Here is a 41,853-nt window from a genome sequence, read left to right as displayed (position 1 = left end):
ATACCTCCTGATAGGTTATTGTGTGGTTACTTTAATTTTATCAGAGGGTGTCCTTTTTGTTTACTAAAAAGAGTAAGAATATTAAAAAAGACGTAGCACTTACCATTTTAAATGGTTAGCGCTACGTCTTTAATTATTTACTGGGGTTTTGTCCCAGCCTCTTTTTTTAGAAAAGTATGAATTATCACAGTCGATATGAAGAAATTCTATTGAAATGTCATTTCTATTGTGATAACGAATGAGTTTTCTCTACTGTGTACTCGTAACGATACCAAGCGAATAGAAGAAATCCTCCACTTAAAATTAATAGTCCACTAGTTACATAGAAAACAGTGGATATGCCATTAAACCCAGCAATTAATCCTCCGAGTGCGGGACCAATGATATTGCCGAGGAACCGGAGACTTGTATTGTACCCTAATACTTCCCCTTGCATAGATAACGGTGCCTCTTGGCGGATATAAGCCATTCTTAACGGAATAATTCCTCCGATAGAAACACCCAATAAGAAACGAACGATGACAAGTTGCCAAATAGATGTGACAAACGCACCCGGTATATAAACAATACCCGCCATGAAAAGAAGGGCAATTAATATTTTTATATACCCATGTTGATCTCCTAATTTGCCCCATTTTCTGGACATCAGTAAATTACCTAGTCCGGCTGCAGAGAATGCAATACCAGAGAAAAATGCTATATTAGCGGGACCATGAATTTCTTCCACGTACAACGAGAGAATCGGTTGTACAGAGAAGTGTGCAATTTGTACTAAAGCAGAAATGAGCATGACAACTAATAAAATTGGATGTTTGATTATATGCAAAATCACTTCCTTCCTGGAATATGCTTTATGGTCTTTGTCGGTAGCAAATTCGAAACGTTCTTCCCTAATACCGAATAAAACAATAAGTCCGGAAAGGATAATGGTAATAGCTGTCCATTTAAATGTAGATGAATAACCGAATGCATCTGCTAACGCTCCACCTAGAAGTGGGCCCATCAGTGTTCCGGTTATGCTACCAGTTTGTAATGTGCCAAGTACCTTTCCTGCTATGTTCTTAGGAGTTTGCGTAGCAATAAGGGCTTGCGACATCGGAATAAAACCGGTGAAAATCCCCATGAAAAGACGGAGAATAAATAATTGCCAAACATTTGTAGCGAATCCCATTAGAAATACAGATAATCCTATCCCACTTGCAAAGAAGATTAATAGTTTTTTTCTTCCATATTTATCCCCAACTCTACCCCAGATTGGTGCAAAAATAAATGCAGCGATAAAGGTAACAAGAAATACCCAGCCAGACCAATTCTGAACATAGACATCAGAGAAATTTCCAAATGAATCTATATACAAGGAAAGAAAGGGGATTACCATTGTGGTACTTCCGGCAATAAAGAAGTTGGCAAACCACATGATTACTAAATTACGTTTTGCATTGGAGTTTTCCGTACTAATTGGTTTTTGCCTTCTTTCTGTATAATTATTTCGATAACCTAAATATACCGGAAACCGAAATAAATTTAAAGTAATAATTCTTACATAGGAAGATTATGAAGTATGAAAATTTTCCCATATAGTATTAGTTTTTCAGTTAAAAAAGTGATATTTTTGTTATATTGGGTATAATCAATGTAAGAGAATAATATTTTTTAAGACAAGCAATCTAATAAGCTAGGAAGGGGTATACGTATGAAACGATTTATGAAACTAACAGTATTGTATACATTAATTGTGAGTTTATTTGCAGCCTTTGTCATTCCTGTTAGTGCGGATGAGGCAATAAATGAAAAGCTTGGCGTGCCGATTGTTGTTTATGGAGGTAATTTAACAGACAAACAAAAAGCACAAACGGAAGACCTGTTAGAGGTAACGAACCCTGATATGGTTGATATCTTCACTGTAACAGGGGAAGACTTGGCTAAGTATATCGGAGGAAATCCGAATTCTCGAATGTTCTCCTCGGCAAAGATAACAATAGAAGAAGAGGGAGTGGGGCTCAATGTATCCATTATCACTCCTGACAATATTACAGAAGTAACAAGTGAAATGTACGCTAATGCCCTGCTTACAGCTGGAGTTGAGAATGCAACGGTTGTTGTTGCATCCCCTGTCAAAGTTACTGGCCATTCTGCCTTGACTGGTATATATAAGGCTTACGATGTTGGAGGGGTAGAGCTCGATAAAGAACGTATGGAGCTTGCTAATGAGGAATTAAATGTCGCAACAGATCTTGTAAAGGATGCAGGACTAACATCTGAGCAAGTAAGTGATTTAATCACGCAAATCAAGCAAGCTATTGCGGAACAAAACCCAGCATCTATAGAAGATATTGAAAGAATCGTACAAGAACAGTTAAGTAAATTGGAAATAACATTAAGTGATGAAGACCGCCAGTTATTAATTAATTTGTTTGAGAAAATGCGTAATTTAGATATTGATTTTGACCAAGTAAAAAATCAGCTAAACGATATTGCATCAAAAGTCCAAGGTAAAATAGAAGATATTTTAGCAGACGAAGGATTTTGGGACAATGTAGGAAGCTTCTTCAAAAAATTATTTGAAGCAATTGGGCAGTTTTTCTCTGGATTATTTGGATAATACCAATATGAGAAGCGTAAAAGGAGCACATTCCATCGAGGATGTGCTCCTTTTTATTCGTTAGAAAGTTAAAAGGATTAGTACTATACTAAATAATCAATCATTTAACGACGCTGAAGATTTAGAAGATTTAATCATAATACAAATAGACTACAAGGGTGTTAAAAAATATGAAGAAATTTGTCGAAATATAAATAGCCTTAAAACCGTTGATATACATGGGTTTTTGGGAGTTTTGCAAAATGTTACCTTAAAAGTTTTTTTAATCTTTTTTTAAATTTGACGTGCATTCTAAAAAGTTTGGTAGTATAATAGTTTTCATCACGTAATTCCAATAACACTAAATTATCAGAATAATTTAAACAATACTAAGGTTAGCCTATATCATAAATACTGTAAAAAAGTACACCCTAAAAAGGCATAATGTCTTGGGCCTACTATTACTAAATAGGGGGATAAAAAAATGTCAGAAAAGCTTCTAGAAATCAAAAATTTAAAAACCTCATTCCGCATCAAAGACGATTATCATGCTGCGGTGGATAATTTATCTTTAACGGTTAATAAGAATGAAGTTCTTGCCATTGTTGGAGAATCTGGTTGTGGTAAAAGTGCTTTAGCATTCTCCATAATGGGGCTTCATACTCGTGCGAAGATTGAAGGAGAAATCTTATATAAAGGCAAGAACATTGCCAAAATGACTCCTTCAGAATTAAACAAGGTACGTGGTAAAGATTTAGGTATGATATTTCAGGATCCACTAACTTCATTGAACCCATTAATGGAGGTTGGTGAGCAGATTGGAGAAACCTTATTTCTACACAATAAGAATATGTCCAAGAATGAACGTAGAGCAAAAGTATTAGATTTATTGAATAAAGTTGGTATCCCTCGTGCGGAACATGTTATTAACCAGTTTCCACATGAATTATCAGGTGGTATGCGTCAACGTGTCATGATAGCAATGGCAATCGCAAATGAGCCCGAACTACTAATTGCAGATGAGCCAACAACAGCACTAGACGTTACGATCCAATCACAAATTTTAGATTTGATCAATAAGCTTAAAGATGAAATGGATTCAGGTATTATTCTTATCACCCATGATCTAGGGGTAGTTGCTGAGATGGCAGACCGAGTAGCAGTAATGTATGCTGGACAAGTTGTTGAAATTGCAGATGTACAAACACTATTTGAAAATCCATTACATCCATACACAAGATCATTATTGAATTCCGTACCGAATGGTAATACAAAACAGGATCAATTACATGTTATTCAAGGGATTGTACCTTCCCTTCAGAATCTGCCAAGAGAAGGATGTCGTTTCAGTGCTCGAATACCTTGGGTAGATGAATCAGCACATGAAAAAAATCCGGAACTAAAAGAAGTAACACCAGGGCACCATGTTCGTTGTACATGCTACAAGCACTTTAGCTTCCCTGATGAAAGCAAGGAGGAACAACATGTCTTATCTTGAGGTAAATGATTTAAAAGTTCACTTTCCAATAAAGGGTGGTATTTTCGGTAGAACAGTGGGACATATAAAGGCTGTTGATGGGGTATCATTCACTTTAGAAAAAGGAAAGACATATGGTTTAGTAGGAGAATCTGGTTCTGGTAAAACAACTACTGGTAGATCCATTATCGGTTTAAATACGATTACATCCGGAAAAGTTATGTTTGATGGTCAGGATATAACGAATATTGCACGTGGCCGTTCCGAAGCGCGTAAAAATATTCAAATGATTTTTCAAGACCCATATTCATCATTAAACCCGAAAAAACGTGTGGTAGACATCGTATCTGAACCGCTACGTAACTTTGAAAATTTAACTCGTAAAGAAGAGCGTAAGAGAGTACAAGAATTATTGGAGCTAGTCGGATTAAGTCCTGAAAGTATTTTAAAATATCCCCATGAATTCTCAGGTGGGCAACGTCAACGTATTGGTATCGCTAGAGCAATCGCATTAAAACCAAAACTTATTATTGCGGACGAGCCAGTTTCAGCACTAGATGTTTCGGTGCAAGCTCAAGTATTAAACTTTATGAAAGAGATTCAAAAGGAACTTGATTTAACATATCTGTTTATTAGCCATGACTTAGGAGTAATCAAGCACATGTGTGATGATATCGGAATTATGTACAAAGGTCGCTATGTGGAAGCAGGTACTGCAGAGGACATCTTTAACAATCCTCAGCATATTTATACGAAGCGCTTAGTGGCGGCAATTCCGGATATTGATCCTAAAAAACGTGAGGAAAAACGTCAATTCCGTGAAGAAGTAAAAATGGAATACGAACAATCCTACAATGATTACTTTGATGAGGAAGGTTTAGCCTATAAATTACAGCCAGTGTCTGACACGCATTTAGTGGCTTTACCTGAGAAAGGTTGATAATATGTGGAAATTTACATTACGTCGTACATTAATTATGATTCCTCAATTAATTGTTCTTAGTATTTTAATTTTCGTACTAGCACAATTAATGCCAGGGGATGCACTATCAGGGCAAATTGACCCGAATGTTGATCCAAAAAGACTGGAAGAGATTCGTGAAAATTTGGGTTGGAATGACCCATGGCATGAACAGTACGTAAGATGGATGGGAGGCGTGCTTCAGGGTGATTTAGGACAATCGTTCCGTTTTAAAATGCCTGTTACAGAACTAATTGGGCAACGTATTGTCAATACATTCTGGTTATCGGTAGCAACATTACTCTTCACCTATCTGATCGCTATTCCACTAGGTATTGTTAGTGGCCGATACAATGATACATGGCGTGATCAATTGATTACTGGTTATACGTATGTTGGCTTTGCTACACCATTATTCATTTTTGCACTTGTAATGCTTTGGTTATTCGGTTTCCAATTAGGTTGGTTCCCAACTAGTGGTAGTGTAACACCGGGGCTTGAACCTGGAACGTTTGACTACTTTATGAGCAAACTTTATCACTTGTTACTACCAGCATTGTCCATGGCACTAATTACAACATATAGTACGATTCAATATTTACGTAATGAAATTGTTGATACGAAGCACAAAGACTTCATTTTAACAGCTAGAGCAAAAGGGGCTTCTGAGAGACGAGTCTATAATCGCCATATTTTAAGAAACTCACTTTTACCGATTGCGGCATTCTTTGGATTTGAGATTACGGGGTTAATTGGTGGCTCTATTTTCATTGAGAACATTTTTGGATATCCGGGAATGGGTCAATTATTAGTAGAATCCATTAGCTTACGTGATTACACGGTATTAACTGCAACTACATTATTATTCGGTGTTGCATCGATTGTTGGGGCATTATTATCTGACATTATCTTAAGTATTGTAGATCCAAGAATTCGTATTAAATAAGAATAGGTAATCGTGAGGTGAAATAAATGGAAAACAATAAAGCAGAAGAATTGAAAACGAAGGAACCGATAAAAAGCCCTTCTGGTATGAGTATAATCTGGCGTGAGCTAGTTCGAGATAAGCTAGCATTAATCTCTTTAATCTTCTTAATCTTAATTATGGCATTTGTATATGGTACATCCCTTATATTAGACCAAGATGAAATTGTAACAGTAGACTTGTTATCCATCTATGAGCCGCCGGGTGAAGATTTTATCTTAGGTACTGATTACGGTGGTCGTGACATCTTTGGACAATTAATTATTGGGACAAAGAATTCCTTATCGATTGCATTACTTGTAACAGCTATGACGGGAATTATTGGGATAGCCTATGGTTTAATCGCTGGTTACTTTGGTGGTCATATTGATAATATCATGATGCGTATTTTGGATTTCTTCTTAATCCTACCGTTTACGATGATTGTCATTGCATTCGTTGCAATTGTACCAAAGTATAGTGTATGGACCTTCTCTCTCATTATGACGGCATTTCTCTGGATGGGAATTGCCCGTTTGATCAGATCGAAGGCTTTACAGGAAAAGGAATTAGATTATATCCAAGCATCGAAAACACTTGGTAGCTCTAATTTCAAAATTATCTTTACACAATTACTACCAAACTGTAGCTCACTTATTATTGTAACGATGACATTAAACTTAGCTGCTAATATTGGTCTAGAATCAGGTCTATCATTCTTAGGATTTGGTTTCCCAGAGAGCACGCCTAGTTTAGGTACATTATTAAGCTATGCGACCAATCCACAAACATTAGAATATAGATGGTGGATTTGGGTGCCTGCTTCGGTATTAATTTTACTTCTAATGTTGTCTATTAATAATGTTGGACAAGCATTAAAACGTGCAACAGACGCAAGACAAAGAAGAGGATAAAAAATCTGTACTTGTTACTCCTTGGCCGCGTCAACGGGATGGCCAAGGAAAACTATATCTATAAAAATAGGGAGGCAACTATGATGAGAAAGACAAGCAAATGGCTTTTAGCTCTTATGCTCGTATTATTGCTTGCACTTGCTGCATGTGGCGGCGGTAGTGACAATGAGTCTTCTGAGGACAAAGGGGATAATGGTTCAGAAGATAACAAAAACACGGAAGCAAATGAAGATGGTATCTTCCATATTGACGATTTCAATATGACTGCTTCAAACAATGGTGAAGAACTTGAAAATGGTTCACTAACTTATGGTATCGTGTCAGATACGGTACTAGAAGGTACATTTAACTTCAACTTCTATTCAGGTAATCCTGACTATGAAGTAATTGCATGGTTTGATGAGCCTTTATTTGACTCAGATGCTAGCTATACGTACACACAAGATGGTGCTGCCACTTGGGAAGTGGATGACACTGGTAAAGTGTACACTTTACAAATTAAAGACGGTGTTAACTGGCATGATGGTAAACCTGTAACAGCTGAGGATTGGGAATTTGTTCACTATGTTATCGGTCATCCAGACTATGATGGTATCCGTTATGGGTCTGACTTTGAAAACATTGAAGGAATGAAAGAGTATCATGATGGTGAAACAGATACCATTTCTGGTATTAAAGTAATTGATGATAAGACATTACAAATTACCTTTAAAGAAGGTGGTCCTTCTCTTATTACTGGAGGAATTTGGCCATATGCATTACCAAAACACATCTTCGGTGATATGGATGTAAAAGAAATGGAAGAATCTGATGCGGTTCGTAAAAATCCGATCGGAATGGGACCATATAAAGTAGAATCAATTGTACCTGGTGAGTCTGTTGTATTAAAAAGAAATGAAGACTACTGGAGAGGTACACCTGCTTTAGAAGAAGTTACAGTGAAAGTGGTATCTCCTTCTACAGTAGTTCAAGAATTAAAAACTGGTGGCGTTGACATGGTCAATAGCTTCCCAACAGATCAATTCCTGGATAATGCAAACATGTCTAATGTTGAATTCTTAGGATCTATTGATAATGCATACACATACATTGGTTTTAAATTAGGTAAATGGGATGCTGAAGAAGGTCAAGTAGAGGTTGACCCTAATGCTAAAATGGCGGACGTAAATCTACGCCGTGCAATGTGGTATGCTGTAGATAATAATGCAGTTGGTGACAACTTCTATAATGGGTTACGTTGGAATGCAACATCATTAATCATTCCATTCTTCCCAGAATATCATAATCCTGATATTGAAACACCAACATACGATCCAGATGAAGCAAATCGTATTCTAGATGAAGCTGGATATGAAGATGTTGATGGTGATGGATTCCGTGAAACTCCAGACGGTGAAAAATTAGTTATTAACTTTGCATCAATGTCTGGTGGAGATACTGCTGAGCCACTAGCTCAATACTACATCCAATCATGGGGTGCAGTAGGTCTAAATGTACAATTAGTTGATGGTCGTTTATTAGAATTCAACTCATTCTATGATCGTATAAAAGAAGATGATCCAGAAATTGATATTTTCCAAGGTGCTTGGGGTACTGGTACTGATGTAAACCCTGCTGGTATTTTTGCTGGGAACTCAAATGCTAACTACCCACGTTGGACTAATGAAGAAAATGATCAGCTATTAGCTGAAGGTTCTTCTATGAAAGCAATGGACACAGAATATCGTAAAGAAGTATACGACAAGTGGCAACAACTAATGGTTGATAACATTCCGTTGTTCCCAACTCTATATCGTGCAAAAATCGTTCCAGTAAATAACCGTGTAACGAACTATACACTTGATCCTGAATCAGATCTTCAACGTTACCAAATTGGTGTAACAGAAGAAAAAGCTGAAGCAGCTGAATAATAATAGCGAAAAAGAAGTCACTTAGTGTGGCTTCTTTTTTGGTAGAGAGGAAGGGTTGAATATCTTTCCCGCTAGCATAAGCAAAACTTCCATTCGTAGAAAGATGAGCGAATGGGAGTTTTTTATTTTTACTTGAAGCAGCATGCGACTGAAATTTGGTGAGATAGGCCCACGTGGGGAGGAGATGGGCCCAAATAGCGGGAGGATGCGTCCGTCTTGTGAAGAGATGAGCCCAAACAGAAGAGATAAACCCACCCCGAGAGGAGATGAGCTAAACAGGAGAAAGATGATTCCGCCCTGGTAGGAGATGCCCCCACCCGGGCTTTTTTAGTTATATTCTTCTCCGTATAAATCCCTATAATTATCAACAATGTAACGGCTTTTAGCTATAAGTAATAGAACTAATTATCTAAAAACTTTTAAAAAAATGTTAAAAAAAAGCTTGTTAAAACTCAGAAAATAATATATACTTTAAAAAAATAAATAATATGTTACAGTTTTATTACGAAAGTAGCGAAATGGCATATCTACTGTGATAGATAATGACTTAAATTTTTGGAAAATTAATACTATAAATAATGGGGCAGACACTACTAGACGCTATACAACATGAATATCTGCTCTTTAATATGTTAATAAAACATTTATATATTAAATTTTTGCAATTTTTAGTTAGGGGGATTAAGGTTGGCAGAGAAGTTATTGGAAATCAGAGATTTGAAGACATCTTTCCGGATTAAGGACGATTATTATGCAGCGGTGGATAATGTTTCACTTACGGTAAATAAAAACGAAGTGCTAGCCATTGTTGGGGAATCTGGCTGTGGTAAGAGTGCATTAGCCTTCTCTATTATGGGATTACATAATCGTGCAAAGATGGAGGGAGAGATTTTATTCAAAGGAGAAAACATAGTCGGAATGACTGCGTCAAAGCTGAATAAGCTACGCGGGAATGATATGGGTATGATTTTCCAGGATCCATTAACTGCCCTTAATCCATTAATGAATATCGGTAATCAAATAGGAGAAACATTACTCCTTCATAAAAAAGACCTTACCAAGAATCAGCGTAAAGAAAAGGTAATTGATCTACTAAGTAAAGTTGGAATTCCACGTCCAGAACATGTGTATGAGCAATTCCCGCATGAGTTATCTGGGGGGATGAGGCAAAGGGTAGTTATCGCAACTGCTATAGCAAATGATCCGGAATTACTCATTGCGGATGAGCCAACAACTGCTCTTGATGTTACGATACAATCTCAGATATTAGACTTAATTAAAGATTTAAAGGATGATTTGGATTCTGGTATAGTTCTTATTACCCATGATCTAGGGGTAGTTGCTGAAATGGCAGACAGGGTGGCAGTGATGTATGCCGGGCAAATCGTTGAAATTGCAGACGTCATGACTCTGTTTGAAGAACCATTACATCCATATACGAGATCATTATTTAACTCTGTTCCAAATACACAAGAAGGACAAGATAAATTGCATGTTATTCAAGGTATTGTACCTTCATTACAAAAATTGCCACGTGAAGGTTGTCGCTTTGCTCCAAGGATTCCTTGGGTGGCAGAAACAGCGCATGAAGCAAATCCAGGGAGGTTTATAGCTAATTTTACTCACCTAGTAATATCACAAGCAAAAATTCAATATGCTACTTAAAAAGGTCTAGAAAAGCAACGACCAAAGGGGGTTACTTGTGTGTCAGATGAAGTTCTAAAAATTGTAGACCTACATACACACTTCTTTACCGATCAAGGAGAAATTCCTGCTGTAGATGGTGTAAGTATTACTGTACATAAGGGAGAAGTAGTTGGCATTGTCGGTGAATCAGGCTGTGGAAAAAGTGTTACCTCTCTATCGATTATGCAATTGGTACCCAGTCCTCCCGGAAAAATCGTAGGAGGGTCCATCTATTTTAAAGATGAAGATCTTCTAAAAGCATCAAAGAAAAGAATCAAAGACATACGAGGTAATGAAATATCTATGATATTCCAAGAACCAATGACCTCGTTAGACCCATTATTCACAATTGGTAATCAGTTGCGCGAGGCAATTCGAATCCATCAAAAGGTATCTAAAAATAAAGCTAACCAAAAGTCGATTGAGATGCTTAAGCTAGTAGGAATACCACGCGCAGAGGAAGTCATGAACGAATATCCACATCAATTATCCGGTGGTATGCGACAGCGGGTGATGATTGCCATCGCGATGTCTTGTGATCCAGAGATACTGATTGCCGATGAACCAACAACCGCATTAGATGTGACGATACAAGCTCAGATTCTAGACCTCATGAAGAAGTTAAATAAAGAGAAGGATACTGCTATTTTATTGATTACACATGACCTCGGTGTCGTAGCTGAAATCTGTGACCGAGTAGTGGTTATGTATGCTGGTCAAGTAGTAGAAGAAGGCACCACCCGAGAGATATTAAAAGATCCAACACATCCCTATACGAAGGGGCTAATCCGCTCCATTCCAAAACTCCATGAAAAAAATCAAAAACTATACTCCATCCCTGGTACGGTTCCAAAACCCAAGATGGGGATGAACGGCTGCAGGTTCAAAGATCGTTGTGAATTCGCCTTTGAACGTTGCAGTACAGAAACTCCCGAACTATTTTCCTTAGCTAACAATCGTTCCAGCCGGTGCTTTTTATTAAACGATGGAGAAAGGAAGGTAGTACATGATGCACAATCCAATATTAGAAGTTAATCATTTAAAGAAATACTTTGACATCCGTGGTGGGGTGCTTGGAAAAAAGGTGGGCGAGGTAAAGGCAGTAGATGATGTTTCATTTACCGTTAACCCCGGAGAAATATTAGGAATCGTTGGAGAGTCCGGCTGTGGTAAATCGACAACCGGAAAAAGCATACTCCGACTGATTGAACCTACTGATGGAGAAGTAAAATTTGAAGGGCAGGACGTAACGAAGCTGAACGCCGAATCGATGAGAAGGCTACGCCGAGATATGCAAATCATTTTCCAAGATCCGTATGCTTCTTTAAACCCGAGGCATACCGTGGAAAAGATTATTAGCGAGCCTCTCTTAGTTCATGGCATGAGCAAATTAGAACGCAAAGCTCGTGTGAAGGAATTGTTAGAGGTTGTTGGGCTCAGCAACTATCACGCCTCCCGCTACCCACATCAATTCAGTGGGGGACAAAGACAGCGGATTGGTATTGCAAGAGCATTAGCGAATAACCCAAAACTCATTATCTGTGATGAGCCTGTGTCAGCACTTGATGTTTCCGTACAATCTCAAATTCTCAACTTAATGGAAAGCTTACGCGATCAATTTAACTTAACCTATGTCTTTATCGCTCATGATTTAAGCGTAGTTAAGCATATCAGTGATCGTGTAGGTGTTATGTATTTAGGTAGATTGGTAGAACTAACGGAAAAAGACAAACTCTACGATGAACCGAAACACCCATATACAAAAGCACTTCTTTCCGCTGTACCAGTACCTGACCCGGATGTGGAAAAGGAAAGAATTATATTGCAAGGTGATGTTCCAAGTCCATCTAATCCACCTTCTGGCTGCGCATTTCACACCAGATGCCCGATGGCGATGGAGATTTGCAAACAGGTAAGGCCTGAGTTTGAACCAGTTGAGGTTAATCATTTTGTTGCCTGTCATTTATACAATGAGACAGCGCAATGAAATATTACAATATTAAAATGTTAATAGGGGGAATTTATGTGAAGTTTAAACAATCACTGTTTATCACACTATTTCTAGCTTTTCTTTTATTATTGGCTGCATGTAGTGGTGGCAATGAGACTGAGGAAACAGACAATCCAACAGATACTGACTCTACCGAAACAGATGATACGGAAAACGAAACCGAAGAAGCAGCAGCTGGTGGCGGGGATCAAGTTCTAATCTTTGCACGTGGTGGTGATTCAGAGAGTCTTGACCCTGGTAGTACAACAGATGGGGAATCCTCTAGGGTAACAAAGCAGGTGTTAGAAGGGTTACTTGATTTTGATAAGGAATCTTTTGAGGTAGTTCCTTCGTTAGCCCACGACTGGAAAGTTTCTGAGGACGGGTTAACCTATACCTTTTATTTAGAAGAAGGGGTAACATTCCATGACGGAACAGAGTTTAATGCAGAGGCAGTTAAGGTTAACTTTGAACGTTGGTCAGATCCAGAACACGATTATTCCTTTTCAGATGATGGCTACGTCTACTCCATGTACGGAACGATGTTTGGCGGGTACAAAGGAGATGAGGGGCATGTCATTAAGGAAATTAACGTCATCAATGATCATGAAATCGAATTTGTCTTAAATCGACCTTTAGGGTTCTTCTTACAGAATATGGCGATGTCCTACTTTGCTATTACGTCACCAGCTGCTCTTGAGGAATTTGGTTCAAGAATTAATGAAAATCCAGTGGGTACTGGTCCTTTTAAATTTGTCAGCTGGAGTAAGGATGATTCCATAGTTTTAGAGAAATTTGAAGACTATCGTGTCGAGGGGCAGCCAAAATTAGACCGTGTCGTATTTACGGTTATTCCGGATAACGCGGCGCGCCTTATCGCACTTCGTTCTGGAGAAATTGACATTATGGATGGATTAAATCCAGATGATGCTGCCGGCGTTGAAACAGATGAAAATCTAATTCTTCACGAACGGGCAGAGAATAACTTTGGTTATGTTGGCTTTAATGTTGAAAAGGAACCATTTACAAATAAAACACTACGTCAAGCCATCAGTTATGCTATCGACCGTGAAGCGATTGCAGATGCCTTATATGCTGGGTATGCTGTACCAGCTAAAAACCCATTACCTCCAAGCTATATGGGGTATAACGATGAAATAGAAGGCTATCCATATGATGTTGACAAAGCGAAGGAGCTATTAGCCGAAGCTGGTTATGCAGATGGACTGGAAATCGAATTATGGACAATGCCTGTTGCTCGTCCATATATGCCAGACCCAGAAACTGTTGCGGTTATTATTCAAAGTAATTTAGCTGACATCGGCATTACGGCTAAGATTGTCAGAGAAGAATGGGCTCCATATCTTGAGAAAACAATGAACGGGGACCATCAAATGTATATGCTGGGCTGGTCCGGTACGAATGGGGACCCTGATTATTTCTTAAGTAGCTTACTTCACGGTAGTAATGTTGGAACGAGTAACCGTGAATTCTATGCTAATCCAGAAGTAGATAAGTTACTTGATGCAGCTAAAGTAGCTATAGACCAAGATGAACGTGCTGAATTGTATAAACAGGCACAAGCCCTAATAGCAGAAGATGCTCCAATGGTTCCATTAGTGCACTCTCGACCTGTTTTAGCAACAACATCACAAGTAAAGAATTATGTACCACACCCATCAACAAGCGAATCCTTAGCAGAAGTCGAAATTGAGAATTAATGTAACAGAGATAAGGGTAGTAGTACTTTCTACTACCCTTCCCTCTTATAGACTTGGATTTCCCAAAAGACTGAGGTGAAAGAATGTTCTCCTATACCGTCCGTCGTTTACTAATGCTCATTCCCGTCTTAATCGGGATGACACTCATTACATTTTCTATTGTCCATCTAATCCCAGGTAACCCTGCACAAGTCATCTTAGGAGAAACCGCAAGCGAAACAGCCATAAGAGACTTGGAAGAAAGCATGGGACTAAACGAACCATATGCCATACAATATTCCATTTATATAGCTGATCTACTTCAGGGTGATTTAGGAACATCATTAAAAACAAAGACGCCTATCGCCGAAGAAATATGGCCTTATATTGCAGCTACATTTGAATTAACCTTATTTGCGATGGCGTTCGCAATCATTATCGGTGTGAATGCAGGAATTATTAGTGCATGGAGGCAAAATTCGTGGTTTGACTTTCTCGCCATGTTAGTTGCTCTAATTGGCGTATCGATTCCCGTGTTCTGGTTGGCATTAATGGAGCAATGGATTTTTGCTCAAGAACTAAGCTGGTTTCCTTCGAGCGGAAGACAAGATAATCGAGATCCAATGGAACCTATTACATATTTTTATGTACTGGATTCTATATTACATGGTGATTTTTCTAGGACCGTGACCATATTAAAGCACTTAGTATTACCAAGCATCGCCTTAGGAACCATTCCTATGGCTATTATCGCTAGGATGACTCGTTCCAGCATGCTAGAGGTCATGAAGTCAGATTACATTAGAACCGTACGTGCTAAAGGATCTGGCCAGTTCTTAATCATTTATAAGCATGCGCTTAAAAATGCCTTGATCCCTGTCCTAACTGTCATCGGTCTTCAAACCGGAGTTCTATTAGGTGGCGCAATATTGACCGAAACGATATTTAGTTGGCCAGGTGTTGGTCGTTATATCTACGAGGCTATTACGTATCGGGACTACCCGGTTATACAGTCCGGCATCTTAGTTATTGCTTTTTTATTTGTGATCATTAATCTGGTTGTAGACCTACTCTATAAATTTATTGATCCAAGGATTAATTACTAAGGGGGGCGGGTCATGAAAATACAAGATAAGAATGAAACAACCACACAACATAATCATTTGAGCGTTACCATGCAACCAGAACAAGAAGACATAAAAGCCATATCACCATGGAAGGATTCCTTACGTCAGCTGCGTAAAAACCCTTTCGCAATAGCCGGTATGATTATCATTCTCTTTTTTATTTTAATTGCTCTCTTGGCTCCTTTGATTACGTCCTATCCATACGATAAGATTAATCCAGTTAATCGCCTACAGCCGCCTTCTGGTGAGCATTGGTTTGGTACTGATGATGTTGGGAGAGATATTTTTACGAGAATCGCTTATGGGGCAAGGATATCCCTACAGGTTGGATTTTTCGCTGTTACAGGTGCTCTTCTTTTCGGTACCTTGCTTGGCGTTATTGCTGGGTATTATGGAAGATGGATTGATATGATCATTTCACGTATATTTGATATTTTACTAGCCTTTCCTAGTATTCTCCTTGCCATTGCGATTGTAGCAATCTTAGGAGCGTCTCTACAAAATGCGTTAATCGCTATTGCGATTGTTAATATCCCGATATTTGGTAGACTAATACGATCTAAAGTAATTAGTTTACGAGAAGAAGAATTTATTATGGCAGCAAGAGCCCAAGGGATGAAGAATGGAAGAATTATTTTTCATCACATACTACCAAATAGTGTTGCCCCGATAATCGTTCAAGCAACATTAAGCTTTGGTACCGCTATTTTAGAAGCAGCAGCACTTGGGTTCCTAGGGCTCGGCGCTCAGCCACCTGATCCAGAATGGGGAGCAATGCTAGCAAGCTCTCGTGACTTTATCCAATTAGCACCATGGACATTAATTTTCCCAGGTGTATCGATTATGTTAGTCGTATTAGGGTTTAACCTTGTTGGAGATGGGTTAAGGGATGCACTTGATCCGAAAATGAAGAATTAGGAAATATAAAGGGATTAGCTCCTAATGTTGGGGGCTAATCCCTTTTATCCTAGCAAGTTTAAACATCTCGCGGAAATCTATGACACCCCTTCTTACCACCAAAACCATTAGTTTGAAGAATTTGTCTTTACTGCTGATAATCGTTTTTTAGCTGTTCTGATGTCTGGTGTAATGAGGCGATGTTTTTTTGCCTTTGCTAGACCAAATAATGGCATATTACCGTACACCGATTCATAGCTTCCCTTTGGAACGGAATAGGTTTCATGATAAATACCGACCGCCTCATTATCTCCGACCTTCTGATTAAACTCTCTCCAGGCAGCTAAATGTTTAGCACCCCTAGCATAGGCTAGTAAATCTTCCGTTGACCGCCAATAGGAAATCATAATAGTTGTACGCAATCCATAGAAGCTTTCCATGGAAAGAAAGCCTAATTCGTCTTTATTTGCATATAACTCCCTGATCATGCCGGGCATAGCTTTAAACACCGGAAACCATTTATGGATTGCCCACCGTTTATTAATCCTCATTCCAATCATAAATACGACGACATCCTCATTATTTTCTGTTGTGTATCTACCTGGATATACTTTCTGCCCCATCCATACTCCCCCTTAACTTAATTTATTGATCGTATCCTTACACCACTTCAATTCAGCTGCCGTTATTTGTTTACCGTAATCTAATGTAAACAGCCAATATTGCGCATCCGCCTTCTCTATAGAATGAATCTGAATTAATTCCTCTATTTCCTCATATGTGTGAAGCCGTTCTTGTAAAATTTCTTGATAATGCACTAAATAATCGATAGTAGTTTCCTTAGGCTGATGTCGACTAAAGAATAGCTTTAGGAGTACCTCATTCTTTGCCACAGGGATATTTTCTAATGGTGAGGAGAGCCACTGACGAAGTTCCTCCTCCCCCGCTTCGGTAAGAAGGTACTCTTTTACATCTGGTTTTCCATCCTGGGGTATATCTTGTACAGTTGCTAGCCCATCCTCTACTATTTGCTTCAGCGTTGGATAAATTTGTCCGTAGCTTATTTTCCAAAAGTGATTCAAGCTCGTATCCATCATTTGCTTCATTTGATAGCCTGTTCTACAGCCTGTTGTTAGTAAGCCTAATATTGCATATTTTGTATGATTTGTTTTCGCCATGTTAACACCTATCTTTTTGATATATATCATTATGATATATAAGATACCGTAAGTTGCGAAAATTGGCAATAGGTTTTTTTATTTTTTTCATTAAATTCTCATCACTTCCGTTTACTTTTTACGCAATTGATTGTATATTACTTAGGGACACGAAATACTAGGAGAGGCGACATAACAATGGCGATATTCCTCAAAGAATGGTCTGAACAGCTAAAGACCTACAACCAAAATATTAAACTAGCAATATGGGCCAATATCTTCTCCCAAATCGGGTTAGGTATGTTTATGGTCATTTACAATATTTATATCCAGGAGCTTGGACTTAGCCATGATGTTAATGGTCAAATTATCGCATTAACTGCTCTAGCTACGGCTATTATTCTTGTTCCAGCTGGGATCATGAGTGATAAGCTAGGTAGAAAGCGAGTTATGGCATTTGGCGTGCTACTTACCGGACTAATTCTTATCTTACGTAGTTTAGTAGAACTGCAATCACTTCTATTAATAACAGGATTTGCTACTGGGGTCTTCACAGCGTTCCTTCAGGTTTCTTCGATTCCCTGGCTCGCAGAGAACTCGAATCCAAAGCAACGTGTTCATCTCTTTAGTCTGCACGCTGCTATTATGACGGCGGCTAATGTCGTTGGGAGTCTACTTGGTGGTACGTTAACCGACTTCTTTGCACTGTTTACCAATGATTTAAGTGCTATTCGTTTTACATTAATGATTGGGAGTATCTTTTATTTAGTAGCATTCTTCCCCATTATTAAAATGGTGGAGAAGCCGAAACCTAAAGTGGAGAAAGTGGATAGAGTACCATTTAGAGAGTTTCTAAAGGTAAATAAAACTGGTTTTAAGGTCATTGCTTTATTTGCAGTAGCACAGCTATTAATCGGATTTGGTAGTGGGCTTGTCATTCCCTATTTAAACCTATATTTCGCCGACCGATTTGCTGCATCTAATTCCATGATTGGACTAATCATTTCATTAGGCCAGGCCGCTACAGCGGTTGCCATGTTTATCGGTCCAGTTGTAGTGAAGAAGGTGGGAGAAGTTCGGGCCGTTGTTTATTTACAGCTCTCCTCTCTTCCGTTTCTATTGTTAACAGCCTATACGGAAAATCTGCTCTTAGCTAGCCTGGGATTCTTATTCAGGCAGGCACTTATGAATGCAGGAAATCCGATTCAGTCATCACTTATGATGTCTAAAGTCGATGACAATGTGAAGGGATTAGCGAACTCGATTAACCAAATGGTATTTCAACTTGGTTGGGCGTTTATGGGACCGGTATCTACTTCGATCGTGATGATGTACGGCTCCTATTGGGGGTATGCACATATCTTTACGATTACGGCAGGATTGTATCTAATTGGATCGGTTTACTTCTTTATTGTATTTCGTCGATTGAAATCCACAGAAGAAGAATAGTTTGAGGAATAACGAAGAGAGATTGCCCTCCGTTATGGGCAATCTCTCTTATAGTCTAATCGTTATTTCTTCCTTACCTGATTGTCGTAATTCTACAATGGTTTCGCCTCGGTAATTTTGTGCTTCTTTGATTACTTGTTTGAGAAGTGGTTTGATCAATTGTTTATGAATAGGAGTCAATGATGTGGAGTGATTGTCATAGGAGTTATTGGTTCTTCTTATAATCCTTTTCCAAACCATATTCGTACAAATTATGTTGGTTCCAAGATGTAATACAAAGTAGGGTACTGGAATGGTAAATCCTCTATTCTTACTCGTTCTTATCGTTACTTTAATCATTTTCTTACTCTACGAATATAGCGACTTTATCGCCATCTCCTGATACGATATCAACGATTTTACCTTCTGCTTCTTGATCAATTGCTTCTAAAATAAGATTAATATCTATATCCTTTACATATTTCTCTGCCTCTGGAATATTAGCTGCTATTCCATGGCCAGCCTTCAATACTGCCTGACATAATCTTATTGGCAAGTTAACATTAACGATATCACTTTCATTGGATTGAATTCTAACCTTTAACGTTTTATTGAGATAATTGGAAGACTTCCCCTTCTCATCTTTATCCTTTAATACCGCTATTAACTCACCTGCTTTATCTGCATCAATCTTCCCTTCTTCCATCATCTTTAATATTTTTGAAATCTCTTCCTTCACTTTAATCTCCTCCTTATTCTTTTAACATTTTAATTGCTTCGTCAGGTGTAATTTCCCCTTTTTCCAGCATACCAAGAATTGCACGTTCATCTAGGACATTCTTTTGTCTTGTTTCATATCCTAATGCTTGAATAATATCATTTAATTTTCCTCTAACAGTTGGATATGAAATTCCTAGCTCCTTTTCAACTTCTTTAATATTCCCTCTCGCAACCATAAAGGTTTCAATAAAGTCTAGCTGCTCCTTGGATAAAAGGTTAAATTTGGAAAGTGAAAAGTCATTTTCAATTGTTGTATGGCAGTGGTTACATTGAAGTTTCGTTACGATTAATGTATTGCTACAAACTGGACATTGCGTAATTAATGGATGTGTCATGATAATCCCTTTCCTTATTTTGCTATCATTATATACAACTTCAGTATTTTTGTAAACATGAAATTAAATAATTTAATATTTATTATCCATTATATTAATATTTTTAATCAACAAGTTAATAATATTAATACACAACCCACACCCCGACCAACAAGTAATCGTTTCCTATGTCTAAAGAACTATAAATTCACATGAATTTAACAGCGACTTTACATTACGTTGGTATAATTTACTATATACTAGAATGCTAATGTGGAGGTTTTACATTGAACAGCTCTGATAAGAATAAAAGCCGAAACAAACGGGAAAGAAGCCTACGAAGTCGTATCCTAACGATATTCATTATTCTTTTAACCCTTACAGTCGTCGCAGTAGGTGTAAGTGCGTACACGATTTCTCGTAATACCACAATGGAAGCAATCGAAAATAGACTCGTACGTGAAGCCGACTTAATTGAATATCTGGTGGACAATTTAAAATTTGTTTATCCCAGTGACGATCAATATGATTACTTCATGCAGCAGGTTAACATCAGTGTACGTGACCAACAAACAAAGCTAACCAATGATGAAATCGTCTCCGATTATTTTTATACGAAAGATGATGAACTCATTCCATTTAAAGTTAGTGAAAACACCCTTCCGCCGATATCCGATTCCTTGCTAGAAACCATACTAAATGCAGAGGATGGCATCCTACATACTTCAATTGACGGAAAGGACTTCACATTAAGTATTAAAGCGATTAATAACCTTGAGGGGAAATATGTATTAGTTGTACCGACCGCTACCTATATGAAGCCAGTTAATCAACTCGCTATCATTATGATTAGTATTATTCTTATTGGTATTCTAATATCCTCATTCGTCATTACTATTTTTACCAATAACATATCAAAACCTCTTTCCATCTTAAGAGAAAAAATGAAGAAAGTGCGAAATGGTGATTTACGAGAGGATTCCACTGAAATAAAGACGAGCATCCCAGAGGTATCTTCCTTGGATAGAAGCTACAATGCTATGATTAATCATATGCGTTCCATGCTCCACCAAATTAAAGATACAACCATTAACCTTGAACAAACGGGCACAGAGCTACAGCAATCGTCTGAAAATACACTTGCATCTAGTCAAGATTTAATTGATGCTATACAGACTGTAAAAGTAGGAGCGGAACAAACCGCAAGTAGCTCAGAGGGAAGTTCGGAATCGTTTAAAATTATGAAGGATAAAATTGAACAAATGATTGAAAGTATGGGAGAAATCTTTTCCAGTGCCAATCAAATGAACCACTCCGCACAACATGGTGAAAAAAATATGACAGAATTAATTAACACGATCAATACATTTAAGCAAGAGTTCGAACACTTAACTAAGACAATCCAACATGTCCAATCCTATTCAAAGTCCATTAATAAGCTAGTTGGGCTGATTCAAGGCATTGCAGAACAAACTAAATTACTATCTTTAAATGCATCTATTGAGGCTGCCCGCGCAGGAGATGCTGGTAAAGGCTTCGCTGTAGTCGCAAATGAAGTAGGTAAACTCGCGGAACAATCGTCTAATGCCGCGGAACAGATCACCGAGTCCATTTCTAACATGGAACAGGTCACTGAGACCGCGACAAATGAATTTGAAAATATGTTAGTCAAGACAACCAATACACTAATTAAGTCTAATGAAGCCAAGTTTTCAATAGATGAAATGATGCAAGAGATTTTCGAGGTAAGTACAGAGCTTCAAGGTGTTCAAGGGGAATTAAAGGAACTAGAGCAGCTATTACCGTCATTAGAAAAAGAAACATTTGGCTTCCTATCGGTATCACAAGAGACACTGGCAAGCGCAGAAGAAATGCTTGCAAGTAGTGAAGGTCAGATAAAGCAGATGGAACATACACATGAGGTCGGATTAAAGCTTACCGACATATCGAAATCACTAACAGAAAGTACAAAGCAATTTACTATCCAGTAGTAGGTAGATAACTCTACCATAATCGTGATGAACTAAACTGAGGCTGGGACATAACTAAAAGAATTTAATGTAAAACCGAATAATACACGATACTAGCTCATCATTCGGTTTTTACTTTAAGATAAATTCTTTTGTCCCAGCCTCAGTATTTTTATGACCGAACATCATCCGATACGATTTACGACCTGAGGCTTTTACTTTATAAATATCAAAATGCATACAAAAAGACCGGCACTGTGGCCGGTCTTTTCTATATTCATCAAAGGGGGAAGATGAAATTCATTATATAGTTTATCCAAAACGTCCAGAAATATAATCTTCTGTACGATTATCTCTTGGTTTTGTAAAAATAGTATTGGTTTCGTCCATCTCTACTACTTCTCCATTTAAGAAAAAGGCTGTACGATCAGAGATACGAGCTGCTTGTTGCATATTATGCGTTACGATGATAATGGAGTAATCCTTTTTCAACTCTTGAACAAGGTCCTCAATCTTTAATGTAGACTTTGGATCTAGCGCTGAGGTAGGCTCATCCATTAGGATAACATCTGGTTCGATTGCTAGTGTACGAGCTATACATAAACGTTGTTGCTGTCCACCGGAAAGTCCGTAAGCATTTTCCTTTAATCGATCCTTCACTTCATCCCAAATATAAGCACCACGAAGACTTTTCTCCACGATTTCATCTAAAATCTTTTTATTACGGATTCCATGAATTCTTGGACCATAGGCAATATTATCGTAGATTGATTTTGGAAATGGATTTGGTTTTTGGAATACCATACCTACGTGAGTTCTCAAATCTTCTACTTTGAATGATTTATCTAGAATACTCCTGCCTTTGTAATTGATTTCACCAGTTGTGCGGACTGTTGGAACTAATTCCACCATACGATTTAACGTTTTTAAATAGGTCGATTTACCACAGCCAGATGGACCAATAATGGCTGTTACCTCTTTTTCATTAATTGTAAGATTTATATCTTTTAAAGCATGTGTCTCACCATACCAAAGGTTTAACTCCTTTGTGTCAAACACAATATTTTGATTCGCAAGGCTAGGAGATACCGCAACGGTTTCACTATTATTTAACATACTACTATTCTCCTTAACTGTTAAAAGACTCAAGACTATATCCTCCTTAACTTAGAAACGTTGTTGGAACTTATTTCGGATAAAGATTGCCGCCGAATTCAATACAAACAATAGCAGTAATAAAACGACAATAGTTGCTGCTGCTAGGTTTGCATATTCTGCTACTAAGGATGAATCTAATGTCCAATAGTAAATTTGCATTGGAAGTGCTGTAAATTTATCAAAGATTCCTTCAGGAAACGGTATAATTAATGCCGGAATTCCAATTACAGTAAGTGGCGCTGTCTCACCAATTGCACGGGAAAGTGCTAATATCGCACCTGTTAATATTCCAGGTAAGGCCGCTGGTAAGATCACATTCCTAATGGTTTGCCATTTGGTAGCACCCATTCCGTATGATGCTTCACTTAAATAGCCTGGAACTGCACGAATTGCTTCCTGTGCGGCAACTATTACAATCGGAAGGATTAAAAGTGATAGTGTCAACCCACCAGCTAGAATAATATTTCCCATGCTCATTGCACGAACAAAAATGGTTAATCCTAAAATCCCATAAACGATTGACGGTACACCAGCAAGGTTAGCAATATTCGTTTGGATGATAGATTGAAAGCGTCCTTTTTTAGCATATAACTCTAGGTAAATGGCTGTTCCAATACCTAGAATTAAAGTAACTGGTGCTACTACAAGCATCATCCAGACAGTACCTAAAATAGCTCCCATGATACCCGCACGTTCAGCATCCGTTGATAGTCTGCCAGTTAGAAAGTTCCAGTCTATCCAACCAATACTATCTGCTACAACACGATATATTAAGATTGCTAAAACAATAAGTCCAAAGAGGGTTGCTACTAGAAATAAGCCTTTTAATAAATTATTCTTCAGAATTCGCGGACCCATACGCTTCGATACTTTATCTGCATCTATATATTTCATCTTAGTATTCCTCCCTAAACTTACGAGAGACGTATCTTGCAAGTAGATTCATAATCAGTGTAAAGACAAATAGTGTCATTGCTACCGCGTAAAGGCTGTAATATACGGTTGTACCTGCAGCGGCTTCTCCACCAGAAACTTCTACTATATATGCTGTCATCGTCTGCATAGATTGGGTAATATCAAAGGTAAAGTTTTTCGAGCTACCACTAGCGATTGTAACAATCATAGTCTCACCAATAGCACGTGAAATACCTAGTACAAATGACGCAATAATTCCGGACAGTGCTGCTGGCATAACAACTTTAAATGTTGTTTCTAGCTTTGTTGCCCCCAGTCCTAACGCACCTTCGCGGATGGAATTAGGAACAGATGACATAGCGTCTTCAGATAAAGAAGCAATCATTGGAATAATCATGATTCCCATTACGATACCTGGACTTAATATATTGGTAGCCCCTACTTCCGGCCAAATAGAACGGATTAGTGGTGTAACAAATGTGAAGGCAAAAAATCCGTATACAATAGTAGGAATCCCTGCAAGTATTTCTAGCATTGGCTTTAATACTCTTCTTACACGATCAGAGGCATATTCACTTAAATATATGGCGGCCATTAGTCCAATTGGGCCTGCTACAAGCATGGCAATTAAGGTAGAAATAATAGTACCATTAATAAGTGGTAATACACCAAATTCAGGGTTTTGACTAATTGGTTTTAATACCGTTCCGCTAAAAAATTCCCAGATAGGAACACGTTTAAAGAATTCAATTGTTTCCGAGAGCAATGTCAGTACGATTCCAATCGTAGTTAAAACAGTAATAATCGCAAACAGGAATAACAGTATCGGAATAGCTTTCTCTGTTACTGCCGATAAGCTCTTAGACTGCTTGTTTTGCTCTATCATACTTTTCACATCTATCGCATCATTGCGATTAGGCTTACTGTTTGCTGCCATCTCTTTGCAGCTCTCCTTCCAAATCTAAAAGTCACAATAAGATGAGAGCATAATGGTGCCCTCATCTTATGGTATATTGTTTGCAAAATTCTATGTCAGTTCGTATTCAATTATTGTAATGCTTTCAACTCATCGATTAGAGACTGTACTTCCTCGTCCGGAATTGGAGCGAAACCAGTTTCACCTGCTAATCTGTTGATGTTCTCCATTACATAGATTGCATAGTCTAATACTTCTGGTTTTTCTTTAGCATTGTTCACGTTCAAGTAAGTGAATACTGGACGAGTGTAATCTGCATAGTCACCATCTTCAGCAATTGTATCTAGAGAAGGAGCAACCGGTCCATCACCAAAGTCAATTGATACAGCATTTACTTTATCTTTATTGCTGTCATAATATCCAAATCCGAAGAATCCAATTGCATTCTCATCTTCAGAAACTAGTGTTACTAGAGTTGAGTAATCTTGTTGAAGGTTAATGCCATCAACTAGATCTTGTTTATCAAGAATATTTTCATGGAAGAATTCATATGTTCCATGGTTTTCATTTGGACCATAAGTTTGAATCTTTTCATTTGGCCAGTCAGGATTTACGTCAGACCAGTTTTCATATTCTCCAAGGAAAATAGAAACTACTTGATCTGGAGTTAATTCTGTAGCGAAATCATTATCAGGGTGTACTACAATTGTTAAACCATCTAGAGCAACTTTCATTTCTAATACTTCAATACCTAACTCATCTGCTTTTTCTTTTTCTTCATCTTTGATATAACGTGATGCATCGTTAAAGTCTGTACCATTTTCTTGCAAGAATTTTTCAAATCCTGCACTTGTTCCCGCACGGCTTACTTCAACAGATACTTTTGGTTGTTCGTTTGTCATATATTCTTCAGCAATTCTAGACATTAACGGATAAACTGTACCAGATCCATCGATTACTACACTACCATCTAATTCGCTTGAAGCTTCTTCCTCTTCTGATTCAGTATCAGTTCCGTTATCTGCGTTTTCTGTAGATGTTTCTTCAGAACTTTTGTCGTCGTCAGAATTGTCTTCGTCTTTGTCATTCCCACAAGCTACTAGCATTACTGCTAATGCAGCTACAAATAGGAACATCAAGTACTTTTTGAATTTCATCTAAATTGTCCTCCCCAAAGTGCAATTTATATTTATTTAAGGGTTATCCCCTCTCACAGATTTAAGTATAAGAGACAAATGTTAAGTGGATATGTTCCAAATGTAAATCGTTTGTAAATTCCTATCATATAGAAATAGATTTAATTTTAAGTCTATTTTCCTATTTTTTAGTATTGCACCTTTTATTCAGTAGACAGCTATGAAAATATCATGCTAAACTTTTAAGTAAGGGAGAAAAGAGGGGAATAAAGATGAATCTGTGGATGAGAAAAATAGCCGTCGCTTTAATCGCAATCGTAACATTTGGTTTATATACGCCTACTTATTTAATTGCAGATGAAGATAATAATGAGGTTGTTAGTCCAAAAGAGAATGATAGTAGTGCCATTCCTACTGAGATTCGCACGGAAGTTGAAGAAGAAACAGATGTCATTAGCTCCTTAACGGAAAAGGCTAAAGAACAAAGCTTTGTAAAATTCGGACCGAAGATTTCACAAAAAGTAGAAAATGAATTCACACAAATCATCTTACCTAAGATGGAACTAGCATTAGAGACTATTCTTGCAAAAGAAGATGCATCCTATCTTTCCATTACGGAGCAGCCATCACATGGCTATGGAGAAAGAATATTTAATGTATACAATGAGTTAACGAAAGAAGATATCGCGAAATTCCACGTAAGACGTGACAATAGACCACAAGATGGATACTGGTTTAACTTCCACTACCACTTAAAAGATGATAATTTTGAAGTACATCATCTATTAGGTGAAATATATTGGGATAAAAACACGCCACCAAAGTGGATGTCATAAGGTAAAACCTCCTAGATGTAGGAGGTTTTTTTATTTTACATCTTATAGCAACTCATACAAGTTAGTTAGTTGCACATCCATCTCGTTCTGTGGATCATCTAGTGGAAATATTCGTGCTGTATTATTTTCATTGACCTGCTGAATATACACCTGTTTACCGTTATACCACACACGCTTCATATCTGGTGATTGTGCAATATCAGCTGCTCTCATCCGGTGCATCTTAATCCACCTCCAGTATAATTGGGCCAGACTCGTTAAGTCCCGCTAAATCAACCTCTTGTTCATGGTGAAGCGCATCAAGTGGAAAAACTTTCGCTTTATCATAATTCACTTCTTGAATATAAACGGGAATGCCATGATAATTCACATTTACAAATACATCAGATTGAAGAATCTTTTCTGCTCGATCATTATCCATCTCTTTCTCCTCCTATAGCTCCTTTGTCATTTATTTTTCACGTTTAAAACATGTACTATTCGAGGATTAATTGGGTTGATTTGATACATTTTTCCAGTTCCGTTTATACCGATAAATAGACGAGCGGATTCCCAATAGAAATCCGCTCGTCCGAAATGATGATAGATAATAATTCCTTTGCTTTTAAATTAAACAACTATTAATTACTACTATATGTTCTTTTATGCTAAAACGGCCAATTGCTTTTCAACAATAGCTTCTTCATAACCTTTTAATAGTGCTTCAAATATACTATCCCATGTTTGTGTTAATGCATACTCTCTGCCATTCAAACCCATCTCTCTACGTTTTTTCCTATCTATTAACAGCTCTGTAATAGCCTTAGCAAATCCCTCTATATCTTTTTCTTCACACAACATGCCTGTTTTCTGATGCTTTACGATCGTCCGAACACCACCCGCATTAGCCACAATTGCTGGCGTCCCACTGGCTATTGCCTCTAGCACAACATTACCAAATGTTTCTGTTGGAGAAGGAAAAACAAACAAGTCACTGGCAGCATATACATGAGCAAGCTCCTGACCAGATAAAAATCCAGTAAACGTCATCTTCTCAGGGGACTTTTTTCTTAATTCCTCTTGGTTCGGGCCATCACCTACTACTAGCCAGTGCACATCCTCTCTTACTCGTTCAGGTAATGAATTATGTATTTCCGGAAGAAGCATAACATCCTTCTCTGGTGCAATCCTACCGACATATAAAAGGACATGCTTCTCTTTAATACCATATTTCCTTCGCATAGCTTCCCGGTCAAAATTAGGATGAAATGTAGAACAATCAATGCCTCTTGCCCAAATATCTAAATTCATAAAGCCGTGTTTTTTTAGGTTTTCCATCGTATCAACAGATGGTACATAAATTTTACGCATTGGTCGATGAAACCAGCGCATATAACGCCATAAAACCTTCGTTAAAAACTGCAAATCGTAATATTCCAGGTACTTATCAAAATCAGTATGATAGGATCCCACTAGAGGGATATTTAACTTTTTGGCGTAATGTAAGCCACATAACCCAACATTAAAAGGTGTGGCAACATGAATAATATCGGGTTTGAATTGGATAAGTTCTTCACGCACATGAAGCATATTCGGGAACGCAAATCGACATTCAGGATAAAGAAAAAGCGGGAGGCTTTTAAATCGATAAATATCACTAGAATACATACTTTGACTCGCACTTTTGGGGGCAAACACCTTATATTCCAGCCCTTTGTCACTTAAAAAGTCAGTAAACCGTTTTAATGTCTTTGCCACACCGTTCACATCTGGTGCAAAAGTATCCGTAAAAATTGCGATTTTCATGCTTTATCCTCCCCATTTCTATAAAGTAGTTATACTCGTTACCAACAAGTTAAAACAGATCACTCCGGAACTTATGCCAAGTAAACTTCCTACTAGGACATCAGAAGGGTAATGTAAACCAAGGTATACACGTGATATAGCTACTAGAAAAGCTATTGGAATTAAAGCTATAGAAAAGAGCGGAAACAGTAGAATAAATGGAGTTATAATAGAAAATATTGCTGTTGTATGGCCTGATGGAAATGAACAGTCTGTTAAAGGATTTTCCAACACACGACTATTTTGAAGAACTAAATAAGGCCTTTTACGTGGACACAGCTTTTTCACAAGCGCAACCGGAATGTGACTAATGGTTAATGATAAAGCACTAGCAATAGCTGTCATTTGTACAGCACCAGTTGTAAATAAAATCAGTAACAATACGGTTAAAATTGTGAACGTTGCACCACCCATATGGGTTATTTTACGAAATATAGTATTAAGACGTTTATGGTCGAAGTACTGATTGATATAATGAAATGATTTACAATCTAATGCATACATTTGGGAAAAGTATTTCACCACCAATAACCCACCTTCAGAATTAATAAGTAATATAAACTAAGATTGCAGAAAGAGAAACAAATACCTTGATAAGAAACTTCATCGTCTCACTCCCATCAATTGAGTAACTTCACCTCAAGTGTAAAGTAGTAAGATTAAGTAATTGCTAACTAAAAATGAATTTTCCGTAAATTTTTACCCGGTACTATATATGGTTCAGCATCAATTCTTGAACAAACGGAACGCAAATAAAAACTAGCCAGTATCGCTACTAGCTAGTTATATTAAGTCATTACTTTTCACTTGAAAACGTCTCTTTAACTACGATTGTTTGGGTGATTCGTGTTTTCTTGTGTTCGTTAAAATCCGCTTCCTCGACAAGCCCTAGTTTAATCGCAGAGTCAAGCTTATCCGTATCAGGTACCTTTGTTTCTATAATAAATTCTTGTAAATTCAGCTCTTCTAACTTCTCAACCGTACCATTATCGTCATAACTGGTTGCTATTCTAATTTGACGCTGTAATTTATAATTCCCGCGCTGTATTTCACCTTTTGCTTGTTTTCCAAAGGATGCATCCAGTACGCCATGAAACTTTTTCTTTAAGCCATTCATCTCGTTCTCGATTTCTTTTTTCTTCTGATTAAGATCATAATATCGTTTCATATCCTCTACCGTAATCGTTAGTACCTCTTCCATCTTATAACCCCCTAACATAGACTTCTATTCATTTCTATGTCACGAAAGAGCGTATCATTCCAAATAGGACGAGCTTTTCATGCATATTTAGAGGGTCGTCAGAATATGAATGGTGGATAAATATATGGAGGTGTACCGATTTGGGGCCAAAAATTATTAAGAAAAAATCATTTCAACTGATTGGATATTGCCTACCAACTCATCTTAGCGACGAAGAGGAAAGAAAAGTAATTCAGCATACCGTCTCGCGCCTTCAATCTATTTCCGACAAAATACCAAATAAAGTACGTGATGATGTATACGTCGTTCATATTTATCCGATGATGGAGCAGTTTAATCCTTTTCTAAATAAGGAACGCCTCATCATTGGCTATGAGGTTCAGCATATGGATGAGGCGCCAGATGATACAACGCTTTACACCATGGAAGAAAATATGTATGTTAATTGTAAGCATACAGGTACGAAAACAGATATTTATAAAACGTATGATTTCCTCTATAATCATTGGCTACAGCAGAATCGATTCATTCCATTAGGATATGATATGGAAGTTTGGAAAGGTCAACAGGATTCCAATGTTGATATTTGTGTAGCAATCAATAAAATTTCCTAGATTCACCATGCATATTTAACCTCCGCCTCCTTTGGAAATACTTATAAGTATACTTTAGACCTAGGATAAGCCTATCCATTATTTCATATATATTTAAAAATGAACAAAGGAGTGGGGAAATGAATCAAACAAAGCTTTGGAAGCGAATACTTCTAAGTTTATTAGTAGTATGCATGATAAGTACTCTCTTTGTGATACAAAATCAAACACCATCAGCTAATAATGAAACTACCGAACAAGCATCTTTAGCAGATAAACTAAATCAGATCTTGAGTAATCCAGCATTAGATGGAACGACAACAGGGGTCAGCATTCGAAATGCAGATTCAGGAGAACTATTATTTTCTTACTACGGAGATCACCGCTTACACCCTGCATCTAATATGAAAATTCTTACCACCATTGCCGCACTAGAAACCCTTGGACCAGATTATCGATTTACAACAGAAGTATTAACAGACGGATCTATTAAAGGAGCCGTACTTCAAGGGAATCTTTACTTAAAGGGAAAAGGGGACCCTACCTTACTCAAACACGATTTAGATCAATTTGCTGCTGATTTAAAAGCGAAAGGAATCAAGAATATTAAGGGCAACCTAATTGGAGATGACACGTGGTATGATGATGTAAGACTATCTCAAGATCTGAACTGGTCTGATGAACCTTTCTATACAGGTGCACAAATATCCGCCCTGACATTATCTCCTAATGAAGATTATGATGCATCGACCGTAATTGTAGAGGTCTATCCTGCTGAAGAAGTAGATGGAAAGCCCATCGTAAAACTAACACCCCATACAGACTACGTCAACATCATCAACAATGCGAAAACGGTAAGTTCAGATCATAGTAGAGCTATCTCCATCGAACGGGAACACGGAACCAATAACATTATCATTAATGGCGTCATTCCGATTGATGGATCCATGGCTAGGTCCTGGGTATCGGTTTGGGAGCCTACTGGTTATGCAGTCGATGTTTTCAAGAAAGCATTAGAAGAGAACGGGATTTTGTTCGTCGGGAATGCTAAAACAACAACTGGAACAACACCAGAGGATGCTACATTGCTTACATCAAAAGAGTCAATGACTTTAGAAGACTTACTAATTCCCTTTATGAAGCTAAGTAATAACGGCCATGGTGAAACCTTGACGAAGGAGATGGGTAAAGTAGTTCATGATGAAGGTAGTTGGGATAAAGGGCTTTCTGTCATGGAAGAGGTATTAACACAATATGGCGTTAAGGGCGATACCATCCTTTTACGTGATGGATCCGGTATGTCCCATAAAAACTTAATCCCTGCAAACGAGCTATCCCAATTACTTTATGCGGTGCAAGAGGAAGACTGGTATACATCGTTTGAACAGTCATTACCTGTTGCTGGTAATTCAGAACGATTCGTTGGTGGTACACTTCGTTATCGGATGACTGATGGACCAGCAACGAACAATGTCAAAGCAAAGACAGGTTCCTTAACAGGAGTGTCTAGTTTATCTGGCTATGTCACAGCGAAAGACGGCCAGAAATTAATATTCTCGATTATGGTAAATAACTATTTAGGTTCCTCCAGTACGATAACAGCCATTGAGGATGCCATCGCAACCGAATTAGCAAACCACGAGTAGGAATAACCGAGCTACATAGTATAGACTTCACTAAGTCTAATATGTAGCTTTTTTGTTCCATTTTGGCCAATTTACTAAATTTAACAGTACCACTGTCGATAATAAGAGTAGGGGTATAGACATAGACATAGACAAAGATAGAGAAAGAGACTTACTAAACCGGGGGCGTAATGATGAAAAAAGGGATAACGAGACAACTTGGAGTAATTATTATTGGCGTATTTTTGATTTCCCTTATTATTACTTCTATATCAAACTATTGGGTAACCTATCAACATACGTATGAAGCTGCGGGAATTGAAGCAATTGGGTGCGCGAATATCACCACAGGTCTCATTAACACGAATGATGTGGAGGATATTCTGAATGGAAATAGTAATAAGGAAATCGATTTACAAGAATCCATCAATTGGACAGTCGATCATAAACATATTTTCGAAAACCAATATATTATTTCACTAGATGGAACCATTTTAGTCGCTGATAAACATTTTGAGCATCAAGGATTCCATGCTGGGGATAGCTTTTATCTAGATGAACAAGTAGTACAAACCATACTAGACACGAAGCAGCCAGCATATTCTGAGATCTATCAAGCTGGAGGAATGAAACGATTAACCGGCTATGCACCAATCTTTAAGGACCATGACCCGAACAAGGAGATCATTGCTTTAAATGCTATTGACTTCAATGCGAGTATTGTATCAGAACGTACATTAGACTCTGTAAAATCTAGCGTTTTACTTGGTCTTATTCCATTATTAATTGCGTGCATTTTCACGATTTTTATTATTGGTAGAAAGACAAAGCCAATCACTTCTCTAATCGAATATGCCAAACAGATAGCTGCAGGTGATTTAACCGTTGAAAAGCTACAGGTGAAAAATAAAGATGAGATTGGGCTTTTAGCTGAAACATTAAACCAGATGGCTGACAACCTAAGACAAGTGATTCTGGAATTTAATACTAGTGCCAAACATGTTGCAACCTCCGCTAAATCACTGGTAGGACATGTTGAACAAACAAATGAAGCTTCAGAAGAAATTGCAGCTACCATGGAAGAATTAGCAGCTGGTGTCGATACACAGGTACAGACTATCGAAGAAACATCCGGCACCATCCAGGAAATGTCTAGTGGTATACAGCAAATCGCTACAAGCGCACATAATGTTTCTAATACTGCCCAAGAAGCTACAGAAAATGCAACTAGAGGACAAGAGTCTATCTCTGTAGCCATTAAACAAATGAATGAAATTAAGCATACTGTAAATGGATTATCTGAGGTTATTAAAGGTCTAGGAGAGCGCTCTAAGGAAATAAACCATATTATTGAGGTTATTACCGATATTGCCGAGCAAACAAATCTATTATCCTTAAATGCATCCATAGAGGCAGCAAGAGCGGGAGAACATGGAAAAGGATTTGCAGTTGTTGCAAATGAAGTGAAGAAATTAGCAGAGCAATCAGCCGACTCTTCTTTACAAATCTCTCAATTAATCAATACGATACAGGTCGAGACGAGTACAGCCGTTAACACGATGAAAATGACTTCTAATGAAGTGGAAACTGGTATAGGCGTTGTGACAGATGTTGGAAATTCATTCGAGCAAATGAGTCGCTACATTCAAGACGTTAGCACAAAAATTCAGGATGTATCTCAAGCTGTACAACAAATGACAATTGGTGCTCAAGAAATGGTTGATTCCATGAACCATATTACGGAGATTTCAGAAGCAGCAGCAGTAAATTCCCAAGAGGTATCCGCAAAAACGGAAGAGCAAGTGGATCTGATGAAACAAGTCAATCAATCGATAGCTAATCTATCCGATATTGCAGATGACTCCCAAAAGACGATTAATAAATTTAAGATTTAATTTAGAGGTTGGGATTTAGCATAAACACTTATTCCCAACCTCTTTAACCGTAATTATAATTACTTTTTGTAACTAAATATCAAATTATTATTCTTTATAGTTGCAATCGATAAATAGACGTGATAAGATTATTAATGTTTAATTCAAATATATTGAATTAAAGATAAAAAGGTTTCTATTATCGTTAATTCAACCTATAAACACAACCCAGAGGAGGAACTAATTATGTTAAAAATCGGTATTGTACTTGGTAGTGTTCGTGAAGGTCGTAACGGCCAAGCAGTTGCTGACTGGACACTAGAATTTGCTAAAAATCGTAATGATGAAGGTGTAGAATATGAGTTAGTGGATCTAGCTGATTATGATCTAGCTTTCCTAGGCTCTAAAGCTGCACAAAAAGAAGAAGCTCAAGCTGCTGCAAAAGCTTGGTCTGAGAAAATGGCTTCTTTTGATGGTTATGTATTTATCGCACCTGAATACAACCATTCTGTTGGTGGTGCATTAAAGAACGCACTTGATTACTTAAACCCTGAAGTAAACAATAAAGCTGCAGGATTTGTTGGATATGGTAGCCTTGGGGGAACTCGTGCCCATGAAAACCTACGTCTAATCTTAGGTGAGCTTCAAGTAGCTGACGTTCGTACAGCTGTTACATTCTCACTACTTTCTGACTTTGAAAACTTCTCTGTTTTCAAACCAGCAGATTATCATGCAGATAATGCTAATGGCATGTTTGACCAAGTTATTGCTTGGAGCCGTGCATTAAAAACATTACGTTAAGTATCAATGTAACGAACAAAAGAGCCGTGGCGATAAGTAAAATGATCAAGCCATGGCTATTTATTTTCTAGTTATTTTCTAATGACGTTTACTAGGTAAACGGTCGGAACGAGTACCTCCGCCTTGTCTTTTCCTGTTTAATTCATCTTTTCTCTTCCGTTCATTGAATTTGGCTACAAATGTGGATGTGTCTTCCATATCGACTCTCCTTTTTCCTATTTTTTATTTAGTATGCCCTATTTGGTACTAGCTTATGATAGGCTAATCACTTTACTGCTATTACATTAATTCTCTCGGTAATAGATAACCACTTGTTCTATCGCTATTACAACGAAAAGCCCCGAATCATTAGTCGATTCGGGACTTTATTATCTTAATAGATGGAAAGGGAACAGCTTATTCTACTTCTTATTCACAATGAGTAGAGAAGCGAATTACCCTTCCTCTACCTCAACGTAGTCATTTTTTACGATTTGGATTTGCTTTAATGTCCTTCCATCTACTTCTAATATTTTGAAAATAAGCTGATCTTTTTCTAAAATATCACCTTGCTTAGGAAATTGATTGAACTCTGTCAGTAAATAGCCGGATAATACGTCCTCTTCCTCAGGAATATCCGTATTAAAAATGGAGTTTAAGCGATGTAGCGTTATTTTACCATCACATATAATCTCTTTATCGGTAAGCTTCTCGATTAGCTTCTCACTTTCTAAATCCATTTCATCCTCTATTTCCAGTCCAATCATCGCCTCGATAATATCTTCATGGGTTACGATACCTTCTGTTCCGCCGTATTCATCCAATACAATGGCTAGATGCTTTCTCTCTCTTGTCATTTGGCGAAAGACCATTTCAATCGAATGGAACTCAAAGAATACCATTGGATTCATATCACAGTAGGATTCTAACGTATTCCCCGGCTCTATCGACCAGGTTAATAAATATTTCGAATGGAATACACCAACAATATTATCTATTTCACCATCATACACTGGATATCGCGTGAACTGATTTTCGATAACAATATCCCGTACTTCTTCATAAGTCGCATCAATCGGTACAGCAACAATATCTATACGAGGGGTTTTCATGACATCCTTCACATTTAAGTCTTGGAAATCTAGTACACCTTTAATACGATAAGACTCTTCCTGTTTAAATGTACCTTCCGTTCCTGCAATATCAACCATCGCCCTTAATTCTTCCTTGGAGATGGAGACGTTGTCTTCATTCCCCTTAGACAATGACTTTATAATCAATCCGGTCAAGCCATTTAAAAGCGTCGTAAATGGCTTGAACACGATGGTGAAAAATCGAATTACCGGGTACACGATATATGCGATTCGGTCTGGGAATGTAGCCGCTACCGACTTTGGTATTACTTCTGAAAATATAATAATCGTAATCGTCAAAATAGCCGACGCTAAGCCCACATTAACTCCATATTCTAATGCCACCATCGTTACTAAAGTAGGCAAAAGAATGTTAGCGATGTTATTCCCAATTAAAATCGTCGTAATAAACTCGCTCGGTTTTGAAACTAAATCCAATAATTTCTCAGACTTTTTGTCATTATTGCTTGCTTTTGTTTGTAGCTTCATTTTATTTGTTGCAGTAAGAGCAGTCTCACTCCCCGAAAAGAAAAAGGATACAAACAATAATACGATGATCGCAATGATCACTAGATCGTTCCCCCTTAAAAATTTACAATAACTATATATTATGGTTACTTATACTTTAATCTATTTAGAACAATGTTAGAAGAAAAGTGTCTATAGATTTTCTATAAACAATCGAATGACATCTGCTCCTCCAATAAATGTTCCAACTGAACTTCCAATGTTTGCAAAGATGACCACTAAAAGGACACGTGTTACTTTATTATTCCAAAATCCCTTTAAACTATGGACATCATCCGATAGATTTTCGAAATCCTGCACATTAGGTCTTTTAAAATATGCTTGAACAAATCCAGCAAACCAGCCTGCCGCTAGAAATGGCTCTAACGAGGTTATGGGAGCTGCTATAAATGCCGTGAGAACAGCGAGTGGATGCCCAAACGCAATGAGTGTTCCAAGTGCAGATAAGGAACCGTTCCACAGGATCCAGCTTACAATTTGCACCCATCCGGCTTGTTGATCTGTCATAAACGTAAGAACAATAAGCGTAATGATAAGTAATGGAATTGTCCATCCGATTATTTTGGGAATTTTCGATTTAGGAGGTAGCTGCGATAACGTTTTAAGGTCATGGTCCTGCTTAATTTGCTCCTTTATCCCGGGTACATGTGCTGCACCTAGTACCGCAACAATTTTATCTCCTGGCGCTTCCTTAATCTTTTGAGCAAGATATTGGTCACGCTCATCTATGAGAGGCTTTTTTAATCTCGGAAAGCTCTCGGTAAATTCCTGTAGCATCGAATCGATCATATCCTGTGACTTCATCTTCTCCAGTTCTTCTTCCGATATAGTCTCTCTCGTAAAGATACTAGCAATGACTTGTGTTAAAAGCATTAGCTTCCCTTTCAACCCAATGCCACGCCAAATCCGTGAGAAAGTTGTTTGGATATTTCGATCTGCTAATACAAGATTAGCATTTATCTCTTTTGCCGATTCAATACCTTGAATCATTTCTTGTCCAGGATTTATACCAAATTGGCTAGCCATCCGTTTTTGAAAAGAGGAAATAGCAAGGTTCATCAATAATAGTGTTGTTTTTCTATCTTTAATAATTTGAAAAATATCTGTTTCTTTCCATTTATTCCCTTCTGTAATGGACTTATAGCGTTGTTCGTCAAGTTCCACACAGACGGAATCTGGTTGTTCTAGTTCGATAACTTGTTTAACTTGTTCTGCGCTAGTTTTGGATACATGTGCTGTACCAATCAGAATAATCTCTTTACCATTTATTTCTAAACGCGATATATTATCTTCTGACATAAAGTACCTTCCTTTATATATCTATATAAAATTAATAATAAACTAGTTTGCTAAAAATTTGAAATAAATTTATTGTGAACGAGAAAAAAGAGGTTGTGACAACCGTTTCAAGCAAAAAATAATCCGCATCCTATCGTTCGAACCACTTACCAGCTCCAGAAATATACGTTGTCTTTACTTGCAGCACCTGGATGACAGTCATCTATTCAAGAAGATCGGTCTGTCACCCACTAACTTCTACGTATATTCCTGGAAATGATATCGTGACTCTTTCGAATTTTTACTAAAACATATCGTAAAGTCTCAACCTCTTCGTTCCATTTCTATTTTTTATTTCACAATCTCTGTCATTGGAAGGTAATTCATTCTCCATTGAAGCCATTGACGTTCTCTAGTTTTTCTTGGTAAGAATTGTCTAATATCATCGATATGGAATCCTACTTGAAGTCTCTTTTCATCTAACATGATAGGACTTCTAAGCAGTCTTGGATGTTGATGAATCAAAGTTAGTAATTCTTGAAGTGGAAGGGAATCAATATCCACATCGAGTTCTTTATAGACTTTAGATCGTGTTGAGATAATTTCTTCCGTTCCTTCTACCGTTCTGCTTAAAATTTGCTGTAATTCTGGAACCGTTAATGGATCCTTTAATATATTTCGTTCAACATAATTAATATTATTTTTCCTAAACCATTCTTTTGCTTTTCTGGTTGATGAACATGCTGCACCATAAATCATGACAGTCATTTACCATTCCCCATTTCTACTATTTTTGAAAACTTTGTCTTACTTTTTAATGTGTTGTTTAAAGATTTCAATAAAATGCCTTGGAGATGATTTCAATGTATATGAAAAAACACCACAAGTTGTATGTAAGTAAAGAAGGCCAGCTCCTTCACTACCTATCTCTCGGTAAGAAATATCTAATACATCCTTAATTGGAAACTCACGATGTTTACTCTGGATTTTGTCCGTATATAGCTTCAGATAGCGCTTATCCTCCACATCAACTTGTGTTATACGGTCTACTTTTCGTTCAATCTTAAAATACTCTTGTTCCGCTAATAATGTCACGAAATCCCTCCAGGGTATATCATACTTACTACTCCATTAAACGATTTTCTTCTTCTAAAAATTTTATAAAATGATTCATCGCAAAGGCCGGCTGCTCCTTAACTCTGCGAATATAGCGATCCTTAACAGCACTTGCGATTACATCACTTTTATTGATTCGCTTAATGATATAACCCTCACTCACTTTTAAAATTTCTTTCCTCTGATGCTTTGCTTCTTTTGATAGGGCAAAACCGAATGCTCCCATTACCGCATATAAAATAAGTGATACGGTTGTTCTCGTTTCCGGCATGACCACTAGCAAAAAGAATAAATTAATCAGCGAAAATACAATGAGCGGAAACGCCCAAAATGAATATTTCGATACTTTCTTGATGAAAGGAGAAATCGTTTCGTTTAATTTATCCACTTCTTTTTTTATAAAGCTCGGCATATCTGATACAGGTAAGTTCATTAAAAATCCCACCTTTTCATTAATTTTGTCTTCCTCTGAAAATCATGATGTATTTTATAAGCTCTAAGACAGCAATCAAGGTACTTGCTACATACGTTAATGCAGCAGCGTTCAGCACTTTACTAACGCCTCGTTCCTCTTGATTCGCAATCATACCTAATTCTATTAGTTTATTCTTAGCACGCCTTGAGGCATCAAATTCTACTGGTAATGTAACAACCTGAAATAGTACGGCTGCTGAGAATAAGATGATTCCCATTCCTATCAACATACTACCCTGGGTAAATATAAACCCAGCTATTAAAAGAAATGGTGCAAGCTGTGACCCAATATTTGCAAACGGAACAAGCTTATGTCGCAGTACTAACATCGAATAATGATTCGCATGCTGAATGGCATGACCAACTTCATGTGCGGCAACAGAAAGGGATGCAATTGAATTCCCTCGATAAACCGGTTCCGATAATCGAATTACTTTAGCAGTTGGATCATAGTGATCGGAAAGTGTTCCTCGTCTAGAGAGTTCGATTCTTACATCAGAAAGCCCCTCACTGTCTAATATTCTTCTCGCAACCTCTACACCTGTCATGTTAGAGGAGGCCTTTATTTTGGAACCCTTTTTAAAATTTCCTTGTACACTAGATTGCGCCCATAGCGCAAGTCCAAAAGCAATGAGTATTAAAAAATCCATTGGATGAAATAAAAACACGACAATTCCCCCTAGATGTGTCTCATTTTCTATAAGACTTGCCAATATCATCCCAGATTTATACTTATTAGAATTGTTTTTCAATATATATATACGAAATAAGTTTGTGTTTTGTTGCACAAACACGAAAAAAATTATATCTTCTGGGTATATCATTAGTATAAAAAACAAATATGAACTGAATATGAACTAAAAAAAATTATTTAATCTATAAATTTGATACACTTTTTCCGTTACCTTTTTCGGATGGGATAAGGGTAATGATAGCCTCTCTCTGTTATCTTTTTATTCTCGTTCAGCTGGAAAAGGGTACTGATTATCCCCCTCTGTTACCTTTTCCGGCTCCTTCTACCATAAAAGGGCACTGACATTCCTCCTCTGTTACCTTTTCCTGAACCTTCTGCCAAAAAAGGGCATTGATACTCTCCCTCTGTTACCTTTTCCAGCTTCCTCTACCATAAAAGGGCACTGACACACTCTCTCTGTTACCTTTTCCGGCTCCTCCTGCCAAAAATGGGCACTGACATTACAACTCTGTTACCTTTCCCTTCTCCTCCTGCCAAAAATGGGCACCGACACTCTCCACCTGTTAACTTTTACTCTCTTTCACCAAAACGCCCCCAAATATACCTTGCATGCACTATGAACCCCATCTTCTCTACACCTAAAAACAAGTACTACAGTGACAAATGCTTTTTCATTTGATATGATTAAAGTGATTCATGACAAATGAATAGTAAAACTACTAGGGGCGCCCTAATGTGGGCTGAGAGGAATAGATTTTTCCGACCCTTATGGACCTGATCTGGTTAGTACCAGCGGAGGGAAGTAGTATGACGACTAGTCAATCTATTAATCTCAATCAATTAAGCTAGGTCCTTCTATGGGTCTGGCTTTTTTTGTGTCCCTTACAGAAAGGAGGAACGATGAATAAAACTCGTCTCATTACAACGATGGCTGTCTTGATAGCTATTGGAACCGTTACTGCTCAGCTTATTTGGTTTCCAGCAGGGGTAGCACGAGCCTACCCTATGCAGCATGCAATAAATGTTCTTACAGGTGTTCTTCTTGGACCAGGTCCAGCAGTAATTGTAGCTTTTATGATTGGCCTGCTTCGTAATGTACTCGGACTCGGAACCATACTCGCCTTTCCAGGTGGTATGATTGGTGCCTTTTTAGCTGGTTACTTATATAAAAAGTCAGGAAGAATAGGTTTGGCAGTTATCGGGGAAGGAGTCGGAAGTGGGGTAATCGGAGCATTAGCTTCCGTCCCTTTCGCTTACCTATTTATGGGAAATGCTACTGGCGCTTTTGCCTTTATGCCAGCGTTTCTTGTAAGTAGTTTACCAGGGGCTATACTCGGTTGGTTCGTTGTATCTCACATTACTAAGCTAGAAAATGTACGCTCGATTCATTTGAAAAGGTAAATTAACTAAACACTGAAAACTACTAGGGGCGCTTTTGCTGAGATAAGGTATATCCTTTGTCCCTTATTAACCTGATCTAGGTAATGCTAGCGAAGGGAAGTAGTTGAGGCCGCATATATTCCTCACATATCTACGGTACTCTCCTAGTAGCTTTCGCATTCTAAGGAGGAGTTTATCCATGTTATTCACAGAATCATTACGAGAAGAAAACAATGATATATTTCAACTTATTTTTGACCATCCCTTTGTTAAAGGAATTGGAGAGGGCGATATCCCAAAGGAAGCAATCGCTCATTATATTAAGGCAGACTTCGAGTACCTTAATGCATTCATGAAAATTTATGGGCTAGCTGCGTCTAAATCCTCAAGCCGGGATGATATACGATATTTCTTCAATAAAATGGAGTTTATATTAAAAGATGAGATTCATCCGCATCATAATTTTTGTGAGTACATTGGTGTTCCTTATGAGTCCCTCCAAGGACACCCACTACCACCGACTGCCGACCATTATA

The 41,853-nt window shown here is 37.7% G+C and carries 43 protein-coding genes and 2 riboswitches (1 of these 45 cut by a window edge); of the genes, 21 read left to right on the top strand and 22 right to left on the bottom strand.

The genetic code is table 11. The annotated features are described in order from the left end of the window. Positions 1-223 precede the first annotated feature (223 nt). Positions 224-1,417, bottom strand: a complete 1,194-nt coding sequence (locus AAIB49_RS06655; RefSeq protein WP_339213001.1) for an MFS transporter — start codon at positions 1,415-1,417, stop codon at positions 224-226. A 276-nt stretch (positions 1,418-1,693) separates the two neighbouring features. Here AAIB49_RS06655 and AAIB49_RS06650 point away from each other — a divergent pair, with 276 nt between their 5' ends. The 12 genes from AAIB49_RS06650 to AAIB49_RS06595 all read left to right on the top strand — a co-directional run bounded on the left by AAIB49_RS06650 (position 1,694) and on the right by AAIB49_RS06595 (position 16,228). Then, the gene (locus AAIB49_RS06650; RefSeq protein ID WP_343457562.1) at positions 1,694-2,602 is read left to right on the top strand and encodes a DUF1002 domain-containing protein; all 909 of its coding nucleotides are present in this window, start codon (positions 1,694-1,696) and stop codon (positions 2,600-2,602) included. Positions 2,603-3,065: 463 nt separating this feature from the next. Continuing rightward, the gene (locus tag AAIB49_RS06645; protein WP_186868238.1) at positions 3,066-4,079 is read left to right on the top strand and encodes an ABC transporter ATP-binding protein; all 1,014 of its coding nucleotides are present in this window, start codon (positions 3,066-3,068) and stop codon (positions 4,077-4,079) included. Next, on the top strand, positions 4,066-4,998 hold the full coding sequence (locus tag AAIB49_RS06640; protein WP_186868239.1) for an ABC transporter ATP-binding protein: 933 nt from the start codon (positions 4,066-4,068) through the stop codon (positions 4,996-4,998). Before AAIB49_RS06645 ends, AAIB49_RS06640 begins: the two co-directional genes overlap by 14 nt. 4 nt (positions 4,999-5,002) lie before the next feature. Beyond that, positions 5,003-5,965, top strand: coding sequence for an oligopeptide ABC transporter permease (gene opp4B, locus AAIB49_RS06635; protein WP_186868240.1), 963 nt, complete (start codon positions 5,003-5,005; stop codon positions 5,963-5,965). Between the two features lie 26 nt (positions 5,966-5,991). Next, positions 5,992-6,897, top strand: coding sequence for an ABC transporter permease (locus tag AAIB49_RS06630; protein ID WP_186868241.1), 906 nt, complete (start codon positions 5,992-5,994; stop codon positions 6,895-6,897). An 83-nt stretch (positions 6,898-6,980) separates the two neighbouring features. After that, positions 6,981-8,807 carry an oligopeptide ABC transporter substrate-binding protein gene (gene opp4A, locus AAIB49_RS06625; protein ID WP_343457561.1) on the top strand — a complete coding sequence of 609 codons (1,827 nt, stop codon included), beginning with the start codon at positions 6,981-6,983 and terminating at the stop codon, positions 8,805-8,807. Between the two features lie 687 nt (positions 8,808-9,494). Continuing rightward, the gene (locus tag AAIB49_RS06620) at positions 9,495-10,472 is read left to right on the top strand and encodes an ABC transporter ATP-binding protein (RefSeq protein ID WP_343457560.1); all 978 of its coding nucleotides are present in this window, start codon (positions 9,495-9,497) and stop codon (positions 10,470-10,472) included. A 39-nt stretch (positions 10,473-10,511) separates the two neighbouring features. Continuing rightward, positions 10,512-11,528: an oligopeptide/dipeptide ABC transporter ATP-binding protein gene (locus AAIB49_RS06615; RefSeq protein WP_186868122.1), complete on the top strand. Its 1,017-nt coding sequence runs from the start codon at positions 10,512-10,514 to the stop codon at positions 11,526-11,528. After that, positions 11,503-12,480 (top strand): ABC transporter ATP-binding protein, encoded by a 978-nt coding sequence (locus AAIB49_RS06610; RefSeq protein ID WP_339217890.1) that lies wholly within the window; start codon positions 11,503-11,505, stop codon positions 12,478-12,480. Before AAIB49_RS06615 ends, AAIB49_RS06610 begins: the two co-directional genes overlap by 26 nt. 38 nt (positions 12,481-12,518) lie before the next feature. Then, positions 12,519-14,204: an ABC transporter substrate-binding protein gene (locus AAIB49_RS06605; protein WP_339212804.1), complete on the top strand. Its 1,686-nt coding sequence runs from the start codon at positions 12,519-12,521 to the stop codon at positions 14,202-14,204. Between the two features lie 83 nt (positions 14,205-14,287). Beyond that, the gene (locus AAIB49_RS06600; RefSeq protein WP_339212802.1) at positions 14,288-15,289 is read left to right on the top strand and encodes an ABC transporter permease; all 1,002 of its coding nucleotides are present in this window, start codon (positions 14,288-14,290) and stop codon (positions 15,287-15,289) included. A gap of 69 nt (positions 15,290-15,358) precedes the next feature. Next, positions 15,359-16,228: an ABC transporter permease gene (locus tag AAIB49_RS06595; protein ID WP_481857844.1), complete on the top strand. Its 870-nt coding sequence runs from the start codon at positions 15,359-15,361 to the stop codon at positions 16,226-16,228. Between the two features lie 107 nt (positions 16,229-16,335). On the opposite strand, the gene AAIB49_RS06590 is transcribed toward AAIB49_RS06595, so the two are convergent. Next, a complete protein-coding gene (locus tag AAIB49_RS06590) occupies positions 16,336-16,830 on the bottom strand; it encodes a DUF4188 domain-containing protein (protein WP_343457558.1) in 495 nt (164 codons plus the stop codon). A 12-nt stretch (positions 16,831-16,842) separates the two neighbouring features. Next, on the bottom strand, positions 16,843-17,385 hold the full coding sequence (locus AAIB49_RS06585; RefSeq protein WP_343457557.1) for a PadR family transcriptional regulator: 543 nt from the start codon (positions 17,383-17,385) through the stop codon (positions 16,843-16,845). A 177-nt stretch (positions 17,386-17,562) separates the two neighbouring features. On the opposite strand from AAIB49_RS06585, the gene AAIB49_RS06580 reads away from it, so the two are divergent. After that, on the top strand, positions 17,563-18,813 hold the full coding sequence (locus AAIB49_RS06580) for an MFS transporter (protein ID WP_343457556.1): 1,251 nt from the start codon (positions 17,563-17,565) through the stop codon (positions 18,811-18,813). Between the two features lie 48 nt (positions 18,814-18,861). Here the strand turns inward: AAIB49_RS06580 and AAIB49_RS06575 are convergent, their stop codons facing one another. From AAIB49_RS06575 to AAIB49_RS06565, 3 genes are read right to left on the bottom strand one after another with little or no spacing between them, the layout of a single operon-like run. After that, a complete protein-coding gene (locus tag AAIB49_RS06575; protein WP_343457555.1) occupies positions 18,862-19,152 on the bottom strand; it encodes a hypothetical protein in 291 nt (96 codons plus the stop codon). Positions 19,153-19,156: 4 nt separating this feature from the next. Continuing rightward, positions 19,157-19,531, bottom strand: coding sequence for an SHOCT-like domain-containing protein (locus tag AAIB49_RS06570; protein ID WP_343457554.1), 375 nt, complete (start codon positions 19,529-19,531; stop codon positions 19,157-19,159). Between the two features lie 13 nt (positions 19,532-19,544). Continuing rightward, complete coding sequence (locus AAIB49_RS06565) at positions 19,545-19,907, bottom strand: DUF2089 domain-containing protein (RefSeq protein WP_339212791.1); 363 nt, start codon at positions 19,905-19,907, stop codon at positions 19,545-19,547. A 266-nt stretch (positions 19,908-20,173) separates the two neighbouring features. On the opposite strand from AAIB49_RS06565, the gene AAIB49_RS06560 reads away from it, so the two are divergent. Beyond that, the gene (locus AAIB49_RS06560) at positions 20,174-21,877 is read left to right on the top strand and encodes a methyl-accepting chemotaxis protein (RefSeq protein ID WP_339212789.1); all 1,704 of its coding nucleotides are present in this window, start codon (positions 20,174-20,176) and stop codon (positions 21,875-21,877) included. Between the two features lie 291 nt (positions 21,878-22,168). On the opposite strand, the gene pstB is transcribed toward AAIB49_RS06560, so the two are convergent. The 4 genes from pstB to AAIB49_RS06540 form a co-directional block, all read right to left on the bottom strand. Next, positions 22,169-22,972 (bottom strand): phosphate ABC transporter ATP-binding protein PstB, encoded by an 804-nt coding sequence (gene pstB / locus AAIB49_RS06555; RefSeq protein ID WP_343457564.1) that lies wholly within the window; start codon positions 22,970-22,972, stop codon positions 22,169-22,171. Between the two features lie 51 nt (positions 22,973-23,023). Then, positions 23,024-23,908 carry a phosphate ABC transporter permease PstA gene (pstA, locus tag AAIB49_RS06550; protein ID WP_339212788.1) on the bottom strand — a complete coding sequence of 295 codons (885 nt, stop codon included), beginning with the start codon at positions 23,906-23,908 and terminating at the stop codon, positions 23,024-23,026. 1 nt (position 23,909) lies between these two features. After that, entirely contained in the window at positions 23,910-24,866 is a 957-nt protein-coding gene (gene pstC / locus AAIB49_RS06545; protein WP_339212785.1) for a phosphate ABC transporter permease subunit PstC, read from the bottom strand. Between the two features lie 110 nt (positions 24,867-24,976). Then, the gene (locus tag AAIB49_RS06540) at positions 24,977-26,002 is read right to left on the bottom strand and encodes a PstS family phosphate ABC transporter substrate-binding protein (protein ID WP_339212783.1); all 1,026 of its coding nucleotides are present in this window, start codon (positions 26,000-26,002) and stop codon (positions 24,977-24,979) included. Between the two features lie 251 nt (positions 26,003-26,253). On the opposite strand from AAIB49_RS06540, the gene AAIB49_RS06535 reads away from it, so the two are divergent. Continuing rightward, complete coding sequence (locus AAIB49_RS06535) at positions 26,254-26,817, top strand: YpjP family protein (protein WP_339212782.1); 564 nt, start codon at positions 26,254-26,256, stop codon at positions 26,815-26,817. A 42-nt stretch (positions 26,818-26,859) separates the two neighbouring features. Here AAIB49_RS06535 and AAIB49_RS06530 read toward each other — a convergent pair whose 3' ends face one another. From AAIB49_RS06530 to AAIB49_RS06510, 5 genes are all read right to left on the bottom strand, one after another. Beyond that, entirely contained in the window at positions 26,860-27,039 is a 180-nt protein-coding gene (locus AAIB49_RS06530) for an H-type small acid-soluble spore protein (RefSeq protein WP_339212780.1), read from the bottom strand. 1 nt (position 27,040) lies between these two features. Continuing rightward, positions 27,041-27,238 carry a small, acid-soluble spore protein, H family gene (locus AAIB49_RS06525; protein WP_339212779.1) on the bottom strand — a complete coding sequence of 66 codons (198 nt, stop codon included), beginning with the start codon at positions 27,236-27,238 and terminating at the stop codon, positions 27,041-27,043. A gap of 221 nt (positions 27,239-27,459) precedes the next feature. After that, entirely contained in the window at positions 27,460-28,602 is a 1,143-nt protein-coding gene (locus AAIB49_RS06520) for a glycosyltransferase family 4 protein (RefSeq protein WP_339212775.1), read from the bottom strand. Between the two features lie 18 nt (positions 28,603-28,620). Further along, positions 28,621-29,169: a phosphatase PAP2 family protein gene (locus tag AAIB49_RS06515; RefSeq protein WP_445254498.1), complete on the bottom strand. Its 549-nt coding sequence runs from the start codon at positions 29,167-29,169 to the stop codon at positions 28,621-28,623. A 268-nt stretch (positions 29,170-29,437) separates the two neighbouring features. Continuing rightward, positions 29,438-29,842, bottom strand: coding sequence for a hypothetical protein (locus AAIB49_RS06510; protein WP_343457553.1), 405 nt, complete (start codon positions 29,840-29,842; stop codon positions 29,438-29,440). A gap of 140 nt (positions 29,843-29,982) precedes the next feature. On the opposite strand from AAIB49_RS06510, the gene AAIB49_RS06505 reads away from it, so the two are divergent. The 4 genes from AAIB49_RS06505 (at position 29,983) to AAIB49_RS06490 (ending at position 34,735) form a co-directional block, all read left to right on the top strand. Next, a complete protein-coding gene (locus AAIB49_RS06505) occupies positions 29,983-30,456 on the top strand; it encodes a GyrI-like domain-containing protein (RefSeq protein WP_343457552.1) in 474 nt (157 codons plus the stop codon). A gap of 119 nt (positions 30,457-30,575) precedes the next feature. Further along, a complete protein-coding gene (gene dacB / locus AAIB49_RS06500; RefSeq protein WP_445254497.1) occupies positions 30,576-32,081 on the top strand; it encodes a D-alanyl-D-alanine carboxypeptidase/D-alanyl-D-alanine endopeptidase in 1,506 nt (501 codons plus the stop codon). A 173-nt stretch (positions 32,082-32,254) separates the two neighbouring features. Then, positions 32,255-33,955, top strand: coding sequence for a methyl-accepting chemotaxis protein (locus tag AAIB49_RS06495; RefSeq protein ID WP_339212771.1), 1,701 nt, complete (start codon positions 32,255-32,257; stop codon positions 33,953-33,955). Positions 33,956-34,180: 225 nt separating this feature from the next. Beyond that, positions 34,181-34,735 carry an NADPH-dependent FMN reductase gene (locus AAIB49_RS06490; RefSeq protein WP_339212770.1) on the top strand — a complete coding sequence of 185 codons (555 nt, stop codon included), beginning with the start codon at positions 34,181-34,183 and terminating at the stop codon, positions 34,733-34,735. A 78-nt stretch (positions 34,736-34,813) separates the two neighbouring features. Here AAIB49_RS06490 and AAIB49_RS06485 read toward each other — a convergent pair whose 3' ends face one another. From AAIB49_RS06485 to AAIB49_RS06455, 7 genes are all read right to left on the bottom strand, one after another. After that, positions 34,814-34,933, bottom strand: a complete 120-nt coding sequence (locus AAIB49_RS06485) for a DUF4023 domain-containing protein (protein ID WP_186868100.1) — start codon at positions 34,931-34,933, stop codon at positions 34,814-34,816. A gap of 236 nt (positions 34,934-35,169) precedes the next feature. After that, positions 35,170-36,417 carry a hemolysin family protein gene (locus tag AAIB49_RS06480; protein WP_339212768.1) on the bottom strand — a complete coding sequence of 416 codons (1,248 nt, stop codon included), beginning with the start codon at positions 36,415-36,417 and terminating at the stop codon, positions 35,170-35,172. A 90-nt stretch (positions 36,418-36,507) separates the two neighbouring features. Continuing rightward, positions 36,508-37,674 carry a TraB/GumN family protein gene (locus AAIB49_RS06475; protein ID WP_339212766.1) on the bottom strand — a complete coding sequence of 389 codons (1,167 nt, stop codon included), beginning with the start codon at positions 37,672-37,674 and terminating at the stop codon, positions 36,508-36,510. Between the two features lie 330 nt (positions 37,675-38,004). Then, positions 38,005-38,421, bottom strand: a complete 417-nt coding sequence (locus tag AAIB49_RS06470; RefSeq protein WP_339212763.1) for a Spx/MgsR family RNA polymerase-binding regulatory protein — start codon at positions 38,419-38,421, stop codon at positions 38,005-38,007. A 39-nt stretch (positions 38,422-38,460) separates the two neighbouring features. After that, complete coding sequence (locus AAIB49_RS06465; protein ID WP_343457551.1) at positions 38,461-38,748, bottom strand: hypothetical protein; 288 nt, start codon at positions 38,746-38,748, stop codon at positions 38,461-38,463. A 28-nt stretch (positions 38,749-38,776) separates the two neighbouring features. Further along, on the bottom strand, positions 38,777-39,202 hold the full coding sequence (locus tag AAIB49_RS06460) for a YwnF family protein (RefSeq protein WP_343457550.1): 426 nt from the start codon (positions 39,200-39,202) through the stop codon (positions 38,777-38,779). Between the two features lie 19 nt (positions 39,203-39,221). Further along, positions 39,222-39,893 carry a zinc metallopeptidase gene (locus tag AAIB49_RS06455; RefSeq protein ID WP_339217885.1) on the bottom strand — a complete coding sequence of 224 codons (672 nt, stop codon included), beginning with the start codon at positions 39,891-39,893 and terminating at the stop codon, positions 39,222-39,224. Positions 39,894-40,648: 755 nt separating this feature from the next. Continuing rightward, positions 40,649-40,755, top strand: a riboswitch (TPP riboswitch). Between the two features lie 82 nt (positions 40,756-40,837). Between AAIB49_RS06455 and thiW the strand changes: the two genes are divergently transcribed. Next, the gene (thiW, locus tag AAIB49_RS06450; RefSeq protein WP_339212755.1) at positions 40,838-41,338 is read left to right on the top strand and encodes an energy coupling factor transporter S component ThiW; all 501 of its coding nucleotides are present in this window, start codon (positions 40,838-40,840) and stop codon (positions 41,336-41,338) included. A gap of 14 nt (positions 41,339-41,352) precedes the next feature. Beyond that, a riboswitch (TPP riboswitch) is annotated at positions 41,353-41,453 on the top strand. A 63-nt stretch (positions 41,454-41,516) separates the two neighbouring features. Then, positions 41,517-41,853: the start of a thiaminase II gene (gene tenA / locus AAIB49_RS06445; protein WP_343457549.1), read on the top strand. It continues 353 nt past the right edge of the window; only the first 337 of its 690 coding nucleotides appear in the window; it begins with the start codon at positions 41,517-41,519; its stop codon lies off the right edge, out of view.

It is taken from the genome of Ornithinibacillus proteolyticus, from assembly GCF_039581225.1.
GTDB lineage: Bacteria > Bacillota > Bacilli > Bacillales > Amphibacillaceae > Ornithinibacillus > Ornithinibacillus massiliensis.
This window is presented reverse-complemented; position numbering and strand designations above follow the sequence as displayed.

Coding starts and splice junctions, on each gene's coding strand:
- AAIB49_RS06655 (WP_339213001.1), bottom strand. CDS start 1,417: ATGTGGTTTGCCAACTTCTTTATTGCCGGAAGTACCACAATGGTAATC.
- AAIB49_RS06650 (WP_343457562.1), top strand. CDS start 1,694: ATGAAACGATTTATGAAACTAACAGTATTGTATACATTAATTGTGAGT.
- AAIB49_RS06645 (WP_186868238.1), top strand. CDS start 3,066: ATGTCAGAAAAGCTTCTAGAAATCAAAAATTTAAAAACCTCATTCCGC.
- AAIB49_RS06640 (WP_186868239.1), top strand. CDS start 4,066: ATGTCTTATCTTGAGGTAAATGATTTAAAAGTTCACTTTCCAATAAAG.
- opp4B (WP_186868240.1), top strand. CDS start 5,003: ATGTGGAAATTTACATTACGTCGTACATTAATTATGATTCCTCAATTA.
- AAIB49_RS06630 (WP_186868241.1), top strand. CDS start 5,992: ATGGAAAACAATAAAGCAGAAGAATTGAAAACGAAGGAACCGATAAAA.
- opp4A (WP_343457561.1), top strand. CDS start 6,981: ATGAGAAAGACAAGCAAATGGCTTTTAGCTCTTATGCTCGTATTATTG.
- AAIB49_RS06610 (WP_339217890.1), top strand. CDS start 11,503: ATGCACAATCCAATATTAGAAGTTAATCATTTAAAGAAATACTTTGAC.
- AAIB49_RS06600 (WP_339212802.1), top strand. CDS start 14,288: ATGTTCTCCTATACCGTCCGTCGTTTACTAATGCTCATTCCCGTCTTA.
- AAIB49_RS06595 (WP_481857844.1), top strand. CDS start 15,359: ATGCAACCAGAACAAGAAGACATAAAAGCCATATCACCATGGAAGGAT.
- AAIB49_RS06590 (WP_343457558.1), bottom strand. CDS start 16,830: ATGGGGCAGAAAGTATATCCAGGTAGATACACAACAGAAAATAATGAG.
- AAIB49_RS06585 (WP_343457557.1), bottom strand. CDS start 17,385: ATGGCGAAAACAAATCATACAAAATATGCAATATTAGGCTTACTAACA.
- AAIB49_RS06580 (WP_343457556.1), top strand. CDS start 17,563: ATGGCGATATTCCTCAAAGAATGGTCTGAACAGCTAAAGACCTACAAC.
- AAIB49_RS06575 (WP_343457555.1), bottom strand. CDS start 19,152: ATGATTAAAGTAACGATAAGAACGAGTAAGAATAGAGGATTTACCATT.
- AAIB49_RS06565 (WP_339212791.1), bottom strand. CDS start 19,907: ATGACACATCCATTAATTACGCAATGTCCAGTTTGTAGCAATACATTA.
- pstB (WP_343457564.1), bottom strand. CDS start 22,972: ATGTTAAATAATAGTGAAACCGTTGCGGTATCTCCTAGCCTTGCGAAT.
- pstA (WP_339212788.1), bottom strand. CDS start 23,908: ATGAAATATATAGATGCAGATAAAGTATCGAAGCGTATGGGTCCGCGA.
- pstC (WP_339212785.1), bottom strand. CDS start 24,866: ATGGCAGCAAACAGTAAGCCTAATCGCAATGATGCGATAGATGTGAAA.
- AAIB49_RS06540 (WP_339212783.1), bottom strand. CDS start 26,002: ATGAAATTCAAAAAGTACTTGATGTTCCTATTTGTAGCTGCATTAGCA.
- AAIB49_RS06535 (WP_339212782.1), top strand. CDS start 26,254: ATGAATCTGTGGATGAGAAAAATAGCCGTCGCTTTAATCGCAATCGTA.
- AAIB49_RS06530 (WP_339212780.1), bottom strand. CDS start 27,039: ATGCACCGGATGAGAGCAGCTGATATTGCACAATCACCAGATATGAAG.
- AAIB49_RS06525 (WP_339212779.1), bottom strand. CDS start 27,238: ATGGATAATGATCGAGCAGAAAAGATTCTTCAATCTGATGTATTTGTA.
- AAIB49_RS06520 (WP_339212775.1), bottom strand. CDS start 28,602: ATGAAAATCGCAATTTTTACGGATACTTTTGCACCAGATGTGAACGGT.
- AAIB49_RS06510 (WP_343457553.1), bottom strand. CDS start 29,842: ATGGAAGAGGTACTAACGATTACGGTAGAGGATATGAAACGATATTAT.
- dacB (WP_445254497.1), top strand. CDS start 30,576: ATGAATCAAACAAAGCTTTGGAAGCGAATACTTCTAAGTTTATTAGTA.
- AAIB49_RS06495 (WP_339212771.1), top strand. CDS start 32,255: ATGAAAAAAGGGATAACGAGACAACTTGGAGTAATTATTATTGGCGTA.
- AAIB49_RS06490 (WP_339212770.1), top strand. CDS start 34,181: ATGTTAAAAATCGGTATTGTACTTGGTAGTGTTCGTGAAGGTCGTAAC.
- AAIB49_RS06485 (WP_186868100.1), bottom strand. CDS start 34,933: ATGGAAGACACATCCACATTTGTAGCCAAATTCAATGAACGGAAGAGA.
- AAIB49_RS06475 (WP_339212766.1), bottom strand. CDS start 37,674: ATGTCAGAAGATAATATATCGCGTTTAGAAATAAATGGTAAAGAGATT.
- AAIB49_RS06470 (WP_339212763.1), bottom strand. CDS start 38,421: ATGACTGTCATGATTTATGGTGCAGCATGTTCATCAACCAGAAAAGCA.
- AAIB49_RS06460 (WP_343457550.1), bottom strand. CDS start 39,202: ATGAACTTACCTGTATCAGATATGCCGAGCTTTATAAAAAAAGAAGTG.
- AAIB49_RS06455 (WP_339217885.1), bottom strand. CDS start 39,893: ATGGATTTTTTAATACTCATTGCTTTTGGACTTGCGCTATGGGCGCAA.
- thiW (WP_339212755.1), top strand. CDS start 40,838: ATGAATAAAACTCGTCTCATTACAACGATGGCTGTCTTGATAGCTATT.